The organism is Parasulfitobacter algicola (assembly GCF_013315265.1).
In the GTDB taxonomy this organism is placed as follows: Bacteria; Pseudomonadota; Alphaproteobacteria; order Rhodobacterales; family Rhodobacteraceae; genus Parasulfitobacter; species Parasulfitobacter algicola.
Genome location: NZ_JABUFE010000004.1, coordinates 228,656 through 284,780, shown reverse-complemented (window position 1 = coordinate 284,780; position 56,125 = coordinate 228,656). Strand labels below are relative to the sequence as shown.

General features: G+C 52.4%; 63 protein-coding genes and 1 pseudogene (2 of these 64 cut by a window edge). 41 read left to right on the top strand and 23 right to left on the bottom strand.

Features of this window, described 5'->3' with window-relative positions; all coding sequences use genetic code 11:
* From HRQ87_RS09690 to HRQ87_RS09665, 6 genes are all read right to left on the bottom strand, one after another.
* On the bottom strand, positions 1–320 hold the 5' portion of the coding sequence (locus tag HRQ87_RS09690; RefSeq protein ID WP_174137719.1) for a helix-turn-helix domain-containing protein. Its footprint begins 238 nt before the window's first position; 320 of the gene's 558 nt are visible here — the first part of the coding sequence; it begins with the start codon at positions 318–320; the stop codon falls past the left edge of the window.
* 133 nt (positions 321–453) lie between these two features.
* Positions 454–1,056, bottom strand: a complete 603-nt coding sequence (locus HRQ87_RS09685; protein ID WP_217430425.1) for a histidine phosphatase family protein — start codon at positions 1,054–1,056, stop codon at positions 454–456.
* Positions 1,056–2,114, bottom strand: coding sequence for an ABC transporter ATP-binding protein (locus HRQ87_RS09680; RefSeq protein ID WP_174137715.1), 1,059 nt, complete (start codon positions 2,112–2,114; stop codon positions 1,056–1,058). Before HRQ87_RS09680 ends, HRQ87_RS09685 begins: the two co-directional genes overlap by 1 nt.
* Positions 2,115–2,123: 9 nt before the next feature.
* The gene (locus HRQ87_RS09675; protein WP_174137713.1) at positions 2,124–3,869 is read right to left on the bottom strand and encodes an ABC transporter permease; all 1,746 of its coding nucleotides are present in this window, start codon (positions 3,867–3,869) and stop codon (positions 2,124–2,126) included.
* 72 nt (positions 3,870–3,941) lie between these two features.
* Positions 3,942–5,063 carry an ABC transporter substrate-binding protein gene (locus HRQ87_RS09670; RefSeq protein WP_174137711.1) on the bottom strand — a complete coding sequence of 374 codons (1,122 nt, stop codon included), beginning with the start codon at positions 5,061–5,063 and terminating at the stop codon, positions 3,942–3,944.
* A gap of 27 nt (positions 5,064–5,090) precedes the next feature.
* Positions 5,091–5,927 carry an SIS domain-containing protein gene (locus tag HRQ87_RS09665; RefSeq protein WP_174137708.1) on the bottom strand — a complete coding sequence of 279 codons (837 nt, stop codon included), beginning with the start codon at positions 5,925–5,927 and terminating at the stop codon, positions 5,091–5,093.
* Between the two features lie 221 nt (positions 5,928–6,148).
* Here HRQ87_RS09665 and HRQ87_RS09660 point away from each other — a divergent pair, with 221 nt between their 5' ends.
* Positions 6,149–7,192, top strand: coding sequence for a succinylglutamate desuccinylase/aspartoacylase family protein (locus HRQ87_RS09660; RefSeq protein ID WP_174137706.1), 1,044 nt, complete (start codon positions 6,149–6,151; stop codon positions 7,190–7,192).
* 9 nt (positions 7,193–7,201) lie between these two features.
* Here HRQ87_RS09660 and HRQ87_RS09655 read toward each other — a convergent pair whose 3' ends face one another.
* On the bottom strand, positions 7,202–7,966 hold the full coding sequence (locus tag HRQ87_RS09655; RefSeq protein ID WP_174137704.1) for a sulfite exporter TauE/SafE family protein: 765 nt from the start codon (positions 7,964–7,966) through the stop codon (positions 7,202–7,204).
* 161 nt (positions 7,967–8,127) lie between these two features.
* On the opposite strand from HRQ87_RS09655, the gene mdh reads away from it, so the two are divergent.
* The 19 genes from mdh (at position 8,128) to HRQ87_RS09560 (ending at position 26,486) form a co-directional block, all read left to right on the top strand.
* Positions 8,128–9,090, top strand: coding sequence for a malate dehydrogenase (gene mdh, locus HRQ87_RS09650; RefSeq protein WP_174137702.1), 963 nt, complete (start codon positions 8,128–8,130; stop codon positions 9,088–9,090).
* A 131-nt stretch (positions 9,091–9,221) separates the two neighbouring features.
* The gene (locus HRQ87_RS09645; protein ID WP_174137700.1) at positions 9,222–9,962 is read left to right on the top strand and encodes a glycosyltransferase family protein; all 741 of its coding nucleotides are present in this window, start codon (positions 9,222–9,224) and stop codon (positions 9,960–9,962) included.
* Between the two features lie 201 nt (positions 9,963–10,163).
* Entirely contained in the window at positions 10,164–11,357 is a 1,194-nt protein-coding gene (sucC, locus tag HRQ87_RS09640) for an ADP-forming succinate--CoA ligase subunit beta (RefSeq protein ID WP_174137698.1), read from the top strand.
* 6 nt (positions 11,358–11,363) lie between these two features.
* Positions 11,364–12,005, top strand: a complete 642-nt coding sequence (locus HRQ87_RS09635) for a hypothetical protein (RefSeq protein WP_174137696.1) — start codon at positions 11,364–11,366, stop codon at positions 12,003–12,005.
* A 7-nt stretch (positions 12,006–12,012) separates the two neighbouring features.
* Positions 12,013–12,576, top strand: a complete 564-nt coding sequence (locus tag HRQ87_RS09630) for an STM3941 family protein (protein WP_174137694.1) — start codon at positions 12,013–12,015, stop codon at positions 12,574–12,576.
* A gap of 2 nt (positions 12,577–12,578) precedes the next feature.
* Entirely contained in the window at positions 12,579–12,998 is a 420-nt protein-coding gene (locus HRQ87_RS09625; RefSeq protein WP_174137692.1) for a hypothetical protein, read from the top strand.
* Positions 12,999–13,200: 202 nt separating this feature from the next.
* The gene (locus HRQ87_RS09620) at positions 13,201–13,770 is read left to right on the top strand and encodes an STM3941 family protein (RefSeq protein WP_174137690.1); all 570 of its coding nucleotides are present in this window, start codon (positions 13,201–13,203) and stop codon (positions 13,768–13,770) included.
* A gap of 18 nt (positions 13,771–13,788) precedes the next feature.
* A complete protein-coding gene (gene sucD, locus HRQ87_RS09615; protein ID WP_174137688.1) occupies positions 13,789–14,670 on the top strand; it encodes a succinate--CoA ligase subunit alpha in 882 nt (293 codons plus the stop codon).
* 2 nt (positions 14,671–14,672) lie between these two features.
* Positions 14,673–15,152, top strand: coding sequence for a DUF805 domain-containing protein (locus HRQ87_RS09610; RefSeq protein ID WP_174137686.1), 480 nt, complete (start codon positions 14,673–14,675; stop codon positions 15,150–15,152).
* On the top strand, positions 15,149–18,109 hold the full coding sequence (locus tag HRQ87_RS09605) for a 2-oxoglutarate dehydrogenase E1 component (protein ID WP_174137684.1): 2,961 nt from the start codon (positions 15,149–15,151) through the stop codon (positions 18,107–18,109). The genes HRQ87_RS09610 and HRQ87_RS09605 overlap by 4 nt, the downstream gene beginning before the upstream one ends.
* Positions 18,110–18,114: 5 nt before the next feature.
* On the top strand, positions 18,115–19,629 hold the full coding sequence (gene odhB / locus HRQ87_RS09600) for a 2-oxoglutarate dehydrogenase complex dihydrolipoyllysine-residue succinyltransferase (protein WP_174137682.1): 1,515 nt from the start codon (positions 18,115–18,117) through the stop codon (positions 19,627–19,629).
* Between the two features lie 8 nt (positions 19,630–19,637).
* The gene (locus HRQ87_RS09595; protein ID WP_174137680.1) at positions 19,638–20,054 is read left to right on the top strand and encodes a trypco2 family protein; all 417 of its coding nucleotides are present in this window, start codon (positions 19,638–19,640) and stop codon (positions 20,052–20,054) included.
* A gap of 361 nt (positions 20,055–20,415) precedes the next feature.
* On the top strand, positions 20,416–20,961 hold the full coding sequence (locus HRQ87_RS09590; RefSeq protein ID WP_246251979.1) for a L,D-transpeptidase family protein: 546 nt from the start codon (positions 20,416–20,418) through the stop codon (positions 20,959–20,961).
* 3 nt (positions 20,962–20,964) lie between these two features.
* Entirely contained in the window at positions 20,965–21,408 is a 444-nt protein-coding gene (locus tag HRQ87_RS09585) for a hypothetical protein (RefSeq protein ID WP_174137676.1), read from the top strand.
* Positions 21,405–21,815 (top strand): MAPEG family protein, encoded by a 411-nt coding sequence (locus tag HRQ87_RS09580; RefSeq protein ID WP_174137674.1) that lies wholly within the window; start codon positions 21,405–21,407, stop codon positions 21,813–21,815. The genes HRQ87_RS09585 and HRQ87_RS09580 overlap by 4 nt, the downstream gene beginning before the upstream one ends.
* Entirely contained in the window at positions 21,812–22,186 is a 375-nt protein-coding gene (locus tag HRQ87_RS09575; protein ID WP_174137672.1) for a hypothetical protein, read from the top strand. The genes HRQ87_RS09580 and HRQ87_RS09575 overlap by 4 nt, the downstream gene beginning before the upstream one ends.
* Positions 22,187–22,237: 51 nt before the next feature.
* Positions 22,238–23,626 carry a dihydrolipoyl dehydrogenase gene (gene lpdA, locus HRQ87_RS09570; RefSeq protein WP_174137670.1) on the top strand — a complete coding sequence of 463 codons (1,389 nt, stop codon included), beginning with the start codon at positions 22,238–22,240 and terminating at the stop codon, positions 23,624–23,626.
* Positions 23,626–25,527, top strand: coding sequence for a beta-galactosidase (locus HRQ87_RS09565; RefSeq protein WP_174137668.1), 1,902 nt, complete (start codon positions 23,626–23,628; stop codon positions 25,525–25,527). The genes lpdA and HRQ87_RS09565 overlap by 1 nt, the downstream gene beginning before the upstream one ends.
* Before the next feature lie 2 nt (positions 25,528–25,529).
* Entirely contained in the window at positions 25,530–26,486 is a 957-nt protein-coding gene (locus HRQ87_RS09560; protein ID WP_217430430.1) for an aldose epimerase family protein, read from the top strand.
* Positions 26,487–26,492: 6 nt separating this feature from the next.
* Here the strand turns inward: HRQ87_RS09560 and HRQ87_RS09555 are convergent, their stop codons facing one another.
* The gene (locus tag HRQ87_RS09555; protein ID WP_174137663.1) at positions 26,493–27,140 is read right to left on the bottom strand and encodes a sulfotransferase family 2 domain-containing protein; all 648 of its coding nucleotides are present in this window, start codon (positions 27,138–27,140) and stop codon (positions 26,493–26,495) included.
* 111 nt (positions 27,141–27,251) lie between these two features.
* On the opposite strand from HRQ87_RS09555, the gene HRQ87_RS09550 reads away from it, so the two are divergent.
* The 11 genes from HRQ87_RS09550 (at position 27,252) to HRQ87_RS09500 (ending at position 37,446) form a co-directional block, all read left to right on the top strand.
* On the top strand, positions 27,252–28,262 hold the full coding sequence (locus HRQ87_RS09550) for a hypothetical protein (protein WP_174137661.1): 1,011 nt from the start codon (positions 27,252–27,254) through the stop codon (positions 28,260–28,262).
* Positions 28,263–28,381: 119 nt separating this feature from the next.
* Positions 28,382–29,170 (top strand): ribose-5-phosphate isomerase RpiA, encoded by a 789-nt coding sequence (gene rpiA, locus HRQ87_RS09545; RefSeq protein ID WP_174137659.1) that lies wholly within the window; start codon positions 28,382–28,384, stop codon positions 29,168–29,170.
* A gap of 10 nt (positions 29,171–29,180) precedes the next feature.
* Positions 29,181–30,635 carry an FAD-dependent oxidoreductase gene (locus tag HRQ87_RS09540; protein WP_174137657.1) on the top strand — a complete coding sequence of 485 codons (1,455 nt, stop codon included), beginning with the start codon at positions 29,181–29,183 and terminating at the stop codon, positions 30,633–30,635.
* A 67-nt stretch (positions 30,636–30,702) separates the two neighbouring features.
* Positions 30,703–31,848: an FtsH protease activity modulator HflK gene (gene hflK / locus HRQ87_RS09535; protein WP_174137655.1), complete on the top strand. Its 1,146-nt coding sequence runs from the start codon at positions 30,703–30,705 to the stop codon at positions 31,846–31,848.
* Position 31,849: 1 nt separating this feature from the next.
* Positions 31,850–32,761 carry a protease modulator HflC gene (gene hflC, locus HRQ87_RS09530; RefSeq protein WP_174137653.1) on the top strand — a complete coding sequence of 304 codons (912 nt, stop codon included), beginning with the start codon at positions 31,850–31,852 and terminating at the stop codon, positions 32,759–32,761.
* A complete protein-coding gene (locus tag HRQ87_RS09525) occupies positions 32,761–32,955 on the top strand; it encodes a DUF2065 domain-containing protein (protein ID WP_174137651.1) in 195 nt (64 codons plus the stop codon). Before hflC ends, HRQ87_RS09525 begins: the two co-directional genes overlap by 1 nt.
* Before the next feature lie 150 nt (positions 32,956–33,105).
* Positions 33,106–34,566: a Do family serine endopeptidase gene (locus HRQ87_RS09520; protein ID WP_174137649.1), complete on the top strand. Its 1,461-nt coding sequence runs from the start codon at positions 33,106–33,108 to the stop codon at positions 34,564–34,566.
* A gap of 195 nt (positions 34,567–34,761) precedes the next feature.
* A complete protein-coding gene (ppk2, locus tag HRQ87_RS09515; protein WP_246252022.1) occupies positions 34,762–35,643 on the top strand; it encodes a polyphosphate kinase 2 in 882 nt (293 codons plus the stop codon).
* 115 nt (positions 35,644–35,758) lie between these two features.
* Complete coding sequence (locus tag HRQ87_RS09510; RefSeq protein WP_174137644.1) at positions 35,759–36,082, top strand: 2Fe-2S iron-sulfur cluster-binding protein; 324 nt, start codon at positions 35,759–35,761, stop codon at positions 36,080–36,082.
* On the top strand, positions 36,082–36,810 hold the full coding sequence (locus HRQ87_RS09505; RefSeq protein WP_174137642.1) for an FG-GAP repeat domain-containing protein: 729 nt from the start codon (positions 36,082–36,084) through the stop codon (positions 36,808–36,810). The genes HRQ87_RS09510 and HRQ87_RS09505 overlap by 1 nt, the downstream gene beginning before the upstream one ends.
* Before the next feature lie 177 nt (positions 36,811–36,987).
* Positions 36,988–37,446, top strand: a complete 459-nt coding sequence (locus HRQ87_RS09500; RefSeq protein ID WP_174137640.1) for a YHS domain-containing (seleno)protein — start codon at positions 36,988–36,990, stop codon at positions 37,444–37,446.
* Here HRQ87_RS09500 and pheT read toward each other — a convergent pair.
* The 11 genes from pheT to pyk form a co-directional block, all read right to left on the bottom strand.
* Positions 37,443–39,839 carry a phenylalanine--tRNA ligase subunit beta gene (pheT, locus tag HRQ87_RS09495; RefSeq protein WP_174137638.1) on the bottom strand — a complete coding sequence of 799 codons (2,397 nt, stop codon included), beginning with the start codon at positions 39,837–39,839 and terminating at the stop codon, positions 37,443–37,445. The genes HRQ87_RS09500 and pheT overlap by 4 nt on opposite strands.
* Before the next feature lie 69 nt (positions 39,840–39,908).
* Positions 39,909–40,295 carry a type II toxin-antitoxin system death-on-curing family toxin gene (locus HRQ87_RS09490; RefSeq protein WP_174137636.1) on the bottom strand — a complete coding sequence of 129 codons (387 nt, stop codon included), beginning with the start codon at positions 40,293–40,295 and terminating at the stop codon, positions 39,909–39,911.
* Entirely contained in the window at positions 40,292–40,516 is a 225-nt protein-coding gene (locus tag HRQ87_RS09485; RefSeq protein WP_174137634.1) for an AbrB/MazE/SpoVT family DNA-binding domain-containing protein, read from the bottom strand. The genes HRQ87_RS09490 and HRQ87_RS09485 overlap by 4 nt, the downstream gene beginning before the upstream one ends.
* A gap of 116 nt (positions 40,517–40,632) precedes the next feature.
* Positions 40,633–40,947 carry a hypothetical protein gene (locus tag HRQ87_RS09480; RefSeq protein ID WP_174137632.1) on the bottom strand — a complete coding sequence of 105 codons (315 nt, stop codon included), beginning with the start codon at positions 40,945–40,947 and terminating at the stop codon, positions 40,633–40,635.
* 27 nt (positions 40,948–40,974) lie between these two features.
* A complete protein-coding gene (locus HRQ87_RS09475; RefSeq protein ID WP_174137630.1) occupies positions 40,975–41,346 on the bottom strand; it encodes a hypothetical protein in 372 nt (123 codons plus the stop codon).
* Positions 41,347–41,353: 7 nt separating this feature from the next.
* Positions 41,354–41,872, bottom strand: a complete 519-nt coding sequence (locus HRQ87_RS09470) for a hypothetical protein (protein WP_174137628.1) — start codon at positions 41,870–41,872, stop codon at positions 41,354–41,356.
* A 77-nt stretch (positions 41,873–41,949) separates the two neighbouring features.
* The gene (locus HRQ87_RS09465; protein WP_174137626.1) at positions 41,950–42,501 is read right to left on the bottom strand and encodes a hypothetical protein; all 552 of its coding nucleotides are present in this window, start codon (positions 42,499–42,501) and stop codon (positions 41,950–41,952) included.
* A 95-nt stretch (positions 42,502–42,596) separates the two neighbouring features.
* Entirely contained in the window at positions 42,597–43,670 is a 1,074-nt protein-coding gene (gene pheS / locus HRQ87_RS09460; RefSeq protein WP_174137624.1) for a phenylalanine--tRNA ligase subunit alpha, read from the bottom strand.
* 188 nt (positions 43,671–43,858) lie between these two features.
* The gene (gene rplT / locus HRQ87_RS09455) at positions 43,859–44,221 is read right to left on the bottom strand and encodes a 50S ribosomal protein L20 (RefSeq protein WP_174137622.1); all 363 of its coding nucleotides are present in this window, start codon (positions 44,219–44,221) and stop codon (positions 43,859–43,861) included.
* Between the two features lie 12 nt (positions 44,222–44,233).
* Positions 44,234–44,434: a 50S ribosomal protein L35 gene (gene rpmI / locus HRQ87_RS09450; RefSeq protein ID WP_174137620.1), complete on the bottom strand. Its 201-nt coding sequence runs from the start codon at positions 44,432–44,434 to the stop codon at positions 44,234–44,236.
* A 116-nt stretch (positions 44,435–44,550) separates the two neighbouring features.
* Positions 44,551–45,996: a pyruvate kinase gene (pyk, locus tag HRQ87_RS09445; protein WP_174137618.1), complete on the bottom strand. Its 1,446-nt coding sequence runs from the start codon at positions 45,994–45,996 to the stop codon at positions 44,551–44,553.
* A 129-nt stretch (positions 45,997–46,125) separates the two neighbouring features.
* Here pyk and HRQ87_RS09440 point away from each other — a divergent pair, with 129 nt between their 5' ends.
* The 4 genes from HRQ87_RS09440 (at position 46,126) to HRQ87_RS09425 (ending at position 49,177) form a co-directional block, all read left to right on the top strand.
* Positions 46,126–46,866 (top strand): N-formylglutamate amidohydrolase, encoded by a 741-nt coding sequence (locus HRQ87_RS09440; RefSeq protein WP_174137616.1) that lies wholly within the window; start codon positions 46,126–46,128, stop codon positions 46,864–46,866.
* An 18-nt stretch (positions 46,867–46,884) separates the two neighbouring features.
* Positions 46,885–47,175 (top strand): DUF1244 domain-containing protein, encoded by a 291-nt coding sequence (locus HRQ87_RS09435; protein ID WP_174137614.1) that lies wholly within the window; start codon positions 46,885–46,887, stop codon positions 47,173–47,175.
* Between the two features lie 126 nt (positions 47,176–47,301).
* Positions 47,302–48,039, top strand: a complete 738-nt coding sequence (locus HRQ87_RS09430) for a hypothetical protein (protein ID WP_174137612.1) — start codon at positions 47,302–47,304, stop codon at positions 48,037–48,039.
* 70 nt (positions 48,040–48,109) lie between these two features.
* Positions 48,110–49,177: a bifunctional transcriptional activator/DNA repair enzyme AdaA gene (locus tag HRQ87_RS09425; protein ID WP_174137787.1), complete on the top strand. Its 1,068-nt coding sequence runs from the start codon at positions 48,110–48,112 to the stop codon at positions 49,175–49,177.
* 25 nt (positions 49,178–49,202) lie between these two features.
* Here HRQ87_RS09425 and HRQ87_RS09420 read toward each other — a convergent pair whose 3' ends face one another.
* Positions 49,203–49,673 (bottom strand): GNAT family N-acetyltransferase, encoded by a 471-nt coding sequence (locus HRQ87_RS09420; protein WP_246251976.1) that lies wholly within the window; start codon positions 49,671–49,673, stop codon positions 49,203–49,205.
* A gap of 179 nt (positions 49,674–49,852) precedes the next feature.
* On the opposite strand from HRQ87_RS09420, the gene HRQ87_RS09415 reads away from it, so the two are divergent.
* Complete coding sequence (locus HRQ87_RS09415) at positions 49,853–50,041, top strand: hypothetical protein (RefSeq protein WP_174137610.1); 189 nt, start codon at positions 49,853–49,855, stop codon at positions 50,039–50,041.
* 56 nt (positions 50,042–50,097) lie between these two features.
* Positions 50,098–50,547: pseudogene (locus HRQ87_RS09410) on the top strand (IS5/IS1182 family transposase); the annotation flags it as partial.
* Between the two features lie 63 nt (positions 50,548–50,610).
* Here HRQ87_RS09410 and HRQ87_RS09405 read toward each other — a convergent pair.
* On the bottom strand, positions 50,611–51,312 hold the full coding sequence (locus HRQ87_RS09405; RefSeq protein ID WP_174137608.1) for a response regulator: 702 nt from the start codon (positions 51,310–51,312) through the stop codon (positions 50,611–50,613).
* A complete protein-coding gene (locus tag HRQ87_RS09400; RefSeq protein ID WP_174137606.1) occupies positions 51,309–51,815 on the bottom strand; it encodes a MarR family winged helix-turn-helix transcriptional regulator in 507 nt (168 codons plus the stop codon). Before HRQ87_RS09400 ends, HRQ87_RS09405 begins: the two co-directional genes overlap by 4 nt.
* A 146-nt stretch (positions 51,816–51,961) precedes the next feature.
* Here HRQ87_RS09400 and HRQ87_RS09395 point away from each other — a divergent pair, with 146 nt between their 5' ends.
* Both HRQ87_RS09395 and HRQ87_RS09390 read left to right on the top strand, forming a co-directional pair.
* Positions 51,962–52,828: a branched-chain amino acid aminotransferase gene (locus HRQ87_RS09395; RefSeq protein WP_174137604.1), complete on the top strand. Its 867-nt coding sequence runs from the start codon at positions 51,962–51,964 to the stop codon at positions 52,826–52,828.
* 143 nt (positions 52,829–52,971) lie between these two features.
* On the top strand, positions 52,972–53,961 hold the full coding sequence (locus tag HRQ87_RS09390) for a Stealth CR1 domain-containing protein (RefSeq protein ID WP_174137602.1): 990 nt from the start codon (positions 52,972–52,974) through the stop codon (positions 53,959–53,961).
* Positions 53,962–54,125: 164 nt separating this feature from the next.
* On the opposite strand, the gene HRQ87_RS09385 is transcribed toward HRQ87_RS09390, so the two are convergent.
* Positions 54,126–54,302, bottom strand: a complete 177-nt coding sequence (locus HRQ87_RS09385; protein WP_174137600.1) for a DUF1674 domain-containing protein — start codon at positions 54,300–54,302, stop codon at positions 54,126–54,128.
* A gap of 68 nt (positions 54,303–54,370) precedes the next feature.
* Between HRQ87_RS09385 and HRQ87_RS09380 the strand changes: the two genes are divergently transcribed.
* The gene (locus tag HRQ87_RS09380) at positions 54,371–55,642 is read left to right on the top strand and encodes an RsmB/NOP family class I SAM-dependent RNA methyltransferase (protein ID WP_174137598.1); all 1,272 of its coding nucleotides are present in this window, start codon (positions 54,371–54,373) and stop codon (positions 55,640–55,642) included.
* Positions 55,643–55,715: 73 nt separating this feature from the next.
* Positions 55,716–56,125 carry the 5' portion of a heparinase II/III family protein gene (locus HRQ87_RS09375; protein ID WP_246251973.1) on the top strand. The gene runs 1,321 nt beyond the window's last position, so only the first 410 of its 1,731 coding nucleotides appear in the window; its start codon is at positions 55,716–55,718; the stop codon falls past the right edge of the window.

The following is a 56,125-nucleotide window of genomic DNA, read 5'->3' as shown; positions in this document are numbered from 1 at the left end:
TTATCGGTCAGATCGGGGGACAACAGCGTTTCAATCAACCCGCCAGCACGTTCGCCAATGATCCGGCGTTGATCGGCCCTTACGATCTTACCCTGCTCATCCGGGGCCGCAGGGCTGATACCAAAGAACAAAGATACAGGAACGCCAAAGATTTGCGCGATGCGTTGCAGGTCAGCATTATCAGGTTCCGAGATATCGCGTTCGATCTGACTAAGCCACCCGACAGATTTGCCAAGTTTTTCTGCCAGAACCTCAAGCGTTATTTTCCGGGATTTCCGGATCGCGCGAAGATCGGCACCAAGTGTTTTCTGCGGTTTCATGGCATTCCGTGAAAAAAAGATAGAAAATTTCACGACATATCGGTAAGAAAGTCAATGATTGAATGAATTGCGCCAAAGCAGTTCAGTACTGCCAGTTACCAACGAATTAGTTGCGGTGGGCACAGTGTTCGGGTCAATCGGGTGCTTCCAGATCAAGTTGAACGGGGCGATAGTTAAATAGCTCAAGCCGGGCTGGTTTTTTATCTGTAGCCAACCGAATAGCGGACAGACTGGCTGGGGCCACCGGGATTATGTTGGCAGGTTGAAGCATAAGATATCGCTGAAGGATCGCACGAATGACGCCGCCATGGCAGACGACCAACAGATTTTTGCAAGGCGTTTCATGCGCCTTTTCGATGACAGCGCAAACGCGGTCAGCAAAATCATTCCAGCTTTCGCCACCCGGCGGGGTTGATGTGCCCGCACGCCAGCCAAGATAGGCCTGCATATCCTGGGCTTGAATGTCTTGGGTCGTACGCCCTGTCCAATCACCCACATCGATTTCGCGCAACTGATCTGTTAGATCAAAATCCTTTGCCCCGATCCGTTTGGCTGTGTCCTGTACGCGCTGTAAATCAGAACTGATGGCGCGGCAGGGTTTGATACTTTCAATCACAGGTCGCAGATTATCTGCTTGTGTCTTGCCCAATTCAGACAGATTAATATCGGCCTGACCTTGCAGGCGATGTGTTGCATTCCATTCCGATTGCCCGTGTCGTACCAAAAGAATGCGCATCAATTGATCCTTTCGCCGTTTGCATCGAACCAGCAATCGGGTTGTGCGGGCAGTTGCATATGGACTGTATCACCGATCCGCAAGGCAGGGGCATTATCAACAATGGCGGTCAATCGAAAATCCTTGTTTAGACCAGTGATCATGGTACGCCCCGCGATTGGGCTGATCTCGACCATTTCCATTGGCAAACTGGTGGGTGTTTCGCCGTCAGCAAGTGTCAGCCGTTCAGCGCGGAACATGGCCAGGCAATCTGCCGCCGGCGGCTGATAGGGCATGTGTTTATCTGCAATCATATGACCGATGCCGTTTTGTATGACCGGGATCATGTTGTTTGGCGGGGTTCCTACGAACGTCGCTACGAATGAGGTTTCAGGGGCATTGATCAGATCATCTGGTGTACCAAATTGTTGAACACGGCCGTCATTCATAACGGCGACATGGGTAGCCATCGTCATTGCTTCGATCTGATCGTGGGTTACATAAACGGTCGTGGCCCCGGTTGCGCGGTGCAAGCGCATCAGTTCTGTGCGCATTTCAACCCGCAGTTTGGCGTCCAGGTTGGACAGCGGTTCGTCAAACAGCAAGACACTGGGCTTGGGTGCGATCGTACGGGCGATGGCGACACGCTGCTGCTGACCACCTGAAATTTCATTGGGGTAGCGGTCAGCCAGATGATTGATATCCAGCATTTGCAAGACTTCGGTCACGCGTGCCAGACGATCTGATTTTGACATGTTTGCCACTTTCAAAGGCCATTCGACATTGCCTTGGACCGACATATGCGGCCACAGTGCATAGGATTGAAAGACAAGTCCCGAATTGCGCTTGGCAGGATCGACAGACCAGTTTTTATCACCGTCCGATACTGTCTGACCCCCAAATATGATCTGTCCCGCACTGGGCAGTTCCAGCCCCGCCAGCATACGCAAAAGGGTGGTTTTGCCACAGCCGGACGGTCCCAAAAGAACCAAAAATGCACCATCCGGAACCGAGATCGAGACATCCTTGACCGCGGCAATATCATTGAATTTCTTAGTCAGATTTTTAATTTCAAGCATGGGTTTTCATCAGTTGTTCAGCCAGGGCTGGGATTTGGATTGAAGCCTGTTTGCGATCAGTGTTGTGACGATCGACAAACTAAGAATAACGACGGTAATGGCATTGGCGAATTGTCCGAACCCTTCTGAGGCATAGCGGTAGGCCACAACCGACAGAACCGGCATTGTGGGTGTGAAAAGCAAAACAACCAACGATAGATCGCGGATAATTTTGACAAAGATCAGAATGCTTCCTGCCGCTAATCCGCGAACGGCCAGTGGCATTGTGATGGCAGTCATACGCTTGACGAAACCAGCGCCGGTTATACGCGCGCTTTCTTCCAGCTCTCCGCCCACTTGTTGAATAACGGCCCGTCCGGTCTGTACCGAAAACGGCAGCAGATAAGCCGTTGCTGCAATCACCAGCAATGCAAAGGTTCCATATAGCGCGGGAAACGGGCCGATCGGCGCGCCCAAGTATGCGATATAAGCAGCCCCAAAGGCAATACCGGGCACAAGAAGGGGCAAAAAGCTGATCTGTGTGATGGCCGCGGAAATAACGCCTTCGCGATATCGCGCCAAGGTATAGGCCGTCAGTAGACCGATGATCATACCGGTAAAGGCAACCGCCAGGCCCAAACTTAGCGTAACACCAAGTGCGCGTAAAATATCGGGGTTATGCACAATCCCTGCGGTGCCTTGTGCGATATTAGGGGTCGATTGACCAATCCAGTAATGCGCTGTCCAGTTTGCGAACAGATCGGATGAAGATGGCGCGAAACTGGACGCAAACAAGACGATAACCGGTACCACAGTTGATGCGGTCAGAATGGTCATGGCGATTGCAAACAGAGGCCAGCGTGCACCGCGCAGATCAAAGCGTTTGGCGCGCCCGCCTTTACCCGTAATCGTGGCATAGGACCTGCGGCCTGAAATGGCCCGGTTCCCTGCCCATAGGAAAATACCTGATATGATAACCAGCATGATCCCGATGACATAGCCGCGTCCGACTTGACCGACCTCGATCATACCGAAAAGCCGGGTTGAAAGTGTCTGCATCCGAACTGGCAGGCCCAGTAGGGCAGGGGTGGCGAAATTCGATACAGCTCCGGCAAAGCACAGCGATCCAGCAGCGACCAGTGCGGGTGTTGTAACGGGCAAAATAACCCCCATCAGGATTTTGCGCCCCTTGGCGCCAGCAATTTGCGCGGCTTCGACCAGATCAGAATTCACCGTTGCCAGTGCTGCGGCAATGATCGTGAAGGCAAGGCTGAAGTAATGCAGCGTCAGTACGATTAGCGTGGGCACGATACCCCAGGCTAACCAGTCGGGGATATCAAGGCCGGACCCTTGCAAAAAACCTACCTGTCCGCCGACGCGGTCATTTCTGAACAATGTGCCCCAAGCCAATGCGGCTGCAAAAGACGGGATCATAAAGGGCAGCGTTGCCATCACACCGATTGTTTTTCGGAACGGTACGTTGGTCATAACGACCAGCCAGGCCAGAAATCCGCCAATAAGTACGCAACCTGTTGAAACGACGACGCCTATCAGTAATGTATTTGTCAGCGGTTTATAGAACAGGTTTTTCGACAATCTGCTTCCAAGCACATCCGACCATGCCTTGATCGTATCGGGCTGCAAAGTGAACAAAACCGTCCGCAGTAATGGCAATACGATCAGCAAAATCAAGATGATCAAGACAGATAATTTCAGAACTGTTCCCGGCCGGAACAGAACGCGTTTACCCTGTATATTCAACGTGGCGTCTGCCATGGTGCGTGTGATCCATTCATCGTTCAAAATTATCAGACCGCGCCGATAAAGGCGCAGCCTGATATTTCAGTTTTATTGCAGTGTCAGGATCAGATCGCCGACTTCAGCCCGGATTTTCGCAGTTTCAACTGGGGCCAGACGCCACGCATTGAAATCATCCAAGGGAACTGCATCGGGATGAGGCACAATGTCAGTACGTGTGACATAATCGCCCGCAACATAAAACGGTGCTAACCCCGGCCCGCCAGTGTCGCTTTCGTCGCCCATCAGAAAATCAATGACCAATCGCGCAGCGGCGGGGTTCTTTGGTTCGGACGCCAAAGCAACAATCGCGGGAAAGATGATACCCGGGGCAGGGGCCACATCATTGGCAACCTGCAAGGCCCAGCCTTCTTCTTCGTTATCACGACGGTCCGAATAGCTGGTGAAACCAATGGGCGGGTTGTCTTGCCCCAGCTTACCAACGGCGGCGTTCACGTCATCTGTCGACCGGACAAGGATCACATCATTGGCAAATAGATCCATGATGAACTTCTCACCTGCGTTCGCGGCGCCGTCCAGATCAATGGCTTGCCCGAATTCGGTCTGATAAGCCTGTGCCATTTGATCTGATTGCAAGACGATTTCTGTCATAAGATCCAGATAATCACCCCGCTGCAGCGGATCGACCATCACCACACGACCATTCCATTCGTCGCGGGTCAGATCCCAAAGACTGTCGACTGGCGCACCATTTGGATTGGCTTCTTCATTATACATCAACACTTTAGTGGACAGACGCTGTGCAAGCAAAGGTGATTTGTATTGTTCATCCACACGATCTGCCACACGTGGCGGCACGTAGGGGGCTATGATGCCTGTTTCAAGTAACTCGGTCAGCACAACGGGCGTATCCGAGATATAGATCACGTCCGCATTCGCAACACCGGCCTGCGCTTCTGCTTTTAGACGGGCGATCTGTTCGGTAGACGAGATATCGAAGCCCTGCAGATCAATACCAGGATAGGCCTGTTCAAACGCAGCTTCTACCTTGCTGATGCGGCTGGTAAAAGAATAGACTGTTACGCTGCCTTCTTGTTGCGCCAAGGGCAGTAAATCGTTTGGCGTCATTTCGTCCAGATGTCCGTCGGCAAATGCTGCCGTAGACAATAAAATACACATCGCGCCAAGGCGCGTTATATTGAGAACCGTCATGTTTTCCTCCTTCAGGTTCGGATGTTTTTATTCAAATCGCTCAATCAGCTGCCCCAATCTTTCTAGCTTTTTCAGCGTGTCTGTCTTGTCGTCTAATCCTGCTGCAATGATCACGGCATTGGTAATGGTCATAGGGATGGTTAGTGTCTGAAACCCATCCGGCGTACCGGATCGTGGGGCCGCCAAAAGGTGATCAGGTTGCGGCACCAGCATCGGGCCGATTGCATCAGCGATAACGATTGTCTTGGCATCTGTTTCGCGCGCGGTTTCTATCAATGGCAGATACCCACGCGGAGATCGGCGAAATGCAAAGATCAAAACAGCGTCATCCGCGCCCAGTTCAAGGGCTTGTTCGGCCAGTGTTCTGGGGTCAGCTGCCAACTTGTGCACCGCCATACCAAAACGTCTGAATCGCTTCAAAGTCATCAGGGCCAGTGTTTCGGCGTTACCATACCCATAAATAAACACCTGACGTGCTGACATAAGTTGTTTTGCGGCGGCATTGATTTGGTCTGGATTTATGAAATCTTCGATCTGGGCAAGGGCCTGCATTTCCTGCAGCGCAAGTGTGCCTAATATTGACTCAGATGTTGCGTTGCTGATTGTTTTCTCAAAACGCGTTGCCGTTTCGCGTGTGGCGATGAATTCATTCCGTAATGCATCGCGAAATCCAGCATAGTTTTCATACCCAAGTTTTCGGGCCAACCGCGATGCCGTCGCTTCGTGAACGCCAACGGTTTTTGCAAGTTCATTGGCTGTGCCCAACGCGGCCGAGGCCGGATTTTCAATCACTGTGCGAATCAACAACCGTTCATTTGGCGTTAGATTCGTAGCCGCATCAGCGAATTTTTCTAGCACAGACACCAACTATTCCCCCAGTCTTGCATATCTAGTGTGCACAAAAAAACAGCAATTGCAATAAAAATTGCAAAAAATATCATTTATGCAAGATAACTAGCATTGAACTATGAAAGGTTTATGACGAAACCAAAATAAGTGAATTATGGTTTTTGGCTTTATAAAGTTGCTGCGCTGGATACATAGGATTATGGGTATTCAACTGAGATACACATAAGGCGTATAAAATGCCCAAACGATCTGATTTTGAATTTGGCGGCGAACGCATTGCGCCGGGAACGCGTCGTACCATTGATCTGCCCGTAAGCGTCTTATCTGATCACACACCGATTACGATGTCTGTCCACATTATCCACGGCCGTTTGGACGGACCGACCGTCTTTGTCAGTGCGGGTATTCATGGGGATGAAATTATCGGTGTGGAAATTGTCCGCAGATTGTTACGTGCCAAAAACCTGAAAACAGTGCGTGGGACATTAATTGTCATACCGATTGTCAATGCCTTTGGGTTTATCAATCATTCAAGATATCTGCCGGATCGGCGTGATTTGAACAGATCCTTTCCGGGCAGTGAAAGCGGATCTTTGGCGTCACGGCTTGCGCATATATTTGTGACAGAAATTGTCGCGCGATGTGATCTTGGTATTGATCTTCATTCAGCGGCGATCCACAGGATAAATTCACCTCAAATCCGGGTATCACCTGAAAATCAGAAAACATTGGAATTGGCCAATGTGTTTGGTGCCCCTATCATCATGATCGCACCGATCCGTGACGGGTCGCTACGCGGGGCCGCAAAACAGCTGGGTAAAGATGTTCTGCTTTATGAGGCTGGCGAAGGTTTGCGCTTTGACGAAATGTCAGTGCGCGCTGGCGTTGCGGGTATTCTTCGAGTTTTGCACCATGTGAATATGATATCAGGCAAAGGTATAGCAAAAGCCAAGGCAAGCCCGATGCTGTGCCCATCAAGCAAATGGTTGCGCGCCCCGATTGGTGGTCTGTTGCGGAACTTTCGTGCAGATGGCGCCCTTGTCAGAACCGGGGATTTAATGGCGCTTGTCTCTGATCCATTCGGAGAGCGTGAACACGAGATTTTAGCGCCCTTTGACGGCATTATCGTTGGGCGTGCGATGATGCCAATCGTCAATGAAGGCGATGCAATCTTTCATCTGGCCCGCGTAAAATCAGTGCAAAAAGCCGAAGGCGCTGTTGAGGATCTGAATGCCCAACTAAACGATGATCCGCTGTTTGACGAAGATGAAATTATTTAGTGAAGCGTCTCATGAAAATAGATGGTCTGTTGCATCCCAGATTAGCTTTGATCCTGTCGCGACCAATAAAACATATGTCAGGCTGAAAAATACCCTTTCGGACACTAGATGATGCGCCCGCACACCCAGCCATGTGCCCAAAAGGGCAACCGGGGCTAACAGTAAATCAGCCAGAAACGTTTGCCACGTAAAGATGCCCAACAGTGCATAGGGGATAAACTTCATGATGTTGATCACCCAAAACACGATCACAGTTGTGGCCTGGTACGTCGTTTTGGGCAGTTTCTGTGATAGCAGATAAATCGCGATCGGTGGGCCGCCTGCATGGCTGACAAAACTGGTAAACCCTCCAACGGCGCCAGTGAAAAAACCAGCAGTTGGTCCAAAGGGTTTCGCACGCGCGCCAACCCAGCTCATGGATTTAGCGCCTTGGTACAACACGAACAGCAGTGACATCGCCCCGATCATAAACCGGAATATATCTGCGTTCGCGATTTGATATATCCAAACAGCGATAAAGATGCCGGGGATTGCCCCGATGGCCAAGCGGCGGGCAATGGACCAATCCCATTTGCCCCAATAGGGCCGCAAGCTGGCCGCGTCGATCAACATCAAAAGCGGTAACATCACACCCAAGGCCTGCCCTGGTGTCAGGATCAATGCAAGAATCGACGCCGATGCAAAAGATGCGCCAGAGCCGAAACCAGCCTTGGACACGCCTGCAAAAATCACGGCTGGTATCGCAAACAGAAAAAACGTGATGTCGAAAGCCATAAGTACCAATTATCCTGTTTTTTCGTTTCCTGAAAGCGCCTTAGCCTATGTTGATGGCATGTAGAAAATATTCTTTGATGTCAGATATGATCTGCCGGTCTTGCGTGTCGCGTCTGCAGGGTCTACCCAACTGCGAACATTCAACTGACCGGAGACAAACCATGGCCAGACCTAAGATTGCCTTGATCGGCGCAGGACAGATTGGTGGCACACTTGCCCATCTTATTGCACTTAAAGAATTGGGCGATGTCGTCCTGTTCGACATTGCCGATGGCACGCCTCAGGGCAAAGCTTTGGACATTGCAGAATCGGGCCCGTCCGAAGGCTTTGATGCCAATATGGCTGGCACAACTGATTATGCCGATATTGCAGGTGCCGATGTTTGCATCGTGACCGCCGGTGTGCCGCGCAAACCGGGGATGAGCCGGGACGATCTGTTGGGGATCAACCTAAAGGTCATGAAATCGGTGGGCGAAGGGATCCGCGACCATGCGCCAAATGCGTTTGTGATCTGTATTACGAACCCTTTGGATGCGATGGTCTGGGCGTTGCGCGAATTTTCTGGTCTGCCGCATGAAAAAGTCGTTGGCATGGCGGGCGTATTGGACAGTGCGCGGTTCCGCCATTTCCTGTCGCTGGAATTCGGTGTATCGATGCGCGATGTGACGGCCTTTGTGCTGGGTGGGCATGGTGATACAATGGTGCCATTGGCGCGATATTCGACCGTGGCCGGTATACCTTTGCCGGATCTTGTGCAGATGGGTTGGACCACACAGGAAAAACTGGATGCTATCATTCAGCGCACCCGTGATGGCGGCGCCGAAATTGTGGGTCTTCTGAAAACCGGATCAGCCTTTTACGCCCCCGCAACCAGCGCGATTGAGATGGCCGAGGCCTACTTGAAAGATCAAAAACGTCTGCTGCCTTGTGCGGCTTATGTAGACGGCCCATTTGGTCTGAAGGGAATGTATGTCGGCGTGCCAACAGTGATCGGGGCAGGGGGTATCGAAAAAGTTGTCGACATCAAGCTGAACAAAGATGAACAGGCTATGTTCGACAAATCCATTGATGCGGTCAAAGGCTTGGTTCAGGCTTGTAAAGGAATTGATGACAGTCTGTCTTAAAGCGAAGATGTTGACATGTTTGATACAAATTCGATTAGTCAATGACTGACGAAACAGTCTCAAGTCAGGGTTTTGTGCTTGCAGCAAGCGGTGCGGATTACGTGCCGTTTGCTTTCCAGGCCGCGCAAAGTTTGCGCGATGTTCATCCCGATACGCCAATTGATCTTTTTACGGATATTGAATGTGCCGACACGGGGCCGTTTGACCGAATTGTTCCACTTCAGCGCTCATGGTTTCGCCCTAAACTAGAAGCGCTTCGCCGGTCGCGCTTTGACCGGACCATTTATCTGGATACGGATATATTTGTATTGGCAGATATAACGGACGTTTTTGAAATTTTGCTGAAATTCGATATTGTTGGTGCGCACAATGAAAAACGAAGTGGTACCCGAGGCATAAATATATGGAATGAAAATATCCCTCCAGCATTCCCTCAGATTAATGGCGGTGTTCTTGGGATCGCAAAATCTGACAAAACCGATAAATTCATTCGTGATGTCGAAGATGCATTGATGAATCATGGATTAAAGCAGGATCAGGTCCCAATACGAGAACTACTTTGGAACGGTGATTTGCGCCCTTGGGTTTTACCTGTTGAGTATAACGTTATGAGTACGAGGCTGATAGAAAATATGCGGCCCAGAAAGCACACGGCACCACGTTTGCTACATCTTCAAGGGTTTCATAGGCACCTTAGGAAAGATGTAAAACAACAGCAGAATTTGGGTGATATTTTGCCATCGCGTCATATTTCCAAACTTCAAAAATTACTTGCGCAGGATCGTACATTAACAGGGCGGCGTTATGTTGATCTTTCGATACACAAAAAGACCATTTTTCAAAAACTATCTGCTATGTTTGATAAGCTATAAAAATGACAGTGAGTTTATAATTTAACGCAGTGTACTCAAACTTGAAATGAATGATTCTATTGCAGATCGATTTTTGTGATCACACGTGAAATTACTGTGATCACAAATTGCGGTTTTTGACTTGTTTGGTTGAAAATACGTTTAACCATATGCATTTCTTGTGCTTAATGAACCAAATCGCAACCAGACGGGACAGTTTCCATGAACATCCATGAATATCAGGCAAAAGCTTTGCTGCGCAGCTATGGCGCTCCGGTTTCGGACGGGCGTGTGGTTTTAAAAGCTGAAGATGCAAAAACAGCTGCAGGTGAAATGGATGGTCCGCTTTGGGTGGTCAAGGCTCAGATACATGCCGGTGGCCGCGGAAAAGGCAGCTTTAAAGAGGCCGACGCGGGCGAAAAGGGCGGTGTGCGCTTGACTAAATCAGTCGCAGAGGCCGCTGATGAAGCTAAAAAGATGCTGGGCCGTACATTGGTCACGCATCAAACGGGTCCGGCAGGTAAGCAGGTCAACCGCATTTACATCGAAGACGGCTCTGGGATTGAAACAGAGTTGTATTTGGCGCTTTTGGTAGATCGCCAAACCAGCCGTATTAGTTTTGTCTGCTCGACCGAAGGCGGTATGGATATTGAAGAGGTCGCAGCGGAAACACCTGAAAAACTTCTGTCCTTCAGTGTAGATCCTGCCACGGGATATCAGGGCTTTCATGGCCGTCGCATCGCGTTCATGCTAGGCTTGGAAGGTCAGCAGGTGAAGCAATGTGTCAAGCTGATGGGCACTCTTTACCAAATGTTCGTTGAAAAAGACATGGAGATGCTTGAGATCAACCCTTTGATCGTTACGGATAAAGGCGATCTGAAATGTCTAGATGCCAAAGTCAGTTTTGACGGAAATGCGCTTTATCGTCATCAAGATATTATGGCCCTGCGGGACGAAACGGAAGAAGATCCCAAAGAGCTGGCCGCATCAAAATTCGACCTGAACTATATCGCGTTGGATGGTGAAATCGGGTGTATGGTTAATGGTGCCGGTCTGGCGATGGCCACGATGGACATTATCAAGCTATATGGTGCCGAGCCTGCTAACTTTTTGGACGTGGGTGGCGGGGCTACCAAAGAAAAAGTGACTGAAGCGTTCAAAATCATTACGTCCGACCCTCAGGTAAAGGGCATTTTGGTTAACATCTTTGGTGGGATCATGCGCTGTGACGTGATCGCCGAAGGTGTGATTGCAGCGGTCAACGAAGTTGGACTGCAAGTTCCCTTGGTTGTCCGTCTGGAAGGTACGAATGTCGAAAAAGGCAAAGAGATTATCCGCAATTCTGGACTGAATGTGATTGCTGCTGATGATCTGAAAGATGGTGCTGAAAAAATCGTGAAAGCTGTCAAAGGCTAATCGGTTATGCTTGGATTACATCCTTTGTATCTGTCTATGACCAGCTTGCGTTTATTGTATCGCAGGCTGGGTCAAAAACTGATCCTAATGGGTGTCATAGCATTTACTTTGGCAAGCTGTGCCACAGCGCCTATGGGCGTCAGTTCAGCCCAAAATGAAATCGCAAAACAGCGTATGCGGTTCCTGATGGAAGCCGCGTGTCTGAACGAAACGACGTTGCGTGCGCAGCGTCAGGTACTGGATAAACAGGGCTTTGCGGACAAGCGCCCAGACAAGGGTGGGCTTAGTTATAATGATGGGCCGTCGCTGGTTTTTGCCAATCTTGATCCGAACAGATGGGTTGTTTCGAACCTTGACGGTCTTCAAAAGCGGATTGATGGCAATGGATGTTCCGTTGGATCGCCCGCGATTTCAATCAATGACGCCAATGATATCGTGGCACAGGTTCTGGCGCCCCGTTTGATCAGTGATACACGTCGGCTGCCCGCAACTTTGGGTGTTGGCAGGTCCAGTACAGATGGCGGGAATGGTTACTTCTTTGAAGATTTTGCCATTGTTGTCAGTCAGGGTCAGATCACGTTCAGTGATGCACAGGGTCGATCCTCAGTGTTGCCCATCACAAACATCACTGTCCTAAGGGAGCGTTGATCACAAAATGACAATTGCTGTCTCTGATAATGATGTGATCCGAATTGAGAAATCGATGACCAATTTGGTTATGCTGTGTGCGGGATCATTTGTGATGGCTTGTGTCAGTCTGATACTGGCATTGGGCTGGTTGCCGAGTGTGGATCAAACCAATTTTGTTCAGCGGCTGTCCTTTGTTGGCTGGATTGGTGTGGTTTTCTTTGGGCTTTGCACGGGTATGATCATTCGTACTGCTTTTTTTGGCCCGAAAACAGTTCTTACCATCGCGCCCACAGGCTTGCATGACACGCGTCTTAGCCAAAATGAAATTCCGTGGAATGCGGTTCAATCCGTTACGACTTGGGAACAGAGCAAACAAAAACTAGTTGTTCTTTCAATTTTACCTGACGCCGAAGCGCAATTGAGGTTGACGCGAATGGTGAACATGACACGCAAAGCCAATGCCAGATTGGGTGTCGATGGTTTGTGCGTCTCAAATGTTGGCCTGAAAACCACTTTTGATCAGCTGTTGCAGTTTATAACGAATTACTTTTCGCAATATGGATCTGTTACATCCGAAAGGCGCGTTTGATCATGCGGCTAATCATTCTGATATCGGGTCTTCTTATGGCGCTAACGGCCTGTACCCCACAGGTTGACAGGAATGCAGGTCCGGGGATTGATTTCGTGTCACCGGGCCGTGCGGCGGCACTTTACAAACAGGTGTGTGTAAGCAACGCGACTAATTTTGAAAACGTCCCTGCTGTACTTGCACAGATGCCGTTCCGCCAAGAACCTGAATCAGGTATTTACTATCACCAAGATCTGAACCTGTCGTTCCGGTTGGGGAAATCAAAAAACAGCGATTTTTGCGGAATGGTCTGGGCATCAGTTGATCCGGAAAACGCCAACCTGGCCGCTATCCGTTCGGTGGCCCCGCACGCGCAGGTGGAACAAACGCCTATCGTCGGATTTTTCCGTGCGGTCATCCCAGAAAGAAAGACCGCCAGATGAATAATATGATCAAAACAAACGGACTGTGTCCAATAGACTTACATGAAAACCTAAGGGATCAGAAATGGTAATACTCGTAGACGAAAATACAAAAGTCGTCTGTCAGGGATTAACTGGCACCTATTCCGTCCCCTGTTGGGTGAAGGCATTTTTGCTGTTTGAGCGGCTGGAGCCATTGGACACAATGCGATGAGAGAGCAGGATGAGCGAACTACAGTCGAATACCCAGGAAACGATTACGATTTTTCCCAATCAAATTGGATGGGGACTGATTATCGGGATTGCTTTGATCGGAGTTTTTGGTGCAGCAATGATGGTGGTGACCTGGTCAGAGCAGGAATGGATCATCATAGCGATGTGTGCCGCGTTGGGTGCCTTTGGATTGGGTTTCGCACTTCTGTTGATCCGCAAGCGTCGAAAAGGCATTTCGAACCCGACGCTGATGCTATCGCCAAGTGGACTGCATCTGATGGCAGGCGCCACAGGCGTGATCCCGTGGAATATGATACAAAGCCTTGGACATCTGTCAGTCAAGGGTCAACACGCACTGGTGTTAAACGTCGAAAAATCTGCGATCGATGTGTTGAATCAGTCTGCGGCGGTAAAGACATCCCGCAAGATCGATGCGGCCATTGGCATCAACGGAATAACGTTTTTTCAGCAGCATCTGCAGCTTCCAATCGAAGTGGTGGCCGAGCTGCTGCATCAGTATTCAGTCGCACATGGTGGCCTGCCGCTTGTGGCAGACCAACAACATCATTCCAGTTCATAAATACCACAGGAGGCCTCGATGGCTGTACTCGTTGACGAAAATACCAAGGTGATCTGCCAAGGCTTCACCGGCTCTCAGGGCACGTTTCATTCCGAACAGGCCATTGCCTATGGGACCAAGATGGTTGGTGGCGTGACGCCAAGCAAGGGTGGGATAACGCATTTGGATTTGCCTGTATTTAATTCTTGCCATGAAGCGGTCGCGACGACGGGTGCTAATGCATCTGTGATCTATGTGCCGCCGCCCTTTGCCGCGGATTCGATCCTCGAGGCGATTGATGCTGAAATCCCTCTGATCTGCTGCATCACCGAAGGTATTCCGGTGCTGGACATGATGAAGGTGAAGCGCGCTTTGGAAGGATCAACTTCGATCCTGATCGGCCCGAACTGCCCCGGTGTCATCACGCCTGATGCCTGCAAGATCGGCATTATGCCGGGTCACATCCACAAGCGCGGATCGGTTGGAGTTGTCAGCCGATCAGGCACTCTGACATATGAGGCCGTCAAACAGACAACTGACGTGGGCCTTGGTCAGTCGACCTGCGTCGGCATTGGCGGTGATCCGATCAAAGGGACCGAACATATCGATGTGCTGGAATGGTTCCTGGCCGATGACGAAACCCATAGTATCATCATGATTGGCGAAATCGGCGGGTCTGCTGAAGAAGAGGCCGCCCAGTTCATCGCGGATGAACGTAAGAAGGGTCGTTCAAAACCAGTCGCCGGTTTCATCGCCGGTCGCACCGCCCCCCCCGGTCGCCGCATGGGCCACGCCGGCGCGATCGTCGCGGGCGGCAAAGGTGGTGCCGAGGATAAGATCGAAGCCATGAAATCGGCTGGTATTGTCGTAGCTGAAAGCCCTGCGGGTTTGGGTGAAGCTGTTCTGAAGGCGATTGGGTAGAAATGGGACCACGGCAAGCTATAACCACCTGCTTGCGAAAATCCTTCGTATTCTCAGGCCGCGCCTCGCGGTCTGAGTTTTGGTGGTTTGCGACGTTGTGGCTTTTAGGAATTTTAACAGTAGCTTGGATTGAACCAGAATTCATGGTTAGAAATCTAACCGTTTTGCAGTTTTTCGGTTTTTTATTTGTAGTGTGTATGCTGCCAGTTTTTGCTGCAATTTACCGTCGTCTGTCAGATACCAAAGTCACGCCTAAAGTTTTCTTAATTATACCGTTGTTTCTAATAATAGCTCCACCATTGGTATATTTTATCGACCAGTCTCATTATGATTTCTATGCCAAAACTAGAATGATGCCTGAAGCACTATTAGCAATACTGGGCTATTTTGGTGCAATTACTGCTCTTTTAGTACTCTGTTCCCTTCCAAGCGCTAGTCACTCTAAAAAACACGGTCCCAACCCACATGAGGTAACCCCATGACCGAACATACCCCCAACGACGTCTTTCATGCCTCTAGCTTTATGCAGGGGCATAATGCCGAGTATCTGGAACAGCTTTATGCCCGATACGCCAATGACCCAAATGCGGTCGATGAGGCGTGGCAGGCGTTTTTCAAGCAGATGGGCGACGCCGATCAGGATGTGAAAGCCGAAGCGCAGGGGCCATCCTGGGCGCGTGGCGACTGGCCACCGCAACCGGCTGATGATCTGACGGGGGCGCTGACCGGGGAATGGACCGAACCAGCTGAGATCAAAGATGCGGGCAAAAAGATCGCAGCCAAAGCCACTGAAAAGGGCGTTGAGGTCAGCGATGATCAGATCAAACGCGCTGTTCTGGACAGTATCCGTGCGCTGATGATCATTCGGGCTTACCGGATCCGGGGGCATCTTGTGGCTGATCTGGACCCCCTTGGTATGCGCGATCAGACACCGCATCCTGAGCTGGATCCAAAGACCTATGGCTTCAGTGAAGCCGATATGGATCGACCGATCTTTATTGACAACGTGTTGGGTCTTCAGATTGCATCGATGCGGCAAATTCTGGATATTGTGAAACGCACCTATTGCGGCACATTCGCGCTGCAGTACATGCATATCTCGAACCCGGATGAGGCCGCTTGGCTGAAAGAACGGATCGAAGGCTATGACAAGGAAATCACCTTTACCCGCGAAGGGCGCAAGGCGATCCTGAACAAGCTGGTCGAGGCCGAAGGCTTTGAAAAATTCCTGCATGTCAAATACATGGGCACTAAGCGGTTCGGTCTGGATGGTGGCGAGGCGCTGGTGCCTGCCATGGAACAGATCATCAAACGTGGCGGTAGCCTGGGTGTGAAGGACATCGTCGTGGGTATGCCACACCGGGGACGTTTGTCGGTGTTGGCCAATGTGATGGCTAAGCCGTATCGTGCGATTTTCAACGAATTTCAGGGGGGCAGCTTCAAACCAGAAGATGTCGATGGGTCGGGGGATGTGAAGTACCATTTGGGCGCGTCGTCGGATCGCGAATTTGATGGCAACACCGTGCACCTGTCGTTGACTGCGAACCCATCCCACCTTGAAGCTGTGAATCCTGTTGTTCTGGGTAAGGCGCGTGCCAAGCAGGAACAGCTGAACGATAAGAAACGCAAACAGGTGCTGCCGATCTTGCTGCACGGTGATGCGGCTTTTGCAGGGCAGGGCGTTGTGGCTGAATGTTTCGGTCTGTCAGGTTTGGTTGGGCACCGCACTGGTGGTACGATGCATATTATCGTCAACAACCAGATCGGGTTCACGACGGCCCCGCATTTCAGCCGGTCCAGCCCCTATCCCACTGATATCGCGCTGATGGTCGAGGCCCCGATTTTCCACGTGAACGGCGATGATCCTGAGGCTGTCGTGCATGCGGCCAAAGTTGCGACCGAGTTTCGCCAAAAATTCCACAAAGATGTTGTGATCGACATCTTCTGTTATCGCCGCTTTGGTCATAACGAGGGCGACGAACCGATGTTCACCAACCCGGTGATGTACAAGCGGATCAAAAAGCATAAGACAACTTTGCAGCTTTATACCGAACGTCTGGTCAAAGACGGGTTGATCCCCGAGGGCGAGATTGAGGATATGAAAGCCGCGTTTCAGTCCTATCTGAATGATGAATTTGAAGCTGGTAAGGATTACAAACCCAACAAAGCGGATTGGCTGGATGGGCGGTGGTCGCATCTGGATCGACGTGATGAGAAGGAATATCAGCGCGGATCAACCGAAATCAGCATCAAGACCTTTAAGGAGGTTGGCAAGGCCCTGACAACAGTGCCCGACGGGTTCCCACTGCATAAAACAGTTGGGCGGCTTTTAGAGGCCAAAAGCAAAATGTTTGAAACCGGCGACGGCTTTGATTGGGCCACAGCCGAGGCTTTGGCATTTGGATCGCTGGTCACCGAAGGGTATCCTGTGCGCCTGTCTGGCCAGGACTCGACGCGCGGTACCTTCAGCCAGCGTCATTCGGCAGTGATCAACCAGAATACCGAAGAACGGTATTATCCTTTGAATAGCATTCGAAAGGGTCAGGCCCGCTATGAAGTCATCGATTCTATGTTATCGGAATATGCGGTGCTGGGTTTTGAATATGGTTATTCGCTGGCCGAACCTAACGCATTGGTAATGTGGGAAGCGCAATTTGGTGATTTCGCCAATGGCGCGCAGATTATGTTTGACCAATTCATCAGCTCGGGTGAGGCCAAGTGGCTGCGGATGTCTGGTTTGGTCATGCTACTGCCCCATGGATACGAAGGGCAGGGACCAGAACATTCATCGGCTCGTTTGGAACGGTTCTTGCAAATGTGCGGCAGCGACAACTGGATTGTTGCCAATTGTTCCACGCCTGCCAATTATTTTCACATACTGCGTCGCCAACTTCACCGTGATTTCCGCAAGCCTTTGGTTCTGATGACACCGAAATCATTGCTGCGTCATAAGATGGCGATCAACAAGATGGAAGATTTTGTCGAAGGCTCAAGCTTTCACCGCGTTGTGTGGGATGATGCTGAAAAGGGTAATTCGGACACTAAACTTAAGAAAGACAAGGATATTCGCCGTGTCGTGATGTGTTCTGGCAAAGTCTACTATGATCTGTTGGAAGAACGTGACGCGCGCGGGATTGACGATATCTATTTGTTGCGTGTCGAACAATTCTATCCTTTCCCGGCGATGTCGGTTGTCAAGGAACTGGAACGCTTCAAAGGCGCTGAAATGGTTTGGTGCCAAGAAGAACCCAAAAACCAAGGCGCCTGGAGCTTTATCGAACCCAACATCGAATGGGTCTTGGGGCGTATTAATGCAAAACACGGCCGGCCTGCTTACGTGGGTCGTGCGGCGTCTGCTTCGCCTGCGACAGGCTTAGCATCGCAACATAAAGCACAACAAAAAGCGCTGGTTGATGACGCGCTTACGATTGAAGGGTAACGAAAATGTCTACAGAAGTCCGCGTCCCAACATTGGGTGAAAGCGTAACAGAAGCCACCGTTGCCACTTGGTTCAAGAAGCCGGGCGATACGGTTGCTGTGGATGAAATGCTGTGTGAGTTGGAGACCGACAAAGTGACGGTTGAAGTGCCATCACCCGTTGCTGGAAAACTGTCCGAGATTGTGGCTGCTGAAGGCGACACCGTTGGTGTCGACGCTTTGCTGGCCAATATCAGTGAAAGTGGGGAAGCCGCGGAAACAAAAGAAATCGCCAAGCCAGCCAAGGAGGCTCCGGCTAAAAAAGCGGCGGCGTCTTCTGGTGGCAGTGTCGATGTGATGGTGCCGACGCTGGGCGAAAGTGTGACTGAGGCGACGGTCTCTACATGGTTCAAAGCAGTTGGCGATACTGTCGCACAGGACGAAATGCTGTGTGAGTTGGAAACAGACAAGGTCAGCGTTGAGGTTCCCGCCCCCGCCGCAGGTACGCTGACCGAAATTTTAGCTGCAGAAGGCGCAACGGTTAACGCCAGCGCAAAGCTTGCGGTGCTTTCATCAGACGTTTCCGCGTCTTCTTCAAGCGTCAGCCCCGCAGCACCAGCCGCAATTGCTGACCCTGCAGCGGCAAGCGGAAAAGATGTGGAAAACGCACCATCAGCCAACAAACTGATGGCCGAAAATAATATGAGCGCGGATCAGGTTACTGGCACCGGTCGGGACGGTCGCGTGATGAAAGAAGACGTGCTGAAAGCACTCAGCGCACCCAAGGCAGAAGCTCCTTCGGCCGCTACGATACCCCGTGCGCCAGTGGCCGCCGACGATGCAAGCCGCGAAGAACGGGTCAAGATGACCCGCTTGCGCCAAACCATCGCCAAGCGCCTGAAAGACAGCCAAAATACCGCCGCAATGCTGACCACGTATAATGAGGTCGACATGACCGAGGTCATGGCCTTGCGCAGCGAATACAAAGAGCTGTTTGAAAAGAAACATGGCGCGCGTCTTGGCTTTATGTCCTTCTTTACAAAGGCCTGCTGCCATGCATTGAAAGAGATCCCAGAGGTCAACGCTGAAATCGACGGCACTGATATCGTTTATAAAAACTTTGTCCATATGGGTATCGCTGCGGGAACACCAACCGGGCTGGTCGTCCCTGTGATCCGCGACGCCGACAGCATGTCATTTGCTGAAATCGAAAAAGCCATCGCTGAAAAAGGCAAACGCGCCCGCGATGGCAAACTGTCGATGGCTGAAATGCAAGGCGGGACGTTTACGATTTCAAACGGTGGTGTCTATGGGTCGTTGATGTCCAGCCCCATTCTGAACCCGCCGCAATCGGGTATCCTGGGGATGCACAAAATTCAGGACCGCCCGATGGTGATCAACGGCGAAATCAAGATCCGCCCGATGATGTATCTGGCCCTGTCCTATGACCACCGCGTTGTGGACGGCAAAGGCGCGGTGACATTCCTGGTCCGCGTGAAAGAAGCGCTTGAGGATCCGCGACGGTTATTGATGGATTTGTGAGGTAGCTTATGGACTTGAAGGAATTTATTATCGAAACAATTAGTGGAATAGTCGACGCTACTGACCAGTTGCAGACGAGCTATGAGCCGACAGGTACAATAATTAATCCACCGGTTTCGAATTCTGAACGTGATCTATACGAAGAAGGAAGTTCGAAGCACAGATACCGAAGGGTTGAGGTTGTAGAATTCGATGTAGCCGTTTCTGCAGCGTCTGAAACCGGCGCTGGAGGTAAGGTTGGTATCAAAATTTTATCTATTGAAGCAGGTGCAGACGGAAATCATAGCCGAAAAAATGAAGAAGCGAGTAGAGTTCGCTTTTCAATACCAATAGCATTAAAACCAAGCAGTGCTGAGGCTGCAAATAAAGAAGCATCGAAAAAAAGAAGACGATCTGCTAATGAAATGGCTAATAACTATAAATGACTAAGTATTATCCAGACAATTGCTGTGGAAAAATGTAAACAGGATTTATTGCTTATATCAGTGGCAATGATAGTCATTCCGTTTTCGATCAGTATGGCAGCCGTCTTCGCCAGTTCGGCCGCTGTGGCCTAGTTCAAAATCGCTTTTAGACATTTGAGCAACGGACATGGGCTGTATTGCCAAGACGCAAATCAATATAAGACTGCTAAAAGACATTGGCTTTGCCCTGAAAATCAAAATTCTCTTGGTCTGTCAGTGCCAAAATTTGATTAACGACAGATTAAAAGATGATATTATAGCGTGACCCAACAAACAGAATGACACATTTTGAACTTAGCTTTTTAAATGGACCATGTTGCTTATGAAAATGCTTAGAAACGTTGCTTTGATCTTACTTCTGATCGCAGGTGGTCTGGTTTTCTATACCCAAGCCATGCTCCGTATGGGGTCGGGTATTCCGCCCCAGATGGCGTCTACTGACCAGCAAGCGGATGCTATTTTTGTTGATAAAAGCGACCGCCGTCTTCAGCTGTTACGCGATGGAAAGGTTATCCGCGACTATACCATATCGCTGGGCGATCAGCCCTTGGGCCACAAAACACAAGAAGGCGATGAGCGAACGCCCGTTGGTACCTATGAAATCGATTGGCGCAATGAAAATTCCATTGCTCATTTAAGTCTTCATATCTCCTACCCCAACCCCGCTGACAAAGCCCAAGCAGCACAGCGCAGCGTATCTGCCGGTGGCAACATCATGATCCACGGTATCCTGAACGGATGGGGATTTGTCGGCCCCTTGCAGCGTCTGGCTGATTGGACAAACGGGTGTATCGCTGTCACAAATACTGAAATGCGCGAAATCTGGTCGTTGGTGCCGAATGGTACACCGATCACGATACAGGATTAACAGATGCAAACGGCCACAGAGGATACACGAAATGCCGTTTCGAAAGTTATCTATTGGGGATTTATCACCATTTTGATTTCCATCATTTTGATGAAAACCATGGCGTATATTTACCCGATAATAAAAGCTGAACAGCCGGAAATTGTAGTTCCCGGCCTCCGCAATGATACCGTGGTTTTTACAATTGTTTATTTTATTATTGGAATTGCACCGCAGACTCTATTGCTGATCACCATTCTTATGCGGTCAGGCGCAGGTCTTTGGATTGTTATCCTGCTTACTATTCCTGAATTGGGCAAAGTCGTCGTATATAATTTCACGGAACAATTTTTTGTGACTGTGTCTATAGAACAGATGTTTCAACAACATATTGCAATCATATCGCTTGTGATCGCCATTGTAATACTGATCTATCTGATCAAAACGCAGGAGCTGCGCCGCCCATGACGCCTGAACTTACCACTCTGACGCTGGCTGCTTTGTTGCAGGTGATCCAATTTATACTTATGGCGATACCCGCCAATCTGGAACTTGGCACGGCCAAAACACTAAGTCCGCGCGACCCAGGCCGTCTGGATAAGCCGTTGATGGATCAGATGTCACCAAGAACATCACGTTTATATCGCGCACTGAATAACCATTTTGAAGCGCTGATTCTGTTTTCTATCGCTGTTATGGTAATTACGGTTACGGATCAGTCCACGTTTGTGACGCAGTGGGCCGCATATCTTTATCTGCTGGCGCGTGTTCTTTACGTTCCGGCGTATGCGTTTGGATGGGTTCCATGGCGGTCGTTAATTTGGTTTGTCGGCATGGCGTCGACGGTCGTTATACTAGCGGCCGCCCTTATATGAGCAAACGCACTTGGCTTACGACCGCTCTTTATTGGGGTATTGCACTGATCTTGGCATGGTGTCTTTTGATTTCATTTCATGCCTCCACTCAGGAACCTTATCCCGCCCATTGGCGATTTATCATTTGGTGGGCCGTGCTTTTGGGCACGCATCTTTTGCGGCTGCCTATCGTTATAGTGATTTACATTGCTTACTTCATCGATGCTTTTAATGGTTTCATGCTGATGCTGTACTCTGCCCAACCGGGGGCTGATCCATTTAGTCTGTTGTTGGTGTTTTCACCGTTGATTTTGCTCGGACTTTTTATCTGGCTTTGGCAGAGTGATCAGTATGACCGTCTTTCGCGACGAAAGTCACAAGACGGCACTTGACCCTCAAGCCGCAACACTCTTTATCTACGGTAACCTCTGAAGGAGACCTTTATGTCCAGCTATGACGTCATCATAATCGGCAGCGGCCCCGGCGGCTATGTCTGTGCAATTCGCTGTGCTCAGCTGGGCCTTAAAACAGCCTGTGTCGAGGGGCGCGAAACCCTGGGCGGCACCTGTCTGAACGTGGGCTGCATTCCGTCAAAAGCCCTGCTGCATGCCAGTCATCAGTTGCATGAAGCCGAACATAACTTCGCCAAGATGGGCCTGAAGGGCAAATCGCCCTCGGTCGATTGGAAGCAGATGCTGACCTATAAGCAGGAAACGATTGAGGCCAACACGAAGGGCATCGAATTTCTGTTCAAGAAAAACAAGATCGACTGGCTGAAAGGCTGGGGATCAATCCCCGAAGCCGGCAAGGTCAAGGTCGGGGACGAGGTGCACGAGGCTAAGAATATCGTGATCGCCACCGGGTCCGAAGCCGCCAGTCTGCCGGGTGTTGAGATTGACGAAAAGGTTGTTGTCACCTCAACCGGCGCACTTGAACTGCCCAAGGTGCCCAAGAAGATGGTTGTGATCGGCGCCGGTGTCATCGGGCTGGAGCTTGGGTCGGTCTACACCCGTCTGGGGACCGAGGTGCATGTGATCGAATACCTCGATGCCATCACCCCCGGCATGGACGCTGAAGTTCAGCGCACCTTCCAGAAGCTGCTGACGAAACAGGGCATCAGCTTTACCCTGGGCGCTGCGGTCCAAGGGGTTGAGGCCACCAAGACCAAGGCGAAAGTCACCTATAAACTGCGCAAGGATGACAGCGAACATACCGTCGATGCGGATGTCGTTTTGGTATCGACCGGGCGCAAACCCTATACCGACGGGCTGGGTCTGGACGCGCTTGGCGTAGCGATGACCGACCGGGGTCAGGTCAAGGTAGGTGATCACTGGCAGACGAATGTGAATGGCGTCTACGCGATCGGTGATGCCATCGAGGGCCCCATGCTGGCCCACAAGGCCGAGGATGAGGGCATGGCCGTCGCCGAAACCATCGCCGGTCAGAAGGGCCATGTGAACTATGGCGTCATCCCCGGCGTGATCTACACCCACCCCGAGGTCGCGAATGTCGGCATGACCGAAGAGCAGCTGAAAGAAGCCGGGCGCGCCTATAAGGCGGGTAAGTTTTCCTTCATGGGCAACGCGCGGGCCAAGGCGAATTTTGCGGCCGATGGCTTTGTAAAAATTCTGGCGGATAAGGAAACCGACCGTATTCTGGGCGCCCATGTGGTTGGCCCTATGGCCGGAGATCTGATCCACGAAATTTGCGTCGCCATGGAATTCGGCGCCGCGGCCGAGGATCTGGCCCGCACCTGCCACGCCCACCCCACCTATTCCGAGGCCGTGCGCGAAGCGGCACTGGCCTGCGGGGACGGCCCGATCCATTCGTGATGAAACGCACGCTGGGCACCTGCTACTATCCCGAACACTGGCCGGAACAGATGTGGCAGGCCGACGCGGCGCGTATGGTGGACACCGGCCTGACATGGGTCCGCATAGGTGAATTCGCCTGGTCCCGACTGGAACCCACGCCCGGCGATCTGCAGTTTGACTGGTTGGACCGTGCGATCGATGTTCTGGGCGCCGCGGGGCTGAAGGTGATCCTGGGCACACCCACCGCCACACCGCCCAAATGGGTCGTCGACAAGCACCCCGATATGCTGGCTGTCGATGCAAACGGCCACCCCCGCAAATTCGGCTCTCGCCGCCACTATTGCTTTTCGCACCAGGGCTATCGCGACGAATGCCGCCGCATCGTCACACTGCTGGCCGAACGCTATGGTGCAAACCCTCATATCGCCGCCTGGCAAACCGACAACGAATACGGCTGCCACGACACCACCGTGTCCTACTCAGACGCCGCATGCCGCGAATTTCGCAACTGGCTGGCCCAGAAGTACCAATCCCCCGACGCCCTGAACCGCGCCTGGGGTAATGTCTTCTGGTCGATGGAATACACCGACTTCGACCAGATCGACCTGCCCAACCTGACAGTGACCGAGGCCAACCCATCCCACCACCTGGACTTCCTGCGCTTCAGCTCGGATCAGGTCGTCAGCTTCAACCGCCTGCAAACCGACATCCTGCGCAAACACACCGACGCGCCGCTGATCCACAACTACATGGGCCGCGTGCTGGACTTCGACCATTTCGACGTCGGCGCTGATCTGGATATCGCCAGCTGGGACAGCTACCCAATCGGGTTCCTCTCTGACCGGCTTGAGGCGACCGATGATCACAAAACCCGTTTCCTGCGGCAGGGCGACCCGGATATGCAAGCCTTTCACCACGACCTGTACCGCGCTGTCGGGCGGGGCCGCTGGTGGATCATGGAACAACAACTGGGCCCCGTGAATTGGGCGCCTTACAACCCGGCCCCGCTGCCCGTCATGGCCCGCCTTTGGGCGTGGGAGGCATTCGCCCACGGGTCTGAGGCCGTCTGCTATTTCCGCTGGCGTCAGGCCCCCTTCGCGCAGGAACAGATGCACGCGGGCCTTTTGCGCCCCGATAACGAACCCGCCCCGGCTTTGGCCGAGGCACGTCAGGTCGCAGATGAAATCGAAACCCTGCCCGACACCGGCACCGCCACCGCAGACGTTGCCCTGATCTTCGATTATCCGTCCGCCTGGGCGTGGCAGGTCCAACCCCAGGGCGCCGATTTCGATTATTTCCGCCTGACCTTCGCCTTCTATAAGGCCTTGCGCGTCAACGGCCTGAACATCGATATTCTGCCGTCGACCACCGCCGATCTGTCGACCTACAAACTGGTCCTGGCCCCCGGTATCCTGTCGCTGCCTGACGCCCTGATCACGGCCCTGACCCAATTCGACGGCACCGCCATCCTGGGTCCGCGCACCAATACCAAGACACCGAACCTGTCGATCCCGACACCGCTTGGCCCCAATATCCCCTGTCTTGACGCGCGTATCACCCACACCGAAAGCATCCCGCCATCGGCCGATATCCCGCTGGAAAACGGCCGCATGGTACACTGGTTCGAACATCTGGAAGGCGCCGCCGATGTCGCGCTGAAAACCAAAACCGGCGCAGCCGCAATGGTCCGCAATAGTGGGCTGCACTATCTGGCGGGCTGGCCCGACCCTGATACGCTGACGGATATCATTAAAACCGCCTGCGCCCGCGAAGGTATCTCCACCCACACCCTGACCGACGGTCTGCGCCTTCGCAATACCGCGACGCACCGCTTTATCTTCAACTATGCGCCCGACGCGGCCAAGTGGGGCGATACCGACATCCCCGCCGCGGGCGTCCACTGGGAACCACTGGTGTGACCATGTGCGACTGGGGCACACTGCCCGACGGTCGCACGGCCAAGCTGATCACCTTGTCCAATGACCGCCTGCGGGTGAACGTCCTGAGCTTCGGCGCCGCCATTCAAAGCGTCCACCTTGACGATATCCCCCACAGCCTGACCTCCGGTTTCGACCATCTGGCCCCCTACCTGAGGGGCAAGGGTGCGAACGGCTGCATCGTCGGCCCTGTCGCCAACCGTATCGGCGGCGCGCAGGCCATGATTGATGGCCAGCTACACCATTTCGACGCCAACGAAGCGGGCCGCACCACCCGCCACAGCGGCAGCGCCGGGACACACCTGCAGCTATGGCACCCGACCATGGTCGCCAAAACCTATGCCGAACTGCAACTGCCCCTGCCCGATGGTCAGGGCGGCTTTCCCGGCAATCGCACCCTGATCGCCGCATTCATCCTGTCTGAAGCGACCCTGTCCCTGCGCCTAAGCGCCACGACGGACCGCACGACGCTGATCAATCTGGCCAATCACAGCTATTGGAATCTTGGCGGCGCACCGACCTATGCGGGCCACAGGTTACAGATCAACGCCGATCACTACCTGCCCACGCACGACAACCTGCCCACCGGCGAAATTGCCCCGGTCGCAGGTACGCACTTTGATTTTCGCACGCCGCGCGACCTGACCCCCGGCACAGACGCTGTGCTGGATCACAACTTCTGCCTGTCCAACACCCGCCGCCCCGTCACCGACGTCGCGACCCTGACCGGGCCATCAGGCCTGAGCATGACAATGGCCACGACCGAACCCGGCCTTCAGATCTATGACGGCGCGAATTTTCCAGGTGCGCCTTATGCGGGTCTGGCGATAGAAGCCCAAAGCTGGCCCGACGCCCCAAATCATTCGATTTTTCCAAGTATTAATCTGTCGCCAGACCATATTTACAGCCAAACAACATGTTGGACGTTCGGACAATCCTAGTACAGTTCAATCGAACTGATACCCAAATTGATTAATATCTTCGCGGCATATATTTTTTAAAACATCAGCACTTTCACTGTCGTAATACGGTCGATAATCGTTTTGCCGGTTTGATTTATTGACATGCTGCACTTCTGGCATAAAGCCCAAATGCTTTGCCAAAGGGGCCATATCATCGGTCAATTTTTCCAAACGAATAAACAGATCGCAGTGCATTTGTCCGTCTGCAGTCATAACGTAGCTGCGATAGGGATTCTTTCGAAATGAGCTTTGGATCTGGGGATGGTGCAAAAATTCTTTGAAGCTTAGCGTTTTTGACAGTGCCACGGCGGGATGATTGAAATTCTGGATCTGCAGCCAATGATAATAGCTGACCATGCGGTCCCATGGATTACGCACAATTGTGAATACAAAAAAATCCTTGGGCTGCAGCGTGTCAAACATGCCTTGCAGATCATGCAAAGACGAATGTTTCCACAGTCTTCCTGTTGTTTTTATAGTTTTCAGTCGGTTGCGTCTTTTTTGTGCTTTTGGCGTATCGCCTGCCAGTATGTCGTCTTTCGCCGCTTTTGCCTCAAGCGCCATAGCCATTGACGTGCCACCGGTTTTGGGGATGTGAATAAAAAGATACCGTCTGCTGGGCGAATAGATCATGGGAAATGCTAAGCGTATTAGTGCTGTATAGGCAATATTTGATCAACGCATTGTCGTAATTGCATAGCTGGGATAGTTTGATCAAAAGAATACAGGGCAGAGCAGCCAGACATGACCGCATTGAAACAATATGCCCGGCTGGAAACAACGGGACTTTGGCGCAGCTCGAAAGAAGCGCAGCGCAAAGACGTGATTGTGTCTTTTGGTGACGCGACATTGGTCATTGCCGATAAAAATGATCGTGCGCTGTCGCATTGGTCGTTGTCAGCGGTTGATCGGTTGAACCCCGGGCAGACGCCGGCCTTGTATGGTCCAGAAGGGGATGATCAGGAACAGCTTGAAATTGCGGATGACGATATGATCCTTGCGATCGAAAAAGTGCGCAAAGCTGTTGAACGTCATCGACCACATCCCGGCCGATTGCGTTTGCTGGGCTTTGCGGGCAGTTTTGTTGCGGTTCTGATCATTTTAATACTATGGCTGCCCGGGGCACTGCGGGATCATAGCTTGCGCGTTGTTCCTGACGTTAAACGTGCCGAAATCGGGAATGCGTTGCTTGCCAAAATCGAACGTATCGCAGGGCAACCTTGCATGTCGCCCGCTGGCAGTCAGGCGCTTGATATGATGCGCAGTCGCGTGATGATTGCTAACCCGATTACGATTTATCAGTCTGGTTTGCCGATAACAGTTCATTTGCCCGGCGGCGCCATTCTTGCGCAAGCTAAGATATTCGAAGATCACGATGCCCCGGAAGTGGCTGCGGGTTATCTGGTGGCCGAAGCGGCGCGCGCACGTCAGTCTGATGCACTAAAGGATTTGCTGGATCACGCAGGCTTTATCGCCACATTCCGGTTTCTGACTACTGCCAATTTTCCTGATGCAGCCCTGACGCGCTATGCGGAAACATTGCTCAGCACACCGCCCAAACCAATTGATGACGAAGATCTTCTTGCGGCCTTTGACGCGGCTGATTTACCGATTTCGCCATATGCCTATGCGCTTGATCCATCGGGCGAAACAACGCTGGCCTTGATCGAAGCAGATCCGATTTCTCCCCAAACAACATCACAGATTTTGCCAGATGGGGACTGGATCAGCCTGCAGGGTATTTGTGGCGAATAACCGATATCTGCGAATTTGATGTAAATGCGTGCCATTTATGGCAGTTTTTGCGACTTCCCTCTCGCACCTTGGCGCTAGATTCCTTATAAAGTGCCGAGTTCATGGGGGAGTCGGTTATTATGTCGTCGGATTTATCGCCTATCGACCGGGCAAAGTTTTTTGCAGCACGGCGTGCGACGGATTATGTCGAAAATGGCATGCGTGTTGGCCTGGGCACCGGATCGACGGCGGCTTGGTTAGTGAAATGCCTTGGCGAAATGGTGCGTGACGATGGCTTGAATATCGTTGGTGTGCCAACATCGCTGCAAACTGCCACGCTGGCACGTGATGTTGGCATTACGATCCTAAGTCTGGACGAAGCGCGTTGGCTTGATCTGACGATTGATGGTGCCGATGAATATGATGGCAATCTGAACCTGATCAAAGGCGGGGGGGGCGCGCTGTTGCAGGAAAAGATTGTTGCAACCGCAAGTGAACGAATGATCGTCATCGCTGATGCCAGCAAACAGGTTGATACTTTGGGCGCTTTTCCCTTGCCTGTCGAAGTGATCCCATTTGGCTGGCAAACGACCAAAACATTGGTCGAGGAAATGCTGATTGGGCTGGATGTCATGGGGCGACAGTCGACACTGCGAATGAATGGCAGCCAGCCTTTTGTAACAGATGAAGGAAATTATATCCTGGATTTGAACTTGCGCCGGATCGGAAATGCCCAGCAATTGTCGCTGGTCCTAAACCAGGCGCCCGGTGTGGTGGAAAACGGTCTGTTTGTGGATATATGTGATGCAGTTGTAATCGGATATTCGAATGGCAAGGTGGAAGTGCGCGATATAAATGATGGCACCACAGAAACCGGCCACATTGAGATCGTAGAGAAAGATAACCTTTTTTCCGATATCAGCGAATGAAGGATCTTAAATGAGCTTTGACTATGATCTTTTTGTCATCGGTGGTGGCTCTGGCGGTGTTCGTGCTGCGCGCGTTGCGTCTTCGGAAGGGGCCAGTGTTGCATTGGCCGAAGAATATCGCATGGGCGGCACTTGTGTCATACGGGGATGCGTGCCTAAAAAGCTAATGGTCTTTGCAAGCGAATACCGCGAAATGTTCAAGGACGCGCGATCCTATGGTTGGGATGTTCAGGACGGTGATTTCAATTGGCCAGAATTCCAAAGCACTATGTCAGGCGAACTTGACCGGTTAGAACAGATTTATCGCGACCTTCTCAAAAGCTCGAACGTTACGATTTTCGATGCGCGCGCAGTCATGATTGATCCGCATACTGTGCGCCTGTCCACTGGTGAAGAAAAGATAGCCAAACATATTCTGATCGCAACCGGCGGGCATCCGGTAAAGCCCGATTTGCAAAATGCTGAACTTGGCATCACCTCGAATGAAATATTCAAACTGAAGACATTGCCAAAATCGATACTGATTGTTGGCGGCGGATATATCGCCTGTGAATTTGCCTGCATTTTGAACGGTATGGGCGTTGAGGTTGTGCAGTATTATCGCGGCGCACAAATTCTGCGCGGTTTCGATGATGAAGCCCGTGGTCTTGTTGCCGAATTGATGCGCGAAAAAGGCGTTGATCTGCGCACCGGCACAAATATCGTCGAAATGGCGCGTGCGGATGACCATGATCCTGATTCACCTCAGGCCACGGCGTCTGATGCGGCATTTGGTGGCGTCTCTGGCCTTGAAAAACCAAACGATCACATCGTGAATTACAACGGCCCTGTTTGGGTCAAGGCGACAAATGGCAATGAACGCGTTTTTGATAAGGTTATGTTTGCGACGGGCCGTACCCCAAACACCAAAGATATGGGGTTGCAGGATATTGGTGTGAAAATTGGGCGCCGGGGCGAGATTGAGGTTGACGATTATTCTCAAACCGCAATCCCATCCATTTACGCCATTGGTGATGTGACAAACCGCGTACAACTGACCCCGGTCGCCATTCGTGAAGGCATGGCCTTTGTCGAAACTGTTTTCAAAGGCAACCCAACCAAGCCTGATCATGATCTGATCCCGTCGGCGATTTTTACGCAGCCGGAAATGGGTACAATTGGCCTGTCCGAAGAAGAAGCACGTGACAAAGAGCCTGTGGAAATCTATTGTACATCTTTTCGCCCCATGCAGACTGCCTTTGCTGGACGTCCGGATCGCGTATTGATGAAACTTGTCGTTTCAGTTGAAACCCGTAAGGTTTTGGGCTGTCACATTGTCGCGCCACATGCGGGTGAAATGATACAACTGGCAGGTATTGCGATTAAGATGGGCGCAACAAAAGAAGACTTTGACAGAACTGTTGCCGTTCACCCCACAATGTCAGAAGAGATTGTTACAATGAAAACACCGGTAAGGACGGCTTGAATTTCCGATGTTTACCATCAAGTAAAGCACTAAGAACATAAATCCATCCAAGGAGATATCAGCAAAAATGGCTGGGAATAACGGCGGCCCATGGGGCGGCGGAGGAGGCTCGGGCGGCGATGACGATCGCGACCGAGGTGACAGAGGAAACGGTCAACGCAGACCTGGTCAGGACGGACCAAGATCTGAAATTGATGACCTGATGAAAAAGGGCCAAGAACAGCTGCGCGTCCTGATGGGCGGTCGCGGTGGTGGCGGCGGTGACCAAGGCGGTCCCGGCGGCGGCGAACCTTTTCCGACACGTATTGTTGTTGGTATTGCTGCAATTGTTGCCGTGATCGGGTGGGCGATGGCTTCATTCTATGTTGTGCGCCCGGAAGAAAGATCAGTTGAATTATTTTTGGGCGAATTCAGCTCAATCGGGCAGCCAGGTCTGAACTTTGCACCCTGGCCTTTGGTGACGGCTGAGGTTATCGCGGTGACCCGTGAAAACACCGAAGATATTGGTGTCGGTAACCAGCGTGGCACCAGTGGCCTGATGCTGACAACGGATGAAAACATTGTTGATATCGACTTCCAGGTCGTCTGGACGATTGATGACCCTTCGATGTTCTTGTTTAACTTGGCTGATGGTCAACAAACGGTGCGTGCGGTGTCTGAATCGGCGATGCGCGAAATTGTGGCGCAATCTGAACTGGCGCCGATTTTGAACCGTGACCGTGAATTGGTTGCTGCAACGGTTCTTGAGTTGATCCAAACGACGCTGGATGGGTATGACAGTGGCATTAACATCGTACGTGTGAACCTTGACCGTGCTGATCCACCCGCCGAGGTGATTGATGCGTTCCGTGAAGTTCAGGCTGCTGAACAGGAACGCGACAGGCTTGAGCGTCAGGCGGATGCCTATGCAAACCGCGTTCTGGCGGGGGCTCGTGGTGAAGCAGCACAGGTTCTGGAAGAAGCATTAGGATATAGTGCACGTGTTGTGAACGAAGCGCAGGGTGAAGCAAGTCGTTTCCTTGCTGTTTTGGAAGAATACGAGCAAGCTCCGGAAGTGACACGAAAGCGTCTTTATCTTGAAACCATGGAGCGTGTTTTTTCAGATGTCGAAAAGGTTATTCTGGATAGTAATTCCGAAGGCGGTCAAGGGGTTGTTCCATATCTGCCCTTGAACGAGTTGCGCCGCAATTCAGCCGCGACAGGGGGAAATTAATATGAATAAGCTTCTTATTTTACTTGGTGTTGTCATCCTTGTTCTTGTCGGTGTCCTATCATCGCTTTTCATTGTTGATGAACGTGAAAAAATTCTGGTACTTCGATTTGGTCAAATTGATCAGGTCCGTGAAGAACCTGGGCTTTATTTCAAGTTTCCTATTGTGGATGAAGTTGTGCGGTATGACGCGCGGATTTTGTCACTGGATACTCAGGCCATCGAAGTTACACCGTCAGACGACCGTCGTCTGGTTGTTGATGCCTTTGCACGTTATCGAATTGATGATGTCAGAAGGTTTCGTCAGGCAACTGGTGTAGGTGGTGAAGCAGCAGCAGCGCGGCGTCTCGAATCAATTTTGACCACACAGACCCGTGCGGTTCTTGGTTCGGATGGCGTGACATCAAACACCATTCTTTCTTCGGATCGTGGAAATCTGATGCTGCGCATTCGCAACGGCGCAGATCTTTTGGCCGATGATCTGGGGCTTGAGGTCGTGGATGTGCGTTTGAAACAAACAAACTTGCCGACGCAAAACCTTGAATCCACATTCGCCAGAATGCGGGCGGAACGCGAACGCGAGGCTGCAGATGAAATCGCGCGCGGTGAAGAAGCTGCGCAGCGGGTTCGTGCGCAAGCAGATCGTACAGTGGTTGAACTTGTATCAGAAGCACGTCGCGAATCTGAAATCACACGCGGTGAGGCTGATGCACAACGAAACAGTATCTTTGCCGAGGCATTTACCCAAGACCCTGATTTCTTTGATTTCTATCGGTCATTGGCTGCCTATGAAAAGGCTTTGCAAGGACGCAACTCAACTATGGTCATTACGCCAGATAGTGAATTCTTCAACTATCTTGACGGAACGGGTCTTGGCGCGCGGACGTCAACCAGTGGCGTTGCAGCAGGGCAATAATGGAAACGATCCTTCTGGCCATAGGGCTGGTATTGATTGTCGAGGGGCTGGTGTACGCACTGGCCCCTTCGCTTATCGAAGACCTTCTTGCGGCATTAAAAAACCTCTCATTGGATCAAAGACGCATGATAGGGGTGCTGTGTTTGGTGATAGGATTATTTTTTGTTTGGACCGCAAAGTATTTTGGTGCTTGAAGCAATTGCAAAACAACTGCGATCCGTTCAATTTATCCTCACACTGACGTGACGCTGATCATGTGCCACTTGGAGAAATGATCAAAGCACCCTAGTTTGTCTGTAAACATAGCGGCGCGATCCGCACAAAGGTTATAAGGAGTTAAAGATTTGAAACCCCAGGCACAGGCATTGAGACAATCGCGCACACTGCCACAGGCATTGACAGTACTTATCCTTGGCTTCGCGATATTGCTGGCACAAGCCTTGTATGCAAATGCACGTGGTGCACCCGAAAGTTTTGCTGATCTGGCTGAACAGATCAGCCCATCCGTTGTGAATATCACAACATCCACGACAGTTGCTGGCAGAACCGGCCCACAAGGCATTGTTCCCGAAGGATCCCCTTTTGAGGATTTCTTTCGTGATCTTCCGACACCAGATGGGTCACCGCGCCGATCTTCCGCGCTTGGGTCTGGGTTCGTAATCTCGGAAGATGGATACATTGTTACAAACAACCATGTCATCGAAGGGGCCGACGAAATTCTGATCGAATTTTTCTCGGGTCAGGAATTACCCGCCGAAGTGATTGGCACAGATAGAAATACCGACATCGCGCTTTTGAAAGTTGAAGCCGATCAACCGTTGCCATTCGTTCCTTTTGGAAACAGCGATTCTGCACGTGTTGGCGATTGGGTCATGGCGATGGGTAATCCGTTGGGCCAAGGGTTTTCTGTGTCAGCTGGTATCGTATCTGCCCGTAACCGCGCCCTTAGCGGGACATATGATGACTACATTCAAACGGATGCTGCGATTAACCGCGGTAACTCAGGCGGGCCACTCTTTAATATGGATGGCGAAGTCATTGGTGTGAACACTGCAATTCTGTCGCCAAACGGTGGATCCATCGGCATTGGTTTCGCGATGAGTTCTGCCGTGGTGACGCGCGTCGTTGATCAACTTCAGGAATTCGGAGAAACGCGCCGTGGCTGGTTGGGTGTGCGCATCCAGGATGTAACACCCGATGTGGCCGAAGCAATGGGCTTGGAAGAAGCGGCCGGCGCATTGATCACAGATGTACCGGATGGTCCTGCAAAGGATGGCGGTATTCTGTCTGGTGATGTCATCGTATCGTTTGATGGCCAAGTCGTCGCCGATACGCGCGAACTGGTGCGCCGTGTCGGGAACACTGATATTGGCAAAAGTGTCCGGGTTGTCGTTTTTCGTGAAGGTCAGACAAAAACGCTGCTTGTCACACTTGGTCGTCGTGAAACCGCCGAGGAAGAAGCAATTCCTGCGGCTGCATCGACCGATGATACACCTGCCGAACCTCAGCAAGAAAATATGCTTGGAATGACTTTGTCGCCAATCACGGAACAGACCCGCGAAGAACTGGATCTTCCTGCAGCTGCAGAAGGTCTGATTGTTAACGATGTCGACGGTCTGTCGGAAGCCTTTGAAAAAGGTCTGCGCGCAGGTGATATTATCACTGAGGCCGGCCAACGCAAAGTCAGCTCAATTGCTGATCTTGAAGCACGGGTTGAAGAAGCAAAGGAAGCTGGACGCAAGTCACTTTTGCTGCTGATCCGACGGTCTGGACAGCCCCGCTTTGTTGCACTGTCCCTTGAGTAACTAATAATAAATCCAAAACACACAGGCAGGCCCTTAACGGGGCCTGCCTTTTTCTTTTCACTGTCTTTGCGTCAAATCAAAGCAATCCTTTTTCGGGGATGCTATCGCACGTGAAATTGACCCAAGGAGAATTCCATGTCCAAGATCGCCGCAAATAGCAAAGCTGATCCAGTTTCGGAAATTGTTGAACCTATTATGCCTGAGCGGTCGCAGGCCCCAACACCCGAGGCCGTTCGAGAAGCATTTGGCTATGGGAAATACCCCTATGACACCAAACTGTCGCGGCGCAGCTATGAGGTGCAAAAGGCCAAGCTTCAGGCAGAATTACTGAAGGTTCAGTTATGGGCGCAGGAAACGGGTCAGAAGTTCGTTCTTTTATTCGAAGGCCGCGATGCGGCTGGCAAGGGCGGAACGATCAAGCGATTTACCGAACATCTTAATCCGCGTGCTGCGCGCGTTGTAGCCCTGAACAAACCTACCGATGAGGAGCGGGGCCAGTGGTATTTTCAACGCTATGTGAACCATCTGCCGACATCGGGCGAAATCGTTCTTTACGACAGATCATGGTACAACCGTGCAGGCGTCGAACGGGTCATGGGATTTTGTGGACCCCAGGAATATCTGGAATTCATGCGCCAAACCCCGGAATTTGAGCGGATGCTGACCCGGTCGGGCATACGGCTTTACAAATACTGGTTTTCCGTCACTCAGGAAGAACAACGCATGCGCTTTGAAAGTCGTGAAACAGATCCGCTGAAACGCTGGAAACTAAGCCCGATTGACAAGGCCAGCCTTGGCAAATGGGATGATTACACCGAAGCGAAGGAAGCGATGTTTTTTTACACAGACACTGCAGATGCCCCATGGACCGTTATTAAATCGAACGATAAAAAACGGGCGCGACTGAATTGTATGATGCATTTTCTGGACAGTCTGGATTACCCCGATAAAAATAAAAGCGTCATCAAAGGGTATGATCCATTGATCGTTGGCCGCGCCAGTCACGTCATCCACGAAGCGGATCATATCCTTGGAACGTCTTTGCACCCCGGGGACCGCAAAACAACCAGCACTTAGATGTTGCAGACACTACAAATCTGCGTCAATCGCGCGCTCATTTGAAAAATTCACTGGTCTGTCCTGTCATGCTTGGCTAAGGAAAAAACGGTTGAATTCTTACAAGAGGCGTCAGATGGCAAAAATTACATATATCGAACATGGCGGAACAGAACATGTGGTTGAGGTCGCAAATGGTCTGACCGTCATGGAAGGCGCCCGTGACAACAATATTCCGGGCATCGAAGCCGATTGCGGTGGGGCCTGTGCCTGTTCAACCTGCCACGTCTATGTTCATCCGGATTGGGTTGGTAAGCTGCCTGATGTCGATGCGATGGAAGAAGATATGCTCGATTTTGCCTATGAACCCAAGCCAGGCCAGTCGCGCCTGACATGCCAGCTTAAGGTCACCGATGCGTTGGATGGTCTTGTTGTTCAAATGCCTGAAAAGCAAATCTGATGCTGTTGCGCAGCTTTGCCATCGCAATTACATGTGCTGGCATGGCGCATGCCGACGTCAAAGATGCGCGCTTTGCAGATCCAACCACACGTTACGGTCATGCTATTCTGGGCGATGATATCGAATATGGTACGCTTGAGATTGATGTAAGCCCACGCATAACAGGCATTGCGAATGAAGCTGTTTTAAAACATGAAACGCGTATTTTCAAATTGCCTTTGAACCATGTGTTCGAAGACATTGCCCCACGTCTTTGGGATGTGACGGGCGATGGCAAGCCCGAAGTTGTGGTGATCGAAACGGATGTGCGTCAGGGCGCACAGTTGGCAATCTATAACGATAAGCGCAAGATTGCGGAGACACCCCATATCGGCCGAACGAACCGCTGGTTGGCGCCGATCGGTGCCGCGGATATGGACGGCGATGGGTACATCGAAATCGCTTATATCGACCGTCCGCATTTGGCTAAAACGCTGCGGGTCTGGCGTTTTAAAAATGGTATGCTGAAGCCCGTCGCGGATAAAGCAGGGCTGACAAATCACCGGATCGGTGAACGCGATATTGCAGGCGGCATTCGTGACTGCGGGGATGGTCCCGAAATGATAACGGCCTCTGCCGATTGGGTATATATTATCGCCACACGCTTTGACGGCGAAACCTTGGCCAGTCGCCGCGTCGGCCAACATTACAGCCGCACTGATTTTGACAAAGCCTTGAAATGTAACTAACCGCTCAGCGGTCCTTGCGGCCCTTTTCGCGCGGAAAACCCGTAAGGGTTTGATAAGCGATTACAAAAAGTCACGAAACCGCGTCCAAAAATAACAGCTATGTGTGAACCATAGTTGTGGCATGATTTTTCACCCAATTTGATGGTAACTTAGAAATACTGGAAAACGGAGAATGCCATGCCTATCACCCGCCGTAATGTGTTGTTGTTTGCAGCTGCAGTTCCAACACTCACAACCATCGCAACAATCGCACACTCTGCGACACCCACCTTTTATGCCGAAGATGGTATTGCCGTGGATGGCACAGACGTCGTGGCCTATTTCACCCAAGGCCAACCTGTTGCCGGCAGTCCTGACCTGACCTACGATTGGATGGGCGCGACGTGGCGCTTTTCGACCGAAGAAAACCGCACCGCTTTTATTGACAACCCTGACTCCTATGCACCCCAATATGGTGGTTATTGCGCTTATGCTGTCAGCGAAGGCTACACTGCTTCAACTGTACCTGATGCATGGACGATTGTGGACGATAAGCTGTATCTTAACTTCTCGCTTCGCGTTCAGCGTCGGTGGTCGCGCGATATTCCGGGCCGGATCGCAAAAGCGGATGCAAACTGGCCATCGGTTCTGAACTAGCCGCGCAATGTGCCGCCCGTGGCTTTGGTCACTTTCTCGACGATCTTGACGCTGACCGCTTCGATATCTTCGTCCTTCAATGTCTTTTCCCGCGGTTGCAGACGCACAGTGATGGCAAGGGATTTCTTGCCTTCGCCCAAAGCACCGCCAATGAATTCGTCAAAGACGCGCACATCTTCGATCAGGCCTTTGTCGGCCCCCGCTGCCGCATTGACCAGCGTCAGTGCCTCAACATCGGCATTAACGACAAAGGCAAAGTCGCGCTCAACCGCCTGCAGGTCTGTTATCTCAAGCGCGGGACGGGTGGCCGATTTTGATCGCGGTAAAGGCACTTCGCCCGGCCAGATCGTAAAGGCCAGTGCAGGGCCTTTCACATCCATTGCGGAAAGGACCTTCGGGTGTAATTCGCCAAAAATGCCCAGCACCTTCTTTGGACCCAGACAAATCATACCGTGCCGCCCCGGATGCCACCATTCCTGCGCCCCGCGCAAAATCTGCACCTTGGCGGGCGCACCGATGGCACTTAGAACCGCATCGGCGTCAGCCTTGACGTCGTAAACATCAACAGGACGCGCGCTGCCGTGCACGTCTTTGGGGCCGGTGCTGCCGATCAGCAGACCCGTGACCAGCAGATGCTGTTCATCGGGCTCACCCCCGTGGAAGGCCGGGCCGACCTCGAACAATGCCAGATCCATGAAACCCCGCGCCTGATTGCGCGCCGCGGCCTGCAGTAAGCCCGGCAGCAGTGCGGGGCGCATATGACTCATTTCAGAGCTGATTGGGTTCGCCAGCATCGTTGCATCATCGCCACCACTGAACAGCTCGGCCGAGGCTTTGTCGATAAAGCTATAGGTGACGCATTCGTTATATCCCAAAGCCGCACAGGTCCGCCGCGCGGCCTGTTCGCGCCGCTGCATGGGCGTCAGTACGGGTTTCGGCACGCCCACCTGCGCACGAGCTAACGGTTTGCCCTGTAGCTTGGTCAGCGATGCAATCCGCGCGACCTCTTCGACCAAGTCCGCTTCACCCATCACATCGGGGCGCCAGGTCGGCACATGGGCCATGTCGCCGTCAAGCCAGAACCCAAGCCGTTCAAGTGTGGCGCGCTGGTCTTCAGCGGGAATATCCATACCCACCAGCGACTGCACACGATCCGTATCCAGCTTATATGCGCGTGACACATCCGGGATTTCACCCGCGATAACCACGTCCGAGGCTTCGCCCCCACATAGATCAAGGATCATCCGCGTGGCATGTTCCAGCCCGTGGGGCGTCCAGGCCGGATCGATACCGCGCTCAAACCGGTAGCGCGCATCACTGTTGATCTTCAGCGCACGACCCGTCAGCGCCGTCCGCACCGGATCAAAGTAGGCGGCTTCAAGAAAGACATTTACGGTTTCTTCAGTGCAACCTGTGGGCAAACCACCCATGACACCTGCGATACTTTCAATACCGCTATCGTCTGAGATCAGCGTCATGTCGGGCTGGAATGTATACTCTTTCTCATCCAGACCAACCAGCGTTTCGCCCCCTTTTGCGCGGTGCACACGTAGGTTCCCCTGAACCTTGTCAGCATCAAAAACATGCAAAGGGCGATTGCGATCATAGGTAAAGAAATTCGTAATATCGACCAGCGCACTGATGGGGCGCAAACCGATGGCGCGCAGAATATCCTGCAGCCACTGCGGGCTGGGGCCATTTTTCACACCGCGAATGACGCGGCCATAGAACACAGGACAGGCTTCGCGCGTGTCATAATCAATCGTCACCGCGATCGGGCAAGGAAATTGGCCCTCAACTGGCTCAAGATCACGCGGCTTCATCGTCCCCAATCCACGCGCGGCCAGATCCAGCGCGATCCCCCGCACCCCAAGCGCATCGGGGCGGTTGGGCGTAATCGCAATCTCGATCACCGGATCAACCTTGGCTGGTTCGTTCGCGGCCAGCCAATTGGCAAAGCTTTCGCCAACCGCGCCACTGGGCAGTTCGATGATACCGTCGTGTTCATCCGACAGCTCCATCTCACGCTCACTGGCCATCATGCCAAAACTTTCGATCCCACGGATTTTGCCCACACCAATGGTTGTATCGATCCCCGGCACATAGACACCGGGCTTGGCCACCACCACTGTGATCCCTTCGCGCGCATTCGGCGCACCGCAAATGATCTGCTTCACGCCTTCATCCGTTTCCACCTGACACACCCGCAGCCGATCCGCATCGGGGTGCTTTTCAGCACTCAGCACCTTGCCGATGGTAAAATCCTTCAGCTTAGCAGTCGGATCCAAGACCTCTTCAACCTCAAGCCCAAGATCGGTCAACGCATACAGGATATCATCAAGCGAAGCGTCCGTCTCAAGATGATCTTTTAGCCAGGAAAGTGTGAATTTCATGTCCGTCTGCCCTTTGGTTCGCCGGCCGTGTTACATCAAGCGGCAGGGATACGAAAGCCCCGATACGGATCAGATCGGGCGCATCCCATCCTTTAACCAGGCGGCAAACTCGGCCTCGGTCTTTTGGCCAGATGCCAGATCTTCCATCATACGAACACCGGTAACGGGATCGGGGCGAAACGCATAGCCGTTCAACCGCAGAAAGGTCACCGCGGTCACAAACGCAGTCCTCTTATTGCCATCAACAAATGCATGCGCTTTGGCAATGCCAAACGCATAGGCCGCTGCAATATCCGCCAATCCTGCATCTGAACATGCAGACAGGTTCATGGCCTGGCTGGCCCCCATCTCAATCAATGCCCTATCGCGCAGGCCGGACGCCCCACCATGGCGGGCGATTTGTCTGTCGTGGATAACAATGATTGCGGCCAGCGGAACCCAGACAGGCGCGCTCAAGCCAAGGCCTGAAGCAGATCGCGGTTCTCATCCATCACAATCTCGGCCGCGGCTAGGGCTTCGGCCACAGACGGATCATGTGCCATGATTTTCAGACTGCCGTCATCGCCACGCACAACGAACAGGGTGTCGCCCTCTTTCGCGTCCAGCATCGCCAGCATTTCGGTTGACAGGGTCATCACGGCCGAGTTTCCGACTTTTCTGATTTTGGTTTCGATCATGTGCAAACCTTTTGTATATTTAAATGTATATACGATGGATTAAAGTAAATTGCAATTAGCAGGCCATTCATCATCACATCAACATGGTGAAAACAGGGTTGAGGTCTGGAAAGCAATTACGACTTAGAGCCTTTTTCGATCATCTTTGCCGTCTTTATCGCCTTTTCATGATTTAGTTTAATCTGATTACGAGCATCTAGTTTCTCAGAAACGGCCCTCATTATGGCGAAATAAGCAGCAGCCAAAAGAGATGAAAAAATAATAGTGTAAACTATGGCTAAAAACGCTGAAATGTTCATGAAAAAGATAAATAAAATAATGAAACCGATAAACAGAAGTACAAAAAACGTAGCCATGAGCGCCAAATTCGCCTTCGCTTTTTCATAAACCCAATTGTAGATAAATGCGACTAATGCGGAAAATTCATACATGGCAGGCTTATAACAAACATCACGTTTTCATGGCTTTTCAGAAGGAATATCCACAATACTCTTGATAAGCGACCCTTTTGTCGAAAAATCAGCATACAGAACTGCAGCAATCAGACAGAGCAGAGCGATCGCTAGCCATCGCAATCGGAATAGCTGATAAAGTACCTTTGATGTTGGTGTCGCTTCCAGACTATCAACTTTGCGAACCTGCCAATTACCACCCGTTTCAATTGTTTCATAGGTCGCTTGTGATACCGAAACGGCTGTCATAGACCCCAAAAGCACTGCAAAGCCAAACAACCACAATGCAGGCGACGCATCTGTGTTCCATGCATATATTTCGGCCAACAACGCGATGATCAAAAGTCGCGATAAGAACCATAGGATGGGTTTTGCCATGCGGGTCTTACTCCGCCCCGGATATCATCGCATCAACACCCACCAGCATCGACATGGTGAAAAACAGGACCGAGGTTAAAACCGTCTGCATGATCACACGGTTGAAATAATGGACCTGTTTGATCGCCTCGATCTGCAGGGCGTGGTCGTGGGTCACGGCTTCCATTTCAAACACATGACGCAGTTGCGGCGCGGGTTCGTAGATCAGGCAGCGCAGCAGGTATAGGATCGAGATTGAGATCGTCGTGACCTGCGCGAACATAAGCAGAAGCGCGACCCAGGTTTGTGATAGCGAAAAGATAAAGGCCGAGGCCGCAAGGATAATCGCCAGCACCGCTAAAAGGGCCGAGGATTTGGCGTCAATCTCAGCCATTATTGTCCGCGCTTCGCCCACGTCCATATCCCCAATACCGACCGAGGCTTCGGCATTGATGCACACCGGCCCAACCGTCATCGACTGCGCCGAGGGGAGGAGCGTGCGGTCCATCAGGCGGACCATGGCGGGGAGGGAGAATTTGGCGATCATTTAGTAGATCAACACTATATCAGATGCTCTTTGACTTTTGCTTATGGAGTTAAGCAAGCAACACAGAAGAATAGATTTCATTCTTTCTTCCCAGCTTTGCTAGAAGCAATTGCTTCGATAATTGAGGGTGCAAATGATTCTAATTGCTCTACACTTAACCGCTCATCGATTTTGCCCTGATATTCTCTTCTCTCACCACCCCAATCGTAGAATACTGCACAGTTCTTATTTGTCAGTGCCTGCGCATGTTCGGGAGACACTTGAATCGAACAGGAACCCAACTCAATATCATTGCTATCACCGATAAGACGAGCAACAACGTCAATTTTTAGCTTGCCCGCCTTAAGAATAAAAGATTTGTCGTCCGCAGCCATAAGGAAATGATGTTCGCCAGCGATACCCTCAGGGCTAACATATAGTCCGCTCCCGCGATTTAGGCCGGAACGATTACCAAAAACCCATATTGGAAATGATTGTATAGTTTCACCATTACGGACACGTACAAATATTGTCTCAAGAACGCGGCCAGTTCTAGCAGTCGAGTAAAGAAGGAAGTTAAGCTTAATTTTTGGCTCGCCTTCGAAATTTGGCCCGTCAGGGCCAATGAAGACTTGGGTGGGTCGAGACATTAGTACAGTCCCACGTCGAACTTGCGTAGTCCAAAAAGTCCAACCAGACATTGCTAGTGCGATGCCTGACAGGACCAGTGAGATTACCTCTCCGCTCAACCACTCAATCCCCCATGCAGCGTTGGCTGATCCAGGCTGCTGAAGCCGTAGTGCCTCAGCCAGCGCAGGTCGCTGTCAAAGAACGCGCGCAGGTCGGGGATGCCGTATTTCAGCATCGCGATCCGGTCGATGCCCATGCCAAAGGCAAAGCCCTGCCATTCATTGGGGTCGATATTCCCCGCCTGCAGGACCTTGGGGTGGACCATGCCGGACCCAAGGATCTCCATCCAATCGTCGCCCTCGCCAATTTTCAACTGGCCGCCGTCCCAGGAACAGCGGATGTCGACCTCGGCTGACGGTTCGGTGAAGGGAAAGTGACTGGCGCGGAAGCGCAGTTCGACGTTATCCACTTCGAAAAACGCGCGGCAGAATTCCTCAAGCACCCATTTCAGGTTGGCCATGCTGATGTCTTTGTCGATCGCTAACCCCTCGACCTGATGGAACATCGGCGTGTGGGTCTGGTCGTAATCCGCACGGTACACACGGCCCGGGCAGATGATGCGCAGGGGCGCGCCCTGATCTTGCATACTGCGAATTTGCACGGGGCTGGTGTGCGTGCGCAGAACGTGTGGCGGGCGGTTGTCGCCGTCGGCCCGGTGCATATAGAACGTGTCCATTTCGGCCCGCGCGGGGTGGTGGCCGGGGATGTTCAGCGCATCAAAGTTGTACCAATCAGATTCGATCTGCGGGCCCTCGGCAACGGCAAAGCCCATATCGGCGAAAATCACCGTGGCTTCTTCCCACACCTGGCTGATCGGGTGGATCGTGCCCTGACGGCGGGGGCGGCCCGGCAGCGTGACATCCAGCCATTCGGTGCGCAAACGTTCATCCAGTGCGGCGTCGGCCAGCCCTGCTTTCTTGGCAGCCAATGCGCTGTTGATTTCGTCCTTCAGCGCGTTCAGCTTGGGGCCAACTGTCTGACGTTCCTCAGCGGTCATCTTGCCCAACTCGCGCATTTTCAGGCTGATCTCGCCCTTTTTGCCAACGGCTTGCACCCGCAGATCTTCCAGTGCGGCTTCATCCGCGGCGCCGGAAATGGCGGTTAGATACTTGTCCCTCAGATCGTCCATCGGACCCCTCCAATATGCGTTGCTGTCCTGCTACCTATAGGACCATCTGAATTCAAGGGCTGCTCGTCGGACCCGGTGCGGGCCCTTCTCGCGAAGAAAGCCCGTCCGGGCTTGATGAGCGCCCTGCAAAGAAAAAGCCGCGATACCCGAGGGCACGCGGCTTTTGACTTCAAAACTCTGTACCGAGTTTACGCCAGCGCGGCTTTTGCCTGATCAACGATGGCGCCAAACGCTTCGGGTTCATGCACAGCCAGATCGGCCAGCACTTTGCGATCAACTTCGATCCCGGCCAAGGCCAGACCGTTGATAAAGCGCGAATATGTCAGTGCTTCGTCGTGGGATCGGACGGCGGCATTGATCCGTTGGATCCACAGTGCGCGGAAGGTGCGCTTGCGATTCTTGCGATCGCGTGTTGCGTATTGATTAGCTTTGTCGACAGCCTGACGCGCCACCTTAAAGGTGTTCTTGCGGCGGCCATAATAGCCTTTCGCAGCATCAGTGACTTTCTTATGACGGGCGTGGGTTGTGGTTCCACCTTTGGTACGTGACATGCTGGATCCCCCTTAGCGCGAATATGGCATCATCGACTTGACGATTTTCTCGTCAGGGGCCGATAGAATGGTTGTCCCGCGCGCGTCGCGGATAAATTTGGTGGATCGCTTGATCATACCGTGGCGTTTACCGGCCTGACCTGCTTTGACACGGCCCTTGGCCGTCACTTTGAACCGCTTTTTGCAGCTCGATTTTGTCTTCATCTTGGGCATTTCCGTCTCCTGTTATTCAAACGGTTCAAGTGCGATTCGGCATGCCACATTGGCCGCTCACACGGGATTAAGATGCGCCGTATAGGACGGCGTGTCGGTCGAGGCAAGTAAAATCGTTATTCCGGATCGGTGCGATAGATCAACCGTTCTTCGCACGGGGCCACGCGCAGAATATTGGTTGTGCCGGGCACATTGAATGGAACACCTGCGGTGACGACGATCTGATCCTGCTCGGTCGCGAAGCCTTCGGTGCGGGCCGCGCGTGCGGCGGATACGACGGCCATTTTAAAACGTTCCACTTCGCCAGTCATGACGCAATTCGTCCCCCACGTCAGACACAAGCGCCGTGCGGTTCCCTTAAGTGATGTCAGCGCAATGATTGGAACACGCGGACGTTCACGGGCGGTCAGGGCCGCTGTTGTACCAGATTGTGTGAAACAGCAGATTGCCTTAATATCGGTTGTTTCGGCAATTTCGCGGGCGGCTGCAACAATGCCATCTGCCACGCTGGTCCGATTGGCGCTGCGCGACGCTTCGATAATCTCACGATAGATCGGATCGCTTTCAACCTCGGCTGCGACGTTGTTCATTGTGGTTACGGCTTCAACCGGAAAGCTGCCAGCAGCGGATTCCGCTGACAACATGATCGCATCGGCGCCTTCGTAAATCGCTGTGGCCACATCACTGACTTCCGCACGGGTCGGCATCGGACTGTCGATCATACTTTCCAGCATCTGGGTCGCGACAATCACAGGCTTTGCGGCCGCACGGCATTTGCGCACCAGCTGTTTTTGGATGGGCGGCACGTTTTGCACGGGCAGCTCAACACCCAGATCGCCCCGGGCGACCATAATCCCGTCGCTGGCTTTCAGAATTTCGTCAAAGGCTTTCACGCCTGCCGGTTTTTCGATCTTGGATAGAATTGCCGCCCGGCCATTGGCCAGTTCGCGCGCCTGTTCGACGTCTTCGACACGCTGCACAAAGGACAAAGCCAGCCAATCAACACCAAGCTGGCAGACAAATTCCAGATCTTTCAAATCTTTCTTCGACAAAGCGGCCAACGGCAAAACCACATCAGGTACGTTCACACCCTTACGGTTTGAAATCGTCCCGCCCGCGATCACTTCGCAATTGGCAAAATCCTTGCCACAATCTTTGACCTTCAGGCGAATTTTACCATCGTTGACCAACAGCGACGCGCCCGGTTCAAGGGCCGCGAAAATTTCAGGATGTGGCAGGGTGACACGGTCCAGCGTTCCTTCGGCATCATCCAGGTCCAGCCGGAAAGACGCGCCAACCTCAAGTTCTTCGCTGCCATTGGCAAAGGTGCCAACACGCAGCTTTGGCCCCTGAAGATCGGCCAGAATAGCGATGGGGCTGTTCAGATCCTTTTCCACCTGCCGGATAATCTGATGACGCACGCGGATTTCTTCGTGATCGCCATGGCTCATGTTCAGACGAAACACATCTGCACCCGCTTCATGAAGGGCACGGATCATTTCGTAATCATTTGAAGCCGGGCCCAAAGTTGCCACGATTTTAACATTGCGCAGGCGTCTCATGTCTAACCATCCCCTATTGCCATTGTTTTTGGCTTTGTTATCGCTATCAGTCCTATCCGTCTTATTACGTATTTCCTATTTGGTCTCAACTGTCCTATTGGAACAAAACCAAAATTTACGAGACGATGAATGATTGACGCACCTTATCATATCTTGGGCAAAGATCGACCGGGCCGCTGGTTGGTCACATGTGATCATGCCACAAACCGTGTACCGGAAACGGTAAATGGCGGCACACTTGGATTGTCGGACGCAGATATGGAACGTCACATCGCCTATGATGTGGGGGCTGCGGGTGTCACGCGCGAATTGGCACGGCTTTTGAACAGCCCCGCTGTTTTATCTGATTTTTCGCGTCTGGTGATTGATCCGAACCGTGGTGAAGATGACCCTACGCTGTTGATGAAGATCTATGACGGCACGATCATCCCGGGCAACCGTCATGCGGATGCGGTCGAAATCGAACATCGTCTGGCGGCATACTATCGCCCCTATCATGCGGCTTTGTCCGAAATGTGTGAGCGGCGCGATGATGTGGTGATCGTATCGGTGCATTCGTTCACGCCCGCGCTGAACGGCCACGGGATGCGACCTTGGCAGGTGGGCATTCTTTACGCCCATGATAATCGTTTGGCCCGCCCGCTGATTGCACGATTGAATGAAGAAGCGGATCTGTGTGTGGGCGATAACGAACCCTATGCCGGGCACCTGCCAGGTGACGCTATCGATAAACACGCATTGGCCCACAACCGTCCGAACGCCTTGATAGAATTACGCAACGATCTGATCAAATCGGATGATGCGCAAAAAGCCTGGGCTGCCCGTTTGGCCCCGATGCTTGAACATGCGCTGTCTGCGGCACAAATATAGATCAAAGGAGCCACTGATATGGATGACCAAACCCGCATTGAACTGGAAGCCGCCGCGTTTCGCCGCTTGCGTGACCATCTTGCCGAACGTACGGATGTGCAAAACATCGACATGATGAACCTGACCGGCTTTTGCCGCAATTGCCTTAGCCGTTGGTATCAGGAAGCCGCGAATGAACGCGGGATTGAGATGTCGAAAGAAGAAGGGCGCGCTGCTTTTTATGGCATGCCGTTCGATGAATGGCGTGACAAATATCAGACCGAAGCCAGCCCCAAAGCGGCCGCTGCATTCAAGGAAAGCCACAGCTGATCGGCGTGTTTTGACCTAGCGTCGGTTTAAATCCTTGCCTCAAACCGCAAAACCGAAAAGGATCACCCCACCCAGGCAATGGATTGGGGGTTTCCCGATCCTGGACATAAGTCAGGCGAGGTGGTGATGGAACTTTTTATATTAGGGTTTGCTTTTATTGCATTGGTTCTTGGCGTGCTGATCTATTGGCGCAGTAAATCTGATGCGGTTGATCTGACAGCACCTGCAGATATCACTGTACCCATCGCCCCTGTAAATGACCCACTGCCTGAATTGGATAAAAGCGAAGAAAGCTTTATCGACTCTGTGCTGCAGCAAGCGAATTCGGATGATCCATCCCTTAATACCCGCAAGGAAGAACCACTTTATGCAATCGTGGCGCGTGACCCCAATGATGATGCGGTGATGATCGACAATTACAGCCCGTCGCGCGATGGACGGCTTAGCGTGATGACCAGCCTAAAGGGCGATCTGGCCACCAATATAACCGATACTGGCGACACACTTTTGTTTGTGGGTAAGAAAAACATCGCCATCTTGCGCGGTTTTCCCTTTTTTGAAATCGAAAAAATCCATTTCCAGCGCATCGAAAATGACGCTGATTTTGGCGAAGCGGACAAGGCCGGTATTCTGCTTGATACCGATACTGCTGGAAATAGCACAACCAAGATGATGGTGATCGATGATTTTGATCCCAGCGTCGAAAAGCTTGAGCTGGACACAGAAGGCGATCACACAACCTGGACCGCCGTTGACCGTGCCGACGGAAGTGGTGCAAATCTGATCTATGCAGGGCGTGTTGTCGCCATTCTGAAGGGCGTTGCAGCGCAACAGCTTAGCCGTCGGAACGTTGTGATCGGCTAGATCTGAACTATCTCAAATAAATGCCCGATTTTGGGCGACCTGCATGATCGGGCCACGTTATAGTGACCTTATGATGTTTGATTTGCCAAAAGACGATGTTCTCTATCAAGCCCTTTTGACGCGCGACAGCGCATATGACGGGCGTGCCTATGTGGGTGTCACCTCGACCGGGATATTCTGTCGCTTGACGTGTCCTGCCCGCAAACCCAAACCTGAAAACTGCCGGTTTTTCGAAACCGTGTCAGAGTGTATGGAGGCCGGCTTTCGCCCCTGTAAGCGGTGCCACCCGGTGAAAACAGCCGCGCAATCAGACCCCACGGTACAGGTATTGCTGGCCAAGCTTGATAAAGATCTGTCGCGCCGCTGGACCGAAGATGACATCCAGCGCCTTAACCTTGATCCATCGACCGTGCGACGTGCGTTCAAACGGTCCTTTGGCATCACGTTTCTTGAAATGGCACGTCTGACCCGGTTGCGCTCAGGATTTGAAACGCTTGCCACGGGCGGCCGTGTGATCGACGCGCAACTGGATGCCGGGTTCGCATCCCCCAGTGCGTTCCGCGCGGCTTTTGGCAAACTGCTTGGGCAAGCCCCGGGGCGGTTTTCGGGGGAACCAGTTTTGAAAGCCGATTGGATCGAAACGCCGCTTGGATCAATGATTGTGGTCAGCGACAAATCCGCGATCCACCTGCTTGAATTTGCAGATCGCAAGGCGTTGCCCCGTGAATTGAAGGCGCTTGCCAAGATGTGTCACGGCAAACTGGGGTTTGGCCGCAACGCGCCTGTCGATCTTCTTGAAGCCCAGCTTCAGGCTTTTTTTGCCGGAACCTGTGCCGATTTCACCGTTCCGTTGGCTTTGCATGGCGGGGAATTTGCGAAAAAGGTTTGGGGCGAACTTCGCAATATCCCGGCTGGCGAAACACGCAGCTATGGGCAGCTTGCCAAATCCATCGGGCAACCAACGGCGTCACGGGCTGTCGCGCGCGCAAACGGCGCCAACCAGATCGCGCTGGTTATCCCGTGTCATCGCGTGATCGGCGCAGATGGATCCCTGACCGGCTATGGCGGTGGTCTGTGGCGCAAACAGCAACTGATCGAACTTGAAGCCAAATACGCGCGGTTGGGTGTTAGCAGCTAAACACGGCTGACCATCAGCATTTCACTCAGACATCGAACCGTTTGCAAATCGTACCTTCCAGTGTTCGATACGTACGAAAACCCATGGCTTCATAGTATGCCAGCCCTTCTGAATTTGTTGCGCCTATTGACGCATCAATGTGCGATAATCCAGCTTCGTCTGCTGCTTTTCGGGTCATATCAAAAAGTGCGCGACCCACGCCGCGCCGAGCAGCGGAAGGCTTTGTGTGGGTACCAATAATACCCCACCCCGGTTCGACGCCCCATTGGTTGCCCTCTTTCGCTTTTTTTAAAGACTGAAATCCCAAGATTACTCCTTCGTCCTCAGCCACTGAACAGCAGATTTTGTCTGGATCGTTGATATAGTTCGCTAGCACGAAGGCCTCGTCATCGGGTCTTGTTCTCTTTCCTGACGCAGTCAATTCCCGAAGAAACGAGCTCATTTGTTCCACATCTTCGGGAATACCGTCCCTTACGATCATTGTTGTTTTCTCCAATCTGCCTCCGTAATGATGTATTGGAACATTGGTGAAAACAAGAACACAAACTTGACCGCGTCACCAAAACTGCCCATCGACTGACGCGCAAACTCTGCCTCAAGCCTTCTGCATGGCGTTCCCAAACGTTATTATCCGCCAACTGCTTCCCATCTGCTGCCTTTGACAACCTTCATATCATGAACGAGCACTATGAAACTGGATTGATTATTCGCGCTGACACCGCCAAGCTGCCATTGCCGCTGACCCAAACAGCGCTTGATCAGTATCGGGCTGCCGCGGATGCGGGATTGGGGCATGAAGACGATGCGGCGATTACAAAGCTAATCGCATCCAGCGCAGGTTTGCGCTTGCCGGTTGATACGTAAATCCAAGCACGCTTTCCCTAACAGCTTATTTTGTTGAAAAACTCTTCCTTGATCGGATCCCTGACCACTCGAGCTTTTCCAAGAACCGGCACGGTCGTTTCCGGGACAGCGATCTGTTGCGCCATGTGTTCGAGACAACCGTGGCGCGCTGCATCGCGGAAGGTCTGGTCAGCGGCCAGCGCATGGCCATTGATGCGAGTTTGATCGAGGCGGACGCGAACAAACAGCTTTCTGCCTCGAAGGAAGAATGGGACGCCGGTCGGATTGATGTCGGTGCCGCACCCCGCGCGGTGCGCGAGTATCTCGGCACGCTGGATGAGCCTTTGAAACGCCATTGGTCCGAGAGACAATGACGAACGCATTCGTTGCCTATTCCGACAACTACCTGATCGACACCGACCACGGCGTCCTTGTTGATGTGGAAAGCGACCCGCTCAATCCGACAAGCCGAGGTCGGGTCGACCAAGACGATGCTGAACCGCGTTAAAGAGAGGTTCGATTTGTATAAAACGACAGCCACCAAAGAGAAATTCTCAGAACGTCATTTCGCCCCTGCCCGCAAACGCCCCTTAATCCGGCGCCAGCATATAGCCTGCGCCGCGGACGGTTTGCAGATAGCGAGGCTGTTTGGGGTCGGCTTCCAGTTTGCGGCGCAGCCGGGTGATTTGCACATCCACGGCGCGTTCCTGGGCCTGGCCTTTGTCGCGGCCCAGATCCTCGACCAGTTTTGAACGGCTGACCGCTTCGCCGGGACAGGCCGAAAAAATCCGCATCAGCTGAATTTCGGTGGCCGTCAGGCGCACCAGATCCTCGCCCTGCCATAATTCGCCGCGTTCAATATCATAGCGGATCTGGCCCAAATGCAGCACCTTGGGCAGAATATCGGCTTTGTCTGATGCCGGAACGCGTCGCAAGATCGCGTTGATCCGTAACAACAGCTCTTTCGGCTCGAACGGTTTGGGCAGGTAATCATCGGCACCCGCCTCAAGCCCTGCGATCCTGTCTTCGGTTTCGCCCTTGGCCGTTAGCAGTAAAATCGGTGTCGTCACCGTTTCGCGCAGTGACCGGGTCAGGCTGATACCATCTTCACCGGGCATCATCACATCCATCACGATCAGATCAAATTCCAACCCGCTTAACACCCGCCGCGCATGGGCGGCATCGCGTGCGGTGCTGACCAGAAAATCCTGACGCATCAGGAACTTTTGCAGCAGCCCGCGAATGCGTTCATCGTCGTCAACAATCAAAAGATGCGCGTCATCCATACTCATACGGTTTTATCCTTCATCGCAAGATAATGTTTGCGCATATCACTGTCCATCATGGCCTCAAGCACCTGTCGAAATCCTTGTACAGCATCCGGTCCTGCCGCGCGATAGGCCGCGCGCATCCGGGTGCGTTGGGCAGCGCTCAGCTCGCGCTCAAGTGCTTCGCCCGTTTCGGTTAGATACAGATGCCTTTCCCTTTTGTCTTTCTTTCCCACCCGACTTTCGACCAGACCATCTTCTATCAAACTGCGCAAAACACGATTAAGCGATTGCTTTGTAACCCCAAGAATGGCCAGCAGGTTGTTCACTGTGGTGCCCGGTGCGCGGTGAATGAAATGTACCGCCCGATGATGCGCACGGCCATAAGATTTTTCCGAAAGAATGCGATCCGGGTCCGCCGTGAAGCCACGATAGGCGAAAAACATCGCCTCGATCCCCTTGCGCAATTGCTCATCTGTCAGGAAAAGCAGGCTTTCGCCACCGTTGTGTCCCGTGGGATCAGCCATGGTATCCTCTTTTTAATTTTTAGGCACTTTATGTCAGTGTTGTTGACATTCCAAGAATCAATTGATAGCGATCATCAGATTTTGCGCAATAATATGTCCGAAACGGACGTATTTTGTGAAATAAATGCAAAGGGTAGGAGGCAGCAATGTCAGGATACGACAACCGGGACGGCAAAATATGGATGGATGGCCAACTGATCGATTGGCGCGATGCGAATGTGCATATCCTGACCCACGCGATGCACTATGCCTCAAGCGTGTTCGAAGGGGAACGGGCTTATAACGGTAAAATCTTCGAATCCCGCAAGCATTCCGAACGGCTGAAAGCATCGGCCAATATGATCGACTTCGATATCCCCTGGACCGTCGATGAAATCGAAGCCGCCAAGATGCAAGTCCTAGCCGCCAACAATCTGACCGACGCTTATGTCCGTGCCGTTGCATGGCGTGGTGTGGGCGAAGATATGGGTGTCGCATCTGCGCGCAACCCCGTGCGCATGGCCATCGCGACATGGGAATGGGGTGCATACTATGGTGACGCCAAAATGCGCGGTGCCAAGCTGGACATCAGCAAATGGAAACGCCCCAGCCCTGAAACCATCCCGTCACATGCCAAGGCCGCCGGGCTTTACATGATATGTACCATGTCCAAACATGCCGCCGAAGCCAAGGGATGTTCCGACGCCATGATGTTTGACTATCGCGGCTATGTCGCCGAAGCGACGGGGGCCAATATCTTTTTCGTCAAAGATGGTGAAGTGCACACGCCTGACCCTGATTGCTTTCTGAACGGGATCACCCGCCAGACCGTCATCGGTATGCTGCGCGACCGCCAGATCAAGGTTCACGAACGTCACATCATGCCCGAAGAACTGGAAAGCTTTGAGCAATGCTGGCTGACCGGTACTGCGGCCGAGGTCACGCCAGTGGGCCAGATCGGCGATTATAACTTTGACGTCGGCGCCCTGACCCGTGATATTGCCGAAGGCTATGAAAAGCTGGTCCGCCTTTAAAACCAAAGACTCGGCCGTGTACCCACCCACTGGTCGGATCGCCACACCGTGACAGAAAAATGCATGGTCTGGCAAACCTTTGGCCGCGCCCTATGTACCTATGTCTGCCACTGCAAATGTGGCATGCAAAACAGTAGTTCCATATGTACCAAGACCATGTTCACCCCATCGACGCCGTTGTAACCTGGGTTGATGGAAACGATCCGGCCCATCGTGCCAAGCGCGATATATACATGGGTCAGGCCCAAACGCCGCTTCATGAAAATGCCATTAACCCACATCGTTGGGCGTGCAATGATGAAATCCTGTATTGTCTGCAATCCATCGAAAACCACGCACCTTGGATCCGCACAATCTGGATCGTCATCGACACCGACATCCCCGATCTGTCCCGCCTGTCCGACAGTTTGCGCGCCAAGGTTAAATTCTCGTTTCACCGCGATATTTTCGCGGGCTTTGACAGCGTGCTACCGACCTTCAACTCGCTTGCGATCGAAAGCATGATCTGGCGAATTGATGGGTTAAGCGATCGGTTTTTGTATTTCAACGATGATGTTTTTCTGACGGCCCCCCTGTCCCCGACCGATGTCTTTCGTGGTTCAAAACCTGTTTTGCGTGGCAAATGGGTGGATTACAGCGACATAGATCGCAACGCCAACCTGCGCCGTGATCCCGCGAAATTCAATCACTTCATGCAAATCAAGGCAGCACGTCTTATGGGCTTTGATGCAAACCGGCTTTTCGCAACTGCCCATGTGGTCCACCCCATGGTGCGGTCTGTCATGGCGCAGCTATTTGATCAGTACCGCGATGCTTTCATCGCCAATATTAGCCACCGGTTTCGCGATCTTGGCCAGTTTCTGCCGCAGGGTCTGCACAACCACGCATGCATTGCCAACCAAAGCGCAATCATCGAAAAAGCGATGGATCATCTGCACATCAAAAGCGGTCAGGGCACTGATGGCGCGACCGAAGAAACCCGGACCGTTTTGCAAGGCGTTGCCGATGCCGGGATTAAGTTTTTATGCATCAATGATCTGCCCCAGCTTGAGGATGCAATTCCCGAAGCCCGCGAATGGATTTCCACCGCCATCGGTGCCACGCCGGATCGGCCCTGTCAGCCGGATACCTAAAATGTTTAAAATGCACATTTTAGGTAAATTTGGGAAAATACCCCGGTTTTAGTGCGCGAACATCTTGGATGTTCGGCCATAAGGCTGTGTATTTCGCAAAAAACTTTGTACAAAAAATTTGGTACAAAACGCATGGCAAAATATACAAAACACAGTTCGCTGCGTTAAAAGTCTATGGCCAGACCCTTTTTTTCCCAATCGCCGTATCGCACGGGTTCCGGCCCATTGCGGCCCCCAAGTTCTTTTGGCAATTCAAGGCTTTGCGCTTTTTTACGGCGCTCTTCTGCTTCGGCCAGGGCGCGTTGCGCTGCGGGCGGCAGGTCTTTTGTCTTATCGCTCATCGCATTTATCCTTGTGCGGTGCTACACCTTGATATAACCCGCGCCCGTGATCCTGCAAGAAAGAAAACATGCAACAAAATCAACATATTGCAGCCCGCTTGGCCGCCGTGAACCTGTTGGATGGGGTCTTGCAAGACGGTCGCCTGATGTCCGAACTGATTGGCACCCTTGATAAGCTACCCTCTGATGATCGTGCCCGTGCGCAACGTCTGGCGATGGTCACTTTGCGCCACCTTGATAGTGCGGACCGAGTCCTAAAACCCTTTCTGAAAAAGAAGCCAGATCAAAGGGTTATGAATATTTTGCGTCTTGGTGTGATTGAGTTGTGTGTACAGAAAGAGGCCTCGCACGGGGTCGTCAATGCGGCCGTCACCATCGTCGGCAAGACCCGCCACACCGCGCACATGAAAGGTTTGGTGAACGCCGTTTTGCGCCGCGTGTCTGAAGTTGCGCCCGAAGAATGGGGTAAATTGCCGTCGCCCCAAATGCCGAAATGGCTGCGCAAACCGCTGATCGAAGCCTATGGAAATTCCACAATTCAAAAGATTGAGGTCGCTCACGCCAAAGGCGCGCCCCTGGATCTGACACCAAAAAGCGATACGAAAAGCGTTGAAAAACAAACAGATGGCGTTGCGCTACCAACTGGAACAGTTCGTTTGCAAGACGCAGGCCAGGTATCGCGCCTGCCCGGATATGACACGGGCGACTGGTGGATTCAGGACGCCGCCGCCGCCTTGCCCGCCCGTATTCTGAATGCGCAACCGGGCGAAAAAGTTTTGGATATGTGCGCTGCCCCCGGTGGCAAAACCCTGCAACTGGCCGCTGCCGGGGCTGATGTTGTGGCGGTTGATATTTCGGAAAAGCGGATGGCCCGCGTGCAGGAAAACCTGGATCGCTGTGGTCTTGAGGCGGACGTCGTTGTTGCAGATGTCCTTGAATATCAAGGAAAATTTGATGCCATTCTTCTGGATGCGCCCTGTTCGGCCACCGGCACAATGCGCCGTCACCCCGATCTGCCATATGCCAAGGATGGGTCCGATTTCGGTACTTTGATCAATCTGCAAGCACGCATGCTTCAGCACGCCTTAACTTTGGTTAATCCCGGTGGTCGCTTGGTTTATTGCACATGCAGCCTTTTGCCCGACGAAGGTGAGTGCCAAATTGATGATATATTACAACAACATAGCAATATTTCGGTAGATCATGACGCCTTGAACATCCAAGGGGTTGATCCCGACTGGATAACGCAGGAAGGTGGCTTACGTCTGCGGCCAGACTTCTGGCCCGACCAAGGGGGAATGGACGGATTTTATATGGCATGTCTCAAAATCGCGGATTGATTTTCAGCTATGACTCTGCGGCCTGTTCTGTATATCTGGTTCGAAATAAAATAACGGGGCAGGCCTTACTCCATTGACCCAGGACACCAGTTTTTCTGCGCGATTTGCGCATTGGCAGAACCGCAGGCACGCTCGGCGTGCGGCGCGGTCCCGGATGGCATTTGGTCTGGTCAATCCGCCTGAGCCACGCACAATCGGCAGCTATGCCAAGGGGCGGCATCTGCTGTCGGGCAAGATCATGCTGGCCGGGCATCTGATTCACGCAGGCACCAAGACAATCTGGCAAATCCGCAGCCCCGTACCCGCCTTTAATGATGCCCGTCATGGCTTTGCCTGGTTGGACGATCTGGCCGCGATCGGTGACAGTGTGGCCCGTGATGTGGCACAGGATTGGGTGCAGCAATGGATTGCTGAATTTGGTCGCGCCAAGGGTGACGGGTGGGCGCCTGAACTGGTGGGTCGTCGCGTGATGCGTTGGATCAA

Coding starts and splice junctions, on each gene's coding strand:
- HRQ87_RS09685 (WP_217430425.1), bottom strand. CDS start 1,056: ATGCGCATTCTTTTGGTACGACACGGGCAATCGGAATGGAATGCAACA.
- HRQ87_RS09680 (WP_174137715.1), bottom strand. CDS start 2,114: ATGCTTGAAATTAAAAATCTGACTAAGAAATTCAATGATATTGCCGCG.
- HRQ87_RS09675 (WP_174137713.1), bottom strand. CDS start 3,869: ATGGCAGACGCCACGTTGAATATACAGGGTAAACGCGTTCTGTTCCGG.
- HRQ87_RS09670 (WP_174137711.1), bottom strand. CDS start 5,063: ATGACGGTTCTCAATATAACGCGCCTTGGCGCGATGTGTATTTTATTG.
- HRQ87_RS09660 (WP_174137706.1), top strand. CDS start 6,149: ATGCCCAAACGATCTGATTTTGAATTTGGCGGCGAACGCATTGCGCCG.
- HRQ87_RS09655 (WP_174137704.1), bottom strand. CDS start 7,966: ATGGCTTTCGACATCACGTTTTTTCTGTTTGCGATACCAGCCGTGATT.
- mdh (WP_174137702.1), top strand. CDS start 8,128: ATGGCCAGACCTAAGATTGCCTTGATCGGCGCAGGACAGATTGGTGGC.
- sucC (WP_174137698.1), top strand. CDS start 10,164: ATGAACATCCATGAATATCAGGCAAAAGCTTTGCTGCGCAGCTATGGC.
- HRQ87_RS09635 (WP_174137696.1), top strand. CDS start 11,364: ATGCTTGGATTACATCCTTTGTATCTGTCTATGACCAGCTTGCGTTTA.
- HRQ87_RS09630 (WP_174137694.1), top strand. CDS start 12,013: ATGACAATTGCTGTCTCTGATAATGATGTGATCCGAATTGAGAAATCG.
- HRQ87_RS09625 (WP_174137692.1), top strand. CDS start 12,579: ATGCGGCTAATCATTCTGATATCGGGTCTTCTTATGGCGCTAACGGCC.
- HRQ87_RS09620 (WP_174137690.1), top strand. CDS start 13,201: ATGAGCGAACTACAGTCGAATACCCAGGAAACGATTACGATTTTTCCC.
- sucD (WP_174137688.1), top strand. CDS start 13,789: ATGGCTGTACTCGTTGACGAAAATACCAAGGTGATCTGCCAAGGCTTC.
- HRQ87_RS09610 (WP_174137686.1), top strand. CDS start 14,673: ATGGGACCACGGCAAGCTATAACCACCTGCTTGCGAAAATCCTTCGTA.
- HRQ87_RS09605 (WP_174137684.1), top strand. CDS start 15,149: ATGACCGAACATACCCCCAACGACGTCTTTCATGCCTCTAGCTTTATG.
- odhB (WP_174137682.1), top strand. CDS start 18,115: ATGTCTACAGAAGTCCGCGTCCCAACATTGGGTGAAAGCGTAACAGAA.
- HRQ87_RS09595 (WP_174137680.1), top strand. CDS start 19,638: ATGGACTTGAAGGAATTTATTATCGAAACAATTAGTGGAATAGTCGAC.
- HRQ87_RS09590 (WP_246251979.1), top strand. CDS start 20,416: ATGAAAATGCTTAGAAACGTTGCTTTGATCTTACTTCTGATCGCAGGT.
- HRQ87_RS09585 (WP_174137676.1), top strand. CDS start 20,965: ATGCAAACGGCCACAGAGGATACACGAAATGCCGTTTCGAAAGTTATC.
- HRQ87_RS09580 (WP_174137674.1), top strand. CDS start 21,405: ATGACGCCTGAACTTACCACTCTGACGCTGGCTGCTTTGTTGCAGGTG.
- HRQ87_RS09575 (WP_174137672.1), top strand. CDS start 21,812: ATGAGCAAACGCACTTGGCTTACGACCGCTCTTTATTGGGGTATTGCA.
- lpdA (WP_174137670.1), top strand. CDS start 22,238: ATGTCCAGCTATGACGTCATCATAATCGGCAGCGGCCCCGGCGGCTAT.
- HRQ87_RS09565 (WP_174137668.1), top strand. CDS start 23,626: ATGAAACGCACGCTGGGCACCTGCTACTATCCCGAACACTGGCCGGAA.
- HRQ87_RS09560 (WP_217430430.1), top strand. CDS start 25,530: ATGTGCGACTGGGGCACACTGCCCGACGGTCGCACGGCCAAGCTGATC.
- HRQ87_RS09555 (WP_174137663.1), bottom strand. CDS start 27,140: ATGATCTATTCGCCCAGCAGACGGTATCTTTTTATTCACATCCCCAAA.
- HRQ87_RS09550 (WP_174137661.1), top strand. CDS start 27,252: ATGACCGCATTGAAACAATATGCCCGGCTGGAAACAACGGGACTTTGG.
- rpiA (WP_174137659.1), top strand. CDS start 28,382: ATGTCGTCGGATTTATCGCCTATCGACCGGGCAAAGTTTTTTGCAGCA.
- HRQ87_RS09540 (WP_174137657.1), top strand. CDS start 29,181: ATGAGCTTTGACTATGATCTTTTTGTCATCGGTGGTGGCTCTGGCGGT.
- hflK (WP_174137655.1), top strand. CDS start 30,703: ATGGCTGGGAATAACGGCGGCCCATGGGGCGGCGGAGGAGGCTCGGGC.
- hflC (WP_174137653.1), top strand. CDS start 31,850: ATGAATAAGCTTCTTATTTTACTTGGTGTTGTCATCCTTGTTCTTGTC.
- HRQ87_RS09525 (WP_174137651.1), top strand. CDS start 32,761: ATGGAAACGATCCTTCTGGCCATAGGGCTGGTATTGATTGTCGAGGGG.
- ppk2 (WP_246252022.1), top strand. CDS start 34,762: ATGCCTGAGCGGTCGCAGGCCCCAACACCCGAGGCCGTTCGAGAAGCA.
- HRQ87_RS09510 (WP_174137644.1), top strand. CDS start 35,759: ATGGCAAAAATTACATATATCGAACATGGCGGAACAGAACATGTGGTT.
- HRQ87_RS09505 (WP_174137642.1), top strand. CDS start 36,082: ATGCTGTTGCGCAGCTTTGCCATCGCAATTACATGTGCTGGCATGGCG.
- HRQ87_RS09500 (WP_174137640.1), top strand. CDS start 36,988: ATGCCTATCACCCGCCGTAATGTGTTGTTGTTTGCAGCTGCAGTTCCA.
- pheT (WP_174137638.1), bottom strand. CDS start 39,839: ATGAAATTCACACTTTCCTGGCTAAAAGATCATCTTGAGACGGACGCT.
- HRQ87_RS09485 (WP_174137634.1), bottom strand. CDS start 40,516: ATGATCGAAACCAAAATCAGAAAAGTCGGAAACTCGGCCGTGATGACC.
- HRQ87_RS09480 (WP_174137632.1), bottom strand. CDS start 40,947: ATGTATGAATTTTCCGCATTAGTCGCATTTATCTACAATTGGGTTTAT.
- HRQ87_RS09475 (WP_174137630.1), bottom strand. CDS start 41,346: ATGGCAAAACCCATCCTATGGTTCTTATCGCGACTTTTGATCATCGCG.
- HRQ87_RS09470 (WP_174137628.1), bottom strand. CDS start 41,872: ATGATCGCCAAATTCTCCCTCCCCGCCATGGTCCGCCTGATGGACCGC.
- HRQ87_RS09465 (WP_174137626.1), bottom strand. CDS start 42,501: ATGTCTCGACCCACCCAAGTCTTCATTGGCCCTGACGGGCCAAATTTC.
- pheS (WP_174137624.1), bottom strand. CDS start 43,670: ATGGACGATCTGAGGGACAAGTATCTAACCGCCATTTCCGGCGCCGCG.
- rplT (WP_174137622.1), bottom strand. CDS start 44,221: ATGTCACGTACCAAAGGTGGAACCACAACCCACGCCCGTCATAAGAAA.
- rpmI (WP_174137620.1), bottom strand. CDS start 44,434: ATGCCCAAGATGAAGACAAAATCGAGCTGCAAAAAGCGGTTCAAAGTG.
- pyk (WP_174137618.1), bottom strand. CDS start 45,996: ATGAGACGCCTGCGCAATGTTAAAATCGTGGCAACTTTGGGCCCGGCT.
- HRQ87_RS09440 (WP_174137616.1), top strand. CDS start 46,126: ATGATTGACGCACCTTATCATATCTTGGGCAAAGATCGACCGGGCCGC.
- HRQ87_RS09435 (WP_174137614.1), top strand. CDS start 46,885: ATGGATGACCAAACCCGCATTGAACTGGAAGCCGCCGCGTTTCGCCGC.
- HRQ87_RS09430 (WP_174137612.1), top strand. CDS start 47,302: ATGGAACTTTTTATATTAGGGTTTGCTTTTATTGCATTGGTTCTTGGC.
- HRQ87_RS09425 (WP_174137787.1), top strand. CDS start 48,110: ATGATGTTTGATTTGCCAAAAGACGATGTTCTCTATCAAGCCCTTTTG.
- HRQ87_RS09415 (WP_174137610.1), top strand. CDS start 49,853: ATGAACGAGCACTATGAAACTGGATTGATTATTCGCGCTGACACCGCC.
- HRQ87_RS09405 (WP_174137608.1), bottom strand. CDS start 51,312: ATGAGTATGGATGACGCGCATCTTTTGATTGTTGACGACGATGAACGC.
- HRQ87_RS09400 (WP_174137606.1), bottom strand. CDS start 51,815: ATGGCTGATCCCACGGGACACAACGGTGGCGAAAGCCTGCTTTTCCTG.
- HRQ87_RS09395 (WP_174137604.1), top strand. CDS start 51,962: ATGTCAGGATACGACAACCGGGACGGCAAAATATGGATGGATGGCCAA.
- HRQ87_RS09390 (WP_174137602.1), top strand. CDS start 52,972: ATGTACCAAGACCATGTTCACCCCATCGACGCCGTTGTAACCTGGGTT.
- HRQ87_RS09385 (WP_174137600.1), bottom strand. CDS start 54,302: ATGAGCGATAAGACAAAAGACCTGCCGCCCGCAGCGCAACGCGCCCTG.
- HRQ87_RS09380 (WP_174137598.1), top strand. CDS start 54,371: ATGCAACAAAATCAACATATTGCAGCCCGCTTGGCCGCCGTGAACCTG.